At 65.9% G+C, this 55,100-nt stretch carries 58 protein-coding genes (2 of these 58 only partly in view); 35 read left to right on the top strand and 23 right to left on the bottom strand.

What is annotated here, in order from left to right:
* Positions 1–205, bottom strand: the 5' end (the start) of a protein-coding gene (locus tag AC1DX5_RS15625) for an LLM class flavin-dependent oxidoreductase (RefSeq protein WP_478016294.1). It extends 794 nt beyond the left edge of the window; the window shows 205 of its 999 coding nt (coding positions 1–205); the start codon lies at positions 203–205; the stop codon falls past the left edge of the window.
* 166 nt (positions 206–371) lie between these two features.
* Here AC1DX5_RS15625 and AC1DX5_RS15620 point away from each other — a divergent pair, with 166 nt between their 5' ends.
* The 4 genes from AC1DX5_RS15620 (at position 372) to glpX (ending at position 3,698) form a co-directional block, all read left to right on the top strand.
* On the top strand, positions 372–1,034 hold the full coding sequence (locus tag AC1DX5_RS15620) for a pyrimidine 5'-nucleotidase (RefSeq protein WP_478016293.1): 663 nt from the start codon (positions 372–374) through the stop codon (positions 1,032–1,034).
* Positions 1,034–1,858: a 2,3,4,5-tetrahydropyridine-2,6-dicarboxylate N-succinyltransferase gene (gene dapD, locus AC1DX5_RS15615; RefSeq protein WP_478016310.1), complete on the top strand. Its 825-nt coding sequence runs from the start codon at positions 1,034–1,036 to the stop codon at positions 1,856–1,858. The genes AC1DX5_RS15620 and dapD overlap by 1 nt, the downstream gene beginning before the upstream one ends.
* Entirely contained in the window at positions 1,855–2,622 is a 768-nt protein-coding gene (locus tag AC1DX5_RS15610) for a glutaminyl-peptide cyclotransferase (protein WP_478016292.1), read from the top strand. Before dapD ends, AC1DX5_RS15610 begins: the two co-directional genes overlap by 4 nt.
* A 110-nt stretch (positions 2,623–2,732) precedes the next feature.
* Complete coding sequence (gene glpX, locus AC1DX5_RS15605) at positions 2,733–3,698, top strand: class II fructose-bisphosphatase (RefSeq protein ID WP_478016291.1); 966 nt, start codon at positions 2,733–2,735, stop codon at positions 3,696–3,698.
* A 30-nt stretch (positions 3,699–3,728) separates the two neighbouring features.
* On the opposite strand, the gene AC1DX5_RS15600 is transcribed toward glpX, so the two are convergent.
* The 3 genes from AC1DX5_RS15600 to AC1DX5_RS15590 form a co-directional block, all read right to left on the bottom strand.
* Complete coding sequence (locus AC1DX5_RS15600) at positions 3,729–4,151, bottom strand: lysozyme inhibitor LprI family protein (RefSeq protein WP_478016290.1); 423 nt, start codon at positions 4,149–4,151, stop codon at positions 3,729–3,731.
* A gap of 29 nt (positions 4,152–4,180) precedes the next feature.
* Positions 4,181–4,519 (bottom strand): hypothetical protein, encoded by a 339-nt coding sequence (locus tag AC1DX5_RS15595; RefSeq protein ID WP_478016289.1) that lies wholly within the window; start codon positions 4,517–4,519, stop codon positions 4,181–4,183.
* A gap of 78 nt (positions 4,520–4,597) precedes the next feature.
* Entirely contained in the window at positions 4,598–5,248 is a 651-nt protein-coding gene (locus tag AC1DX5_RS15590; protein ID WP_478016288.1) for a DUF3617 domain-containing protein, read from the bottom strand.
* 47 nt (positions 5,249–5,295) lie between these two features.
* Between AC1DX5_RS15590 and AC1DX5_RS15585 the strand changes: the two genes are divergently transcribed.
* Positions 5,296–5,895: a YdeI/OmpD-associated family protein gene (locus AC1DX5_RS15585; protein ID WP_478016287.1), complete on the top strand. Its 600-nt coding sequence runs from the start codon at positions 5,296–5,298 to the stop codon at positions 5,893–5,895.
* Between the two features lie 7 nt (positions 5,896–5,902).
* Here AC1DX5_RS15585 and AC1DX5_RS15580 read toward each other — a convergent pair whose 3' ends face one another.
* Positions 5,903–6,316, bottom strand: coding sequence for a cupin domain-containing protein (locus AC1DX5_RS15580; RefSeq protein WP_478016286.1), 414 nt, complete (start codon positions 6,314–6,316; stop codon positions 5,903–5,905).
* A 143-nt stretch (positions 6,317–6,459) separates the two neighbouring features.
* Between AC1DX5_RS15580 and AC1DX5_RS15575 the strand changes: the two genes are divergently transcribed.
* Positions 6,460–7,047 carry an NAD-dependent epimerase/dehydratase family protein gene (locus tag AC1DX5_RS15575; protein ID WP_478016285.1) on the top strand — a complete coding sequence of 196 codons (588 nt, stop codon included), beginning with the start codon at positions 6,460–6,462 and terminating at the stop codon, positions 7,045–7,047.
* On the opposite strand, the gene AC1DX5_RS15570 is transcribed toward AC1DX5_RS15575, so the two are convergent.
* The gene (locus tag AC1DX5_RS15570) at positions 6,982–7,386 is read right to left on the bottom strand and encodes a hypothetical protein (protein ID WP_465174375.1); all 405 of its coding nucleotides are present in this window, start codon (positions 7,384–7,386) and stop codon (positions 6,982–6,984) included. The genes AC1DX5_RS15575 and AC1DX5_RS15570 overlap by 66 nt on opposite strands.
* A gap of 260 nt (positions 7,387–7,646) precedes the next feature.
* Here AC1DX5_RS15570 and AC1DX5_RS15565 point away from each other — a divergent pair, with 260 nt between their 5' ends.
* The 4 genes from AC1DX5_RS15565 (at position 7,647) to AC1DX5_RS15550 (ending at position 11,721) form a co-directional block, all read left to right on the top strand.
* The gene (locus tag AC1DX5_RS15565) at positions 7,647–8,054 is read left to right on the top strand and encodes a DUF2147 domain-containing protein (protein WP_465174376.1); all 408 of its coding nucleotides are present in this window, start codon (positions 7,647–7,649) and stop codon (positions 8,052–8,054) included.
* Between the two features lie 53 nt (positions 8,055–8,107).
* On the top strand, positions 8,108–9,409 hold the full coding sequence (locus AC1DX5_RS15560) for an OmpP1/FadL family transporter (protein WP_478016284.1): 1,302 nt from the start codon (positions 8,108–8,110) through the stop codon (positions 9,407–9,409).
* Between the two features lie 70 nt (positions 9,410–9,479).
* Positions 9,480–9,851: a hypothetical protein gene (locus AC1DX5_RS15555; RefSeq protein ID WP_465170061.1), complete on the top strand. Its 372-nt coding sequence runs from the start codon at positions 9,480–9,482 to the stop codon at positions 9,849–9,851.
* A 169-nt stretch (positions 9,852–10,020) separates the two neighbouring features.
* Positions 10,021–11,721 carry a hypothetical protein gene (locus AC1DX5_RS15550; protein WP_478016283.1) on the top strand — a complete coding sequence of 567 codons (1,701 nt, stop codon included), beginning with the start codon at positions 10,021–10,023 and terminating at the stop codon, positions 11,719–11,721.
* A gap of 48 nt (positions 11,722–11,769) precedes the next feature.
* On the opposite strand, the gene AC1DX5_RS15545 is transcribed toward AC1DX5_RS15550, so the two are convergent.
* The 5 genes from AC1DX5_RS15545 to AC1DX5_RS15525 form a co-directional block, all read right to left on the bottom strand.
* Complete coding sequence (locus tag AC1DX5_RS15545; protein WP_478016282.1) at positions 11,770–12,585, bottom strand: TorF family putative porin; 816 nt, start codon at positions 12,583–12,585, stop codon at positions 11,770–11,772.
* A 251-nt stretch (positions 12,586–12,836) separates the two neighbouring features.
* Complete coding sequence (locus tag AC1DX5_RS15540; RefSeq protein WP_465170064.1) at positions 12,837–14,351, bottom strand: SulP family inorganic anion transporter; 1,515 nt, start codon at positions 14,349–14,351, stop codon at positions 12,837–12,839.
* Positions 14,348–15,043 carry a carbonic anhydrase gene (locus tag AC1DX5_RS15535; RefSeq protein ID WP_465174380.1) on the bottom strand — a complete coding sequence of 232 codons (696 nt, stop codon included), beginning with the start codon at positions 15,041–15,043 and terminating at the stop codon, positions 14,348–14,350. Before AC1DX5_RS15535 ends, AC1DX5_RS15540 begins: the two co-directional genes overlap by 4 nt.
* An 84-nt stretch (positions 15,044–15,127) precedes the next feature.
* Positions 15,128–16,459 (bottom strand): ATP-binding protein, encoded by a 1,332-nt coding sequence (locus tag AC1DX5_RS15530; protein ID WP_465174381.1) that lies wholly within the window; start codon positions 16,457–16,459, stop codon positions 15,128–15,130.
* The gene (locus AC1DX5_RS15525; RefSeq protein ID WP_465170067.1) at positions 16,456–17,187 is read right to left on the bottom strand and encodes a response regulator transcription factor; all 732 of its coding nucleotides are present in this window, start codon (positions 17,185–17,187) and stop codon (positions 16,456–16,458) included. The genes AC1DX5_RS15530 and AC1DX5_RS15525 overlap by 4 nt, the downstream gene beginning before the upstream one ends.
* Before the next feature lie 160 nt (positions 17,188–17,347).
* Here AC1DX5_RS15525 and AC1DX5_RS15520 point away from each other — a divergent pair, with 160 nt between their 5' ends.
* On the top strand, positions 17,348–17,572 hold the full coding sequence (locus AC1DX5_RS15520; RefSeq protein ID WP_465170068.1) for a hypothetical protein: 225 nt from the start codon (positions 17,348–17,350) through the stop codon (positions 17,570–17,572).
* Positions 17,573–17,703: 131 nt separating this feature from the next.
* Here AC1DX5_RS15520 and AC1DX5_RS15515 read toward each other — a convergent pair whose 3' ends face one another.
* Positions 17,704–18,099, bottom strand: a complete 396-nt coding sequence (locus AC1DX5_RS15515) for a glycine zipper 2TM domain-containing protein (protein WP_465173980.1) — start codon at positions 18,097–18,099, stop codon at positions 17,704–17,706.
* A 469-nt stretch (positions 18,100–18,568) separates the two neighbouring features.
* On the opposite strand from AC1DX5_RS15515, the gene AC1DX5_RS15510 reads away from it, so the two are divergent.
* Both AC1DX5_RS15510 and AC1DX5_RS15505 read left to right on the top strand, forming a co-directional pair.
* Positions 18,569–19,225 (top strand): FABP family protein, encoded by a 657-nt coding sequence (locus tag AC1DX5_RS15510; RefSeq protein WP_465174383.1) that lies wholly within the window; start codon positions 18,569–18,571, stop codon positions 19,223–19,225.
* Positions 19,226–19,302: 77 nt separating this feature from the next.
* A complete protein-coding gene (locus AC1DX5_RS15505; protein ID WP_478016281.1) occupies positions 19,303–21,174 on the top strand; it encodes a CocE/NonD family hydrolase in 1,872 nt (623 codons plus the stop codon).
* Between the two features lie 163 nt (positions 21,175–21,337).
* On the opposite strand, the gene AC1DX5_RS15500 is transcribed toward AC1DX5_RS15505, so the two are convergent.
* The 5 genes from AC1DX5_RS15500 to AC1DX5_RS15480 form a co-directional block, all read right to left on the bottom strand.
* Positions 21,338–22,114 carry an ABC transporter permease gene (locus AC1DX5_RS15500; protein ID WP_465170071.1) on the bottom strand — a complete coding sequence of 259 codons (777 nt, stop codon included), beginning with the start codon at positions 22,112–22,114 and terminating at the stop codon, positions 21,338–21,340.
* Complete coding sequence (locus AC1DX5_RS15495; RefSeq protein WP_478016280.1) at positions 22,111–23,046, bottom strand: ABC transporter ATP-binding protein; 936 nt, start codon at positions 23,044–23,046, stop codon at positions 22,111–22,113. The genes AC1DX5_RS15500 and AC1DX5_RS15495 overlap by 4 nt, the downstream gene beginning before the upstream one ends.
* Before the next feature lie 66 nt (positions 23,047–23,112).
* Entirely contained in the window at positions 23,113–23,859 is a 747-nt protein-coding gene (locus AC1DX5_RS15490) for a DsbA family protein (RefSeq protein WP_478016279.1), read from the bottom strand.
* Complete coding sequence (locus tag AC1DX5_RS15485) at positions 23,856–25,208, bottom strand: M48 family metalloprotease (RefSeq protein ID WP_465170074.1); 1,353 nt, start codon at positions 25,206–25,208, stop codon at positions 23,856–23,858. Before AC1DX5_RS15485 ends, AC1DX5_RS15490 begins: the two co-directional genes overlap by 4 nt.
* A 350-nt stretch (positions 25,209–25,558) precedes the next feature.
* Complete coding sequence (locus AC1DX5_RS15480; RefSeq protein WP_478016278.1) at positions 25,559–28,279, bottom strand: Rne/Rng family ribonuclease; 2,721 nt, start codon at positions 28,277–28,279, stop codon at positions 25,559–25,561.
* Between the two features lie 530 nt (positions 28,280–28,809).
* Between AC1DX5_RS15480 and AC1DX5_RS15475 the strand changes: the two genes are divergently transcribed.
* Positions 28,810–30,027 (top strand): N-acetylmuramoyl-L-alanine amidase, encoded by a 1,218-nt coding sequence (locus tag AC1DX5_RS15475; RefSeq protein WP_478016309.1) that lies wholly within the window; start codon positions 28,810–28,812, stop codon positions 30,025–30,027.
* A gap of 242 nt (positions 30,028–30,269) precedes the next feature.
* Here the strand turns inward: AC1DX5_RS15475 and AC1DX5_RS15470 are convergent, their stop codons facing one another.
* On the bottom strand, positions 30,270–30,431 hold the full coding sequence (locus AC1DX5_RS15470; RefSeq protein WP_465174388.1) for a hypothetical protein: 162 nt from the start codon (positions 30,429–30,431) through the stop codon (positions 30,270–30,272).
* A gap of 247 nt (positions 30,432–30,678) precedes the next feature.
* On the opposite strand from AC1DX5_RS15470, the gene AC1DX5_RS15465 reads away from it, so the two are divergent.
* Positions 30,679–30,957 (top strand): hypothetical protein, encoded by a 279-nt coding sequence (locus AC1DX5_RS15465; protein ID WP_478016277.1) that lies wholly within the window; start codon positions 30,679–30,681, stop codon positions 30,955–30,957.
* 195 nt (positions 30,958–31,152) lie between these two features.
* Here the strand turns inward: AC1DX5_RS15465 and AC1DX5_RS15460 are convergent, their stop codons facing one another.
* From AC1DX5_RS15460 to AC1DX5_RS15450, 3 genes are all read right to left on the bottom strand, one after another.
* Positions 31,153–33,114 carry an alkaline phosphatase family protein gene (locus tag AC1DX5_RS15460; protein ID WP_478016276.1) on the bottom strand — a complete coding sequence of 654 codons (1,962 nt, stop codon included), beginning with the start codon at positions 33,112–33,114 and terminating at the stop codon, positions 31,153–31,155.
* Between the two features lie 599 nt (positions 33,115–33,713).
* Complete coding sequence (locus AC1DX5_RS15455) at positions 33,714–34,253, bottom strand: hypothetical protein (RefSeq protein ID WP_478016275.1); 540 nt, start codon at positions 34,251–34,253, stop codon at positions 33,714–33,716.
* A 56-nt stretch (positions 34,254–34,309) separates the two neighbouring features.
* Entirely contained in the window at positions 34,310–35,434 is a 1,125-nt protein-coding gene (locus AC1DX5_RS15450; RefSeq protein ID WP_478016274.1) for a DUF262 domain-containing protein, read from the bottom strand.
* Positions 35,435–35,849: 415 nt separating this feature from the next.
* Here AC1DX5_RS15450 and AC1DX5_RS15445 point away from each other — a divergent pair, with 415 nt between their 5' ends.
* The 7 genes from AC1DX5_RS15445 (at position 35,850) to AC1DX5_RS15415 (ending at position 45,024) form a co-directional block, all read left to right on the top strand.
* Complete coding sequence (locus AC1DX5_RS15445; RefSeq protein WP_478016273.1) at positions 35,850–36,671, top strand: helix-turn-helix domain-containing protein; 822 nt, start codon at positions 35,850–35,852, stop codon at positions 36,669–36,671.
* 103 nt (positions 36,672–36,774) lie between these two features.
* A complete protein-coding gene (locus AC1DX5_RS15440; RefSeq protein ID WP_478016272.1) occupies positions 36,775–39,297 on the top strand; it encodes a penicillin-binding protein 1A in 2,523 nt (840 codons plus the stop codon).
* Positions 39,298–39,452: 155 nt separating this feature from the next.
* A complete protein-coding gene (prfB, locus tag AC1DX5_RS15435; RefSeq protein WP_478016271.1) occupies positions 39,453–40,580 on the top strand; it encodes a peptide chain release factor 2 in 1,128 nt (375 codons plus the stop codon).
* A gap of 98 nt (positions 40,581–40,678) precedes the next feature.
* Positions 40,679–41,377 carry a class I SAM-dependent methyltransferase gene (locus AC1DX5_RS15430; protein ID WP_478016270.1) on the top strand — a complete coding sequence of 233 codons (699 nt, stop codon included), beginning with the start codon at positions 40,679–40,681 and terminating at the stop codon, positions 41,375–41,377.
* A gap of 19 nt (positions 41,378–41,396) precedes the next feature.
* The gene (locus AC1DX5_RS15425; protein WP_478016269.1) at positions 41,397–42,071 is read left to right on the top strand and encodes a hypothetical protein; all 675 of its coding nucleotides are present in this window, start codon (positions 41,397–41,399) and stop codon (positions 42,069–42,071) included.
* Between the two features lie 68 nt (positions 42,072–42,139).
* Positions 42,140–44,143 (top strand): SPFH domain-containing protein, encoded by a 2,004-nt coding sequence (locus AC1DX5_RS15420; RefSeq protein ID WP_465170082.1) that lies wholly within the window; start codon positions 42,140–42,142, stop codon positions 44,141–44,143.
* 86 nt (positions 44,144–44,229) lie between these two features.
* A complete protein-coding gene (locus AC1DX5_RS15415) occupies positions 44,230–45,024 on the top strand; it encodes a thymidylate synthase (RefSeq protein ID WP_465170083.1) in 795 nt (264 codons plus the stop codon).
* Here the strand turns inward: AC1DX5_RS15415 and AC1DX5_RS15410 are convergent.
* Positions 45,021–46,265, bottom strand: a complete 1,245-nt coding sequence (locus tag AC1DX5_RS15410) for a phage tail sheath family protein (RefSeq protein WP_478016268.1) — start codon at positions 46,263–46,265, stop codon at positions 45,021–45,023. The genes AC1DX5_RS15415 and AC1DX5_RS15410 overlap by 4 nt on opposite strands.
* 157 nt (positions 46,266–46,422) lie before the next feature.
* On the opposite strand from AC1DX5_RS15410, the gene AC1DX5_RS15405 reads away from it, so the two are divergent.
* From AC1DX5_RS15405 to AC1DX5_RS15375, 7 genes are all read left to right on the top strand, one after another.
* Entirely contained in the window at positions 46,423–46,557 is a 135-nt protein-coding gene (locus AC1DX5_RS15405; protein WP_465170085.1) for a hypothetical protein, read from the top strand.
* Positions 46,558–46,606: 49 nt separating this feature from the next.
* Complete coding sequence (locus AC1DX5_RS15400; protein ID WP_465170086.1) at positions 46,607–47,089, top strand: dihydrofolate reductase; 483 nt, start codon at positions 46,607–46,609, stop codon at positions 47,087–47,089.
* Between the two features lie 141 nt (positions 47,090–47,230).
* Entirely contained in the window at positions 47,231–48,394 is a 1,164-nt protein-coding gene (locus AC1DX5_RS15395; protein ID WP_478016267.1) for a dipeptidase, read from the top strand.
* Positions 48,395–48,451: 57 nt separating this feature from the next.
* Positions 48,452–49,378, top strand: coding sequence for a bifunctional riboflavin kinase/FAD synthetase (locus tag AC1DX5_RS15390; protein WP_478016266.1), 927 nt, complete (start codon positions 48,452–48,454; stop codon positions 49,376–49,378).
* A 227-nt stretch (positions 49,379–49,605) separates the two neighbouring features.
* Complete coding sequence (locus AC1DX5_RS15385; protein WP_478016265.1) at positions 49,606–49,938, top strand: hypothetical protein; 333 nt, start codon at positions 49,606–49,608, stop codon at positions 49,936–49,938.
* A 244-nt stretch (positions 49,939–50,182) separates the two neighbouring features.
* On the top strand, positions 50,183–50,494 hold the full coding sequence (locus AC1DX5_RS15380; protein ID WP_465170088.1) for a glycine zipper 2TM domain-containing protein: 312 nt from the start codon (positions 50,183–50,185) through the stop codon (positions 50,492–50,494).
* Between the two features lie 89 nt (positions 50,495–50,583).
* On the top strand, positions 50,584–51,012 hold the full coding sequence (locus AC1DX5_RS15375) for an OsmC family protein (protein WP_465170089.1): 429 nt from the start codon (positions 50,584–50,586) through the stop codon (positions 51,010–51,012).
* 80 nt (positions 51,013–51,092) lie between these two features.
* Here the strand turns inward: AC1DX5_RS15375 and AC1DX5_RS15370 are convergent, their stop codons facing one another.
* Positions 51,093–51,323, bottom strand: coding sequence for a hypothetical protein (locus tag AC1DX5_RS15370; RefSeq protein ID WP_465170090.1), 231 nt, complete (start codon positions 51,321–51,323; stop codon positions 51,093–51,095).
* Between the two features lie 133 nt (positions 51,324–51,456).
* On the opposite strand from AC1DX5_RS15370, the gene crcB reads away from it, so the two are divergent.
* From crcB to AC1DX5_RS15340, 6 genes are all read left to right on the top strand, one after another.
* Positions 51,457–51,834: a fluoride efflux transporter CrcB gene (gene crcB, locus AC1DX5_RS15365; RefSeq protein WP_465174402.1), complete on the top strand. Its 378-nt coding sequence runs from the start codon at positions 51,457–51,459 to the stop codon at positions 51,832–51,834.
* The gene (locus tag AC1DX5_RS15360) at positions 51,831–52,940 is read left to right on the top strand and encodes an RluA family pseudouridine synthase (protein ID WP_465174403.1); all 1,110 of its coding nucleotides are present in this window, start codon (positions 51,831–51,833) and stop codon (positions 52,938–52,940) included. Before crcB ends, AC1DX5_RS15360 begins: the two co-directional genes overlap by 4 nt.
* Before the next feature lie 618 nt (positions 52,941–53,558).
* On the top strand, positions 53,559–54,173 hold the full coding sequence (locus tag AC1DX5_RS15355; protein ID WP_465181619.1) for an FMN-binding negative transcriptional regulator: 615 nt from the start codon (positions 53,559–53,561) through the stop codon (positions 54,171–54,173).
* Entirely contained in the window at positions 54,170–54,832 is a 663-nt protein-coding gene (locus tag AC1DX5_RS15350; RefSeq protein WP_478016264.1) for an HAD-IA family hydrolase, read from the top strand. The genes AC1DX5_RS15355 and AC1DX5_RS15350 overlap by 4 nt, the downstream gene beginning before the upstream one ends.
* Complete coding sequence (locus tag AC1DX5_RS15345; protein ID WP_465170096.1) at positions 54,829–55,050, top strand: hypothetical protein; 222 nt, start codon at positions 54,829–54,831, stop codon at positions 55,048–55,050. Before AC1DX5_RS15350 ends, AC1DX5_RS15345 begins: the two co-directional genes overlap by 4 nt.
* A gap of 1 nt (position 55,051) precedes the next feature.
* Positions 55,052–55,100: the 5' portion of an ATP12 family chaperone protein gene (locus tag AC1DX5_RS15340; RefSeq protein WP_465170097.1), read on the top strand. 635 nt of this gene lie beyond the right edge of the window; the window shows 49 of its 684 coding nt (coding positions 1–49); the start codon lies at positions 55,052–55,054; its stop codon lies off the right edge, out of view.

The following is a 55,100-nucleotide window of genomic DNA, read 5'->3' as shown; positions in this document are numbered from 1 at the left end:
TGTCGGTCGCCGCCGCGACATGCGCGATCACCACGGCGGTCGCCGCGCTGGCGATTCCGGTCATGCCGTGATGCTCGGCAACCCAATAACGGCTGAAGCCAAGGCCTTCGGCGTGCCGGGCGAGATCGGCAGCATTGGCGAGGGATCGGGAAACGCTGCCGCCTTCAGTGACGGGAACGAGATCGAGCAGGGAATAAGCTGTCATGGTTTGGAAGATGGGGACGGAATGCGGCCGGAGGAAGCCCCGATCGGCGCGCGGCGGCATCCAAAGATTTCAGCGGTGCAAGGATTCCTTGCCCTGGGGGGTGAATGCGACCGTCCCCTCGCACCCGCCTTGCCCATGGCGCGGTGCGCGCCTAGAGCCCGGCACCATGCTTGCGCGTCTCGACCCCATCCGCAACTGGATTTTCGATCTCGACAACACGCTCTATCCAGCGAGCGCGCGGCTGTTCGACCAGATCGACCGCAAGATGGGCGCCTATATCGCGGATCGTTTCGGCTGCGACCTGGCCGAGGCTCGCCGCATCCAGAAAGGCTATTTTCACGGCCATGGCACCACGCTGGCCGGGCTGATGGCCGATCATGGCGTCGATCCGCACCAGTTCCTCGATTTCGTCCATGATATAGAGATGGACGTGCTGGAGGAGAATCTGCCGCTCGCCGCCGCGATCGCCAGGCTGCCGGGGCGCAAGATCGTCTTCACCAATGCCGATACGCCCTATGCCGGCCGCGTGCTCGACCGGCTCGGCCTCGGCGCGAGCTTCGAGGCGGTGCATGACATCCATGCGATGGACCTGAAACCCAAGCCGCAGGAATCGGCCTATGCCGGCCTGTGCGCGGCGTTCGGCATCGACCCTGCCGAAAGCCTGTTCGTGGAGGACATGGCGCGCAACCTGAAGCCGGCCAAGGCGATCGGCATGACGACGGTGTGGGTCGACAACGGCTCCGAGCAGACGGTCGACACGGACCGCAGCTATATCGATTTCACCACACACGATATCCGGCACTGGCTGGAAGACATATTGGGGGCATGATGAGCGACTTGCAGGGCACGATCGAAGCAGCATGGGACGCACGCGACGGGATCGGCACCGGCACGACCGGCGCGGTGCGTGACGCGGTCGAGACCGCGCTCGGCATGCTCGATTCGGGCGCGGCGCGGGTCGCGGAACCCGATGGCGCGGGCGGATGGCGCGTCAACCAGTGGCTGAAAAAGGCCGTGCTCCTGTCCTTCCGCCTCAACGACAATGTGCTGATCGATGGCGGCGCGGCCGGCGCGCCGGCGTTCGACAAGGTCCCCTCCAAATTCGCCGGCTGGGGTGAGGCCGAGTTCCGCGCCGCCGGCATCCGCGTGGTTCCCGGCGCCGTTGCCCGCCGCGGTTCCTTCATCGCCAGGGGGGCGATCCTGATGCCGAGCTTCGTCAATATCGGCGCCCATGTCGGCGAAGGCACGATGGTCGATGCCTGGGCCACCGTCGGCAGCTGCGCGCAGATCGGGAAGAACGTCCATCTCTCGGGCGGGGCCGGCATCGGCGGCGTGCTCGAGCCGCTCCAGGCCGATCCCGTCATCATCGGCGACGGCGCCTTTATCGGCGCGCGCGCGGAAGTCGCCGAGGGCGTGCGCGTCGGCGAGGGCGCGGTGCTGTCGATGGGCGTCTATCTCGGCGCCTCGACCAAGATCATCGACCGCGCCACCGGCGAAGTCTTCCGCGGCGAGGTGCCGCCCTATGCGGTGGTCGTGCCGGGCAGCATCGGCGGCGGGGACGGCAAGCCGGCGCTCTATTGCGCGGTGATCGTCAAGCGCGTCGACGAACAGACGCGCTCCAAGACCAGCATCAACGAGCTGTTGCGGGATTGATCCGCAAGCTCGCCTGTCTGTTGCTGTTGCTGGCGGCCGCTCCTGCGCCGCAAGCGGCCGTGCGGCCGGTGCCGATCGATCCGGCGCAGGTGGTCCGCACATTGCCGCATGATCCGGCCGCCTTTACCGAGGGCCTCTTCTATATGCGCGGCCATCTGTACGAAAGCACGGGGCAGGTCGGCCAGTCGTCGATCCGCAAGGTCGATCTCGTCACCGGCAAGGTTCTGAACAGCGTTTCGGTGCCGCCGCCCTATTTCGGCGAGGGCATCACCGCGGTGGGCGACCAGATCGTCAGCCTGACCTGGCAGCATCATATCGGTTTTCGCTGGACGCTCGACGGTTTCCGCCAAAAGGGCCAGTTCAGCTATCGCGGCGAAGGATGGGCGCTGACCGGAGACGGCGAGGCCGTCATCATGTCGGACGGCACCGCGCAGCTGCGCTTCCTCGATCCCGCCACGATGAAGGAGCGCCGCCGCGTGACCGTCACCGCGAACGGCCGGCCGATCGATCAGCTCAACGAGCTGGAATATGTCGATGGCGAGATTCTCGCCAATATATGGCGCACGCAATATATCGCGCGGATCGATCCGGCTGACGGGCACGTCGTCGGCTGGATCGACCTGCAGGCACTGATCGACACGGTTGGGGCGACCGATCCCGACGCGGTACCGAATGGCATCGCCTGGGACGAAAAGGGGCGGCATTTGTACGTCACGGGCAAGCAATGGCCCGTCCTGTTCGAGATCAGGCCCCCAAAAGGATAATCCGTGCGCCCTGCCGCACGGAGAAGTGAAATAAAGCGGCAGCTTGCGTCTCGACAACGTCACGAGCCCCTCCTATCCCCCGCCCGACACCTGAGGGGAATCCACGCCATATGACCACCGCCAGCAAGGTCCTTGACCGCGTTCTCGTGCTCGAAATGGTCCGCGTGACCGAAGCAGCGGCGATCGCCGCCTCCAAGCTCGTCGGTCGCGGCGACGAGAAGGCAGCCGACGCCGCCGCCGTCGAGGCAATGCGCGAGGCGCTGAACGAGCTGTACATGGACGGCACCGTGGTGATCGGCGAGGGTGAGCGCGACGAGGCCCCGATGCTGTTCATCGGCGAAAAGGTCGGCTCCGCCATCGGCAAGGGCCCGAAGATCGACATCGCGCTCGATCCGCTGGAAGGCACCACGATCTGCGCCACCGCAGGCCCCAACTCGCTCGCCGTGCTGGCCATCGCCGAACAGGGCGGCCTGCTCAACGCGCCCGACGTCTATATGGACAAGATCGCGGTCGGCCCGGGCTATCCCGACGGTATCATCGATCTCGACAAGAGCCCGACCGAAAACGTGAAGGCAATTGCCGCGGCCAAGGGCGTCGAGCCCGGTGACATCATCGCCTGTGTGCTCGATCGTCCGCGCCACCAGGCGCTGATCGCCGAGCTGCGCGCGCTGGGGTGCGGCATCATGCTGATCGGCGACGGCGATGTCGCCGGGGTGATCGCGACGACCAATCCCGACACGACGATCGACATCTATCTCGGCTCGGGCGGCGCGCCCGAAGGGGTGCTCGCCGCCGCGGCGCTGCGCTGCGTCGGGGGCCAGTTCAAGGGCCGGCTGCTGTTCCGCAACGACGACGAGCGCGCCCGCGCCCATAAATGGGGCGTGACCGATCTCGACAAGCAGTATGACCTGACCGAACTGGCCAAGGGGGATTGCATCTTCGCCGCGACCGGCGTGACCGACGGCTCGCTTCTGGCAGGCGTGAAGCGCAAGGCCGGCGTGATGACCACCGAGAGCGTGGTGATGCGCGCCAGCTCCGGCACGGTGCGCTGGGTCAAGGGCGAGCACCGCATCTGACCGCGCGGTCACCGGGCGGCGCCCGCGCCGTCAGGGCTCGATTGTCATGATCCGGCGATAGGTCTCCAGCTGAAGCGCGCGGTCGCGCGTCAGGCTGGTGACTTCGGCTGCCTGCATCGGAACATACATCGTCCCCTGCCGCGTGGCGTGGATCGCGCCGATGGTGCCCCGCTCCGAGTCGCGAAAGGCAAGCCACAGGCGCTGCGACCGTCTGAGCTGCTGCCCGGCTGCGGCAGGCAGGCTGCGGAGCAACGCGGCATAGGCCAGGTTCATCCGCTGGTCATAGGCACGCAATGCGCTCACCTCGCAGTCGGTCTGGCCTGCCGTGGAAGCGTTGGCGGCATCGTCCAGGCATCTGACGAGCGCTGCCGCGGTCGAATCCTCCGGCGCTGCCACGGCCGGCGCGCCGAACAGCATGGCGGCCAGTACCGCGCCTTGAGTGATCAACCGCATGCGCCCCATCCTTTCACCGCCAACATCCCTCATATGGTACTGCGCCGCGCCGCGAGCACGCCGGCCGCCGTCGCGACGATGCCTAGGCCGATCAGGAACATCGCCAGGGCGCTGCTCCCGATTTCGTCGCTGTTGGCGCCGCTGATCGCCCGGGCTGCCGCATCGGCATCCGTGGCGGTCATCGCCGTGGCGAACGCTCTTTCCTGGCACCGTCGCAGCATCTCGGCGCCCTGGTCCTTCAGCCGTTCCTCGCAACGCGCGATAGTGGCCGCATCGGCACCCGGCGGGCCGCCGGTAAATTTCATGACGGCACCGGCGACAAGCATCAGCACGCCCAGCGCGATCAGGATCAACGGGTTCTTTTTCATGCATTTCCTCGACGCGTCAGCGCATCCAACTCTATGGGGTACCGCCCGGCCACATTGTCTGGGCCGGGCGGTGGCCGATCAGACACCCTGCCGCGATTCGCCAGGTTTCATGCCGGCCGGGCATGCCCCGGCATAGGTCGATTCAACCGACGATTTTATCGGCGCCTGGGCCGCGGGCGGCAGGTTCGGGCCGCTCATCTTGGTGACCAGTTCGGTGCGATAGTGGGACGAGAAATCGCCGCTGACGGTGCCGGCGATCGCCATCGTCATCCCGTTCGCGGCGCATTCCATGTCGACTGCATAACCCGATGCCGTGGGGCTCACCAGATTCTTCGAGCAGCTCTGACCGGGCTGTGCGGGCGGGGCGAACGGATTGCTGCCGGCGGCTGGCGCGCCCATGCAAACCTCCATCTTGACTGGCTGCGGCATGCCGGCCGCAGTGACGGTCATCTTCCACAAGCCGGCCTTTGGCATCTTAGGGGCAGCCGCTAACGCGCCACCGGCGTCGGTGGCCCCGCCTGCCGCCTTGTCGCTTTTGCCGGAGCAGGCGCCAAGCGCGAGAAGGCTTGCCGCAGCGGCCATGGCGATCATCCTGTTGGTGTACATCCATATTCCTTTGCCGTTGATCCGGTCACGCCTCGCAGGGACGCGCGCTGCACCAACGCAGCGCAGCGGAAAAAGCCCGAAGAAAAATAACGAGCCGGGCTCTATCGCGCCCCACGCGGCCACCGGCTCTGCTATTCAGCTCCTCCGGCCGAGGGCGATCAGGAGCAATCATGGCAGCGGTGAAAGTCGACCCGGCGAAAGTCCACGAGTTCAAGGACAGCGCCGCCTTCCACGCCTGGCTGGGCAAGCATCACGACAGCGCCGACGAAGTGTGGATCAAGCTGCACAAGGTCGGCTCCGGCCTCCCGTCCATCACTCCGAAGGAGGCGATCGACGTCGTGCTGTGCTGGGGATGGATCGATGCGGTGCGCAAGAGCTTCGACGAACGGAGCTATCTCCAGCGCTACACGCCGCGCACCACAAAGAGCATCTGGAGCAAGATCAACATCGACAATGTCGCCCGGCTGGTCGAGGAAGGCCGCATGACCGGACACGGCCTGAACCAGGTCGAGGCGGCCAAGGCCGATGGCCGCTGGGACCGCGCCTATGGCAGCGGCAAGGACATGAAGATCCCCGACGACCTGCAGGCCGCSATCGATGCCGAGCCCAAGGCCAGGGCGATGCTGGCGACGCTTACCGCTCAGAACCGCTTCGCCCTCGCCTTCCGCATGCACAATATGAAAACCGAGGCCGGCCGSAAGAAGAAGATCGAGRCCTTTGTCGAGATGCTCAAGCGCGGCGAGACGATCTACCCTCAGCGGCGCAAATGAGCATGCTCTAGCATGTTCTCGGCCGCCCCTGCGTCCCCTTGCCCGGCGTGATGAAAAGCGCCTTGCCCGGCTCGGCGACGTCCGCGGTATGCCAGGTGCCGCACGGCACCAGCACCCCCTGGCCGACGACCAGGTCGACGCGGCGGTGCGGCGCATCCTTCCCTTCCAGTATCAGCGTCATCCGGCCCGAAAGCAGATAGACGAGTTCGTCGCCTTCTGGATGCATCTCCCAGTTCGGCCAGTCGCTCTCACTGGTGAAGATCGACACCATGCGCCCCTCGTCGAGCCGCGGGTCCGGTGTTTCCCAGAATCCGGCATCGACCGGCAACAGGAATGCGCCGCCCTTGTCGTCGAGGTGGACGAAGCTGGTGTCGAGGACAAAGGCCGGGCAATCCCCCGCTTCCTGCAACGTTTCCGCCATCAACCGCTGCTCCCCGCCATTTGGGATGCCGTCGATTCTAGTTCCGCCCCGCGCTCGGTCAACATTTCCCATGACAGCCGCTTTTCAAAGCCCGGCCGCAGCTTTCGCTATCGCCGGGGCGGGTCGATCGATACGATGGAGGAATGAAACAATCCGCGATCGTTACCGGCTCCCGGGGGCGCCTCGGCCGGGCGTTCGCCTCTCGCCTTTCGTCAGACGGCTTCGACGTCCACGGCGTGGAGGTGGGCGAGAGGCAGGACCGCGCATCGACGCCCGGCGAGCGGCTGTATCTGTTCGATCTGGCCTATCAACATGGCGATCCGGACGGCCATGTCGACCGCGTGGTCGGGCATCTCGAGAACTGGCGTCGCTATGAGGCGATCTTTGTCCCCTCCTCGCTCTGGATCGGCGCCGACAGCCCCTATGGCCGCGCCAAGCTGGCGGTCGAGCATCTCGCTGCGCGCTATCGCGCGCTCGGCGCCCACGTGGTCACCGATCGCATCGGCTATTTCCCCGGCGACGGTGTCGACCCCGACCCGAACGAGCCGTTTTACGAGCACCGGGTCACGGGCGACGCGCTCTATGCGCGAGTCATGGCGCGGATGCGTCCTTCGGAAAATGCGACACTCAACAAGCTGGAGCGATTGCGCTCCAGCCGCACAGTCTCATTTCCGCGGCCTGGGATAGGGCACGAAATCGCCAAGGGTGACGAAGCTGCGCTGGATGCGTGAGCTGCGGTCGACCAGGTCGATCGAGTCGAGCGAGCAAAGCTGGCTGCCCTGAGTCTTGCTCACCAGGATATCGTCGCTGTCGAGCGAGTCGGCCCCGATCCGCGGGCGATTGACGTAGATCGTGCTGCCGACTCGGTAGAGGATCGCGACGCCGTCGATCGTCTCGCTCGAGGTGATGCTGTACTGGGCGATGCAGTTCACCGGCTGTCCGGCGACCCGCCCGGCCAGCGCCCTGGCGAGTTTCGCTTCGCCCTTGGCATTGTCGCGCTGCGCCGCGACGGCTGGGGCGGCCGATCCGATCAGGGCCGCGCCGAGAAGCAGAGTGGGCAATATGCGCATGGTCATCCGCCTGTCCGAAGGTGATGGGCCCCTAATATGGTGTCGAAGCGCGCCGGGTACCACCTAAACCAAAGGTATAGGGCAAGCCGCGCTCCCCGCGCGTTATAAACCGCCATGGCTTCCGGATCGCGCTTTGCTCGGAAAAAGAAATCGGGATTCCGGTGGACCCGCAAGCGTCGTGGCGCGCTTTGCAGCATAGCCCGGCACCGCGCGATGAGGCGCCCCCAACCCGAGGGCCCGGCAACAGGAAAGATCGTCCCATGACTCTGCTATTGGCCGCCCTCACCCTTGCGGGCGCGCCGCAGCCCGCCGATTCCGTCATCGGCAGCTGGAAGACCGAGACCCGCGGCGGCGTGGTCGAGATCGTGCGCTGCGGCGCGTCGATCTGCGGCCGCCTGGTCACGTCGGACAAACTGCGCACCGATCCCAATTTCAGGGACGAGAAGAACGGCAACCCCGCCCTGCGCAACCGCCCGTTGCGCGGCCTGCAGATCCTCGGCGGCTTCACGCGGCAGGACGCCGGCTGGGTCGGCGGCAAGATCTACAATGCCGAGGACGGCAAGACCTATAATGCCGAGATCACCCTGGCCGGCGCGAACCAGCTCAAGCTGCGCGGCTGCGTGTTCAAGCCGTTCTGCAAGACCCAGACCTGGACCAGGGTGCGCTGACACCCATTTCCGAACCCTGCCGCAAGGCGCGTATTGCTTACAGGATTGATGCCATGTCGTACCTCAAGACTTCCCTCGCCGCCGCCTCCACTGCCGCCTCGCTTTTCGCTTTTGCCGGCACGGCGCATGCCCAGGCTTTCTACCTGCAGGAGCAATCGGCGCGCGGCGCGGGCCGCGCCTTCTCGGGCGAAGTCGCCGATACCGGCGCCCAGTCGCTATGGTGGAACCCCGCCGCGATTGCCGGCTCGACCGATGCCGAGGCGGCGCTTGCCGTCGCCGCGATCCTGCCGCGCGGCGAGGTCGTCGACACCGGCACGCTGATCGGGCGCCCCGGCCAGCCCTTCGCGCCGGTGGGTGGCCAGCAGCGCTCGCGCAACCCGATCACCAACGGGATCCTGCCCTCGGGCGCCATCGCGATTCCGCTCAACGACCGCATCGCGTTCGGCCTGGCGGTCACCTCGCCCTACAGCTTCACCACCGATTACGATGCCGATAGCTGGGCGCGCTATTCGGCGGATCGCACGAAGCTGCTGACCATCGATATCCAGCCGTCCGTCGCGGTGGCGGTGACCGACTGGCTCCGCGTCGGTGCCGGGCTCAACGTCGAATATACCGATGCCTTTCTCAGCAACGCCCTGCCCAATGTGCTCGCCTCGCTGCCGGACGGGCACCAGCAGCTCAAGGGCCATGGCTGGGATCTGGGCTGGAGCGCCGGGGTGCAGCTCCACAATGATGTCATCACGGTCGGCATCGCCTACAAGTCGGGCATTAAGCACAGACTGAAGGGCGATCTGACGATCGACGGGCTGGTCGGCCCGCTGGCGGGATCGAACATGTCGCTGTCCGGCGTCGAAGCGCGCTTCGACACCCCWGCGCAGATCATCGTCGGCGCGCGGGTGAAGGTCGCGCCGAAGCTGACCCTCAACGCTCAGGCGACGCGCTTCACCTGGGCCGATTTCGACGCGATCCGCCTGGGTGCGCCGGTCAACGCCGTGATCCCCGAGCTGTACCGCAACAGCTTGAGTGTTGCGGGCGGCGTCGATTATGACGCGACCTCCCGCCTCACCCTGCGCGCAGGCGTCCAGCGCGGCCAGACCCCGACCCAGAATGGCCAGCGCGATGCGCGCGTGCCGGATTCGAACCGCTGGAACTTCGGCGCGGGCGGAAGCTACAAGCTCACCTCGCGTTTCACCATCGATGCCGGCGCCAATTATGTCGACTTCGAGGATCAGAGCATCGATCGCGTCACCGCGGCCTATGTCGGCACGGCGGCGCAGACTCCGGTGCTCACTTCGGGCGAGTTGCGCAATGCGCATGCCCTGGTGTTCTCGCTGGGAGGGCGGGTGACCTTCTGACCGGCGCCGCACTCTGGATCGGGTGGAGCGCCTGTGGCAAACCGGGTCACGCCAATCGGAGTTCGCATCGATGAAGACCGCAGCACTTGCCTCAGCGCTCACCCTGCTCGTGCTCGGCGGGTGCGATCAGGCCTCCGCCCCGGCGCCGGACAATGGCGCCGCCGCCCCGGCCGCACCGGTGAAGGCGGCCGAGAAGGATTATTATGCCGATCGCATCAACGCGCTGACCGACAAGCAGCGCGATGCCGTGCTGCTCAAGGCGATCAAGGATGCGGGCGGCGAATGTCCGGCGGTGACCGGGTCGGCCGTGCAGGCGCCGGTCGAGGGGCATCATGCCTGGATCGTGCATTGCACCGCGGGCAAGGACCTGCGCGCGCTCGACTGGGTGGTCGTGCTCGGGTCCGGCGGGATGATGAGCATCGTCCGGCCGGGCGCGCTCTGACCGCCTCCCCGATTCGGGTTGCCACCGAAACGATTTCGTCTCCGATTGCATAAACGTCCCCCGGGCATATCGTCCCGGCACCGCACCCCTGCCTTGTGCTGCAGGCCGCGCGACGCCGGCGACCGCGTAATCGTCGCCCAATTTCGAACCAGAAATCGCATAGGGGACGATGATGAGAGACTTGATCAAGGGGCGCCGTATCGGCCGGCGCGGTGCCGCCGTCGTGGTGGCCACGATCGCGGGCATCGGGCTGCTGGCCGCCTGCACGACGAAGCCGGACAAGCCGGCCGGGCCGTCCTATCTTGCCGCTTTCCCGGATTTCGCGCCGGACGTGACCGCGCAATTCCCGGGCGACGTGGATATCGCACTCAAGAAGAAACTCGAAGGCGAGAAGAAGTTCGCCCAGGTCCAGCGCGAGTTCGACCTTTATTCCTGGCAGATGTTCCTGGCGCTGAACTGGCCCACCGATAACGAGGGCAAGGCAGCGCCCAAGCTGACCGACACCAGTTTCGGCGCGCCGCACTGGACCTTGTGGCAGACTTCCAATGCGATCTTCCAGCCTGACGGCGCGAAGCCGGCCGCCTGCGCCTCCAAGGCCGCCGCGCGCACGCTGGTGCTGCGCCGCGACCTGAGCAAGCCGGTGAGCCGCGGGCTGAAGGCCTTTTCGGCTCAGGCGACCTCCGGCGCCGATCCCCGCCTTACCCGCTTCCTCGGCGTGGTGTCCGCGGTGGGCGAACTCAACGCGTCCAACCTCAGCGAGATCGACCAGGCCTTTTCCGGCCCGCTGATCGATCAGAATGGCGAATTCGTCTATTACGAGATCATGATCGACCCGAACGAGGTCGACTATCTCTGCGCCAACAGCCTCTACAACATCAACGGCCAGGTCGCCTTCAGCCAGGCCGGCGGCAAGGTGCAGATGCCGTTCGGCACCCCCGACAAGGACTGGACCGGATCGACCGAGCTGAAATTCGCCTGGCGCATCCTGAAAAAGGGCAGCGACGATTTCAGCCGCTTCCACACCCAGCCCGCCGTGGTGATCGACCAGGGGCCTGATGGCACGCAGATCGAGCGCAAGGTCACGGTCGGCCTGGTCGGCATGCATATCGGCCACAAGAGCTCGACCTCGCCGCAATGGATCTGGTCGACCTTCGAGCAGATCGACAATCTCGATGTCGATCCGGTCGCGCATCCGACGCTGAAGCCGTCCTTCGTCGACACCAACTGCCCCGGCTGCGCGGTCAACCAGCTGCCGGTCAAGGTGAACGGCGTCTATCCGCGCATCCCCACCCAGGCATGGCGCGCCATCCCGATCCCCGGGGACAAGGTGGCACTGAATGCCCAGGCCCAGGCAGCACTGAAGAAACTGGGCAGCGTCTGGCAATATTATCAGCTGATCGACACCCAGTGGCCGACCGATCCGACTGCTCCGCCGACCGCGTGGGATGCCGGCCTGCCCGGCGCGGTGACCAACAAGCCCGGCGGGCATCCGACCCCGACCTTCCTCACCAACATCACGATGGAAACCTATTTCCAGAAGGGCAATCAGGCGGCGTGCAACAGCGAGGAGCTACCGAACGGCGTCAATTGCCCGGATGGTAGCACGGTGGAACCGCCGGTGTGGAACTCGGCGCTGAACAATCTCGGCAAGCCCGTCACGCCGGGGGTCAACACCCTGTCCTTCATCACGGAAAGCTGCACTGGCTGCCACAGCTCGGCGGGCATCTGGACCAGCTGGGATCCGACGAGCGGCACCGGCACGAAATCCGGTCAGCTGACCGCAGACTTCTCCTGGTTGCTCCAGCAGAAGGCGAGCTATGCGGGTGCCGGCGCCCAGCCCAAGCCGCTGTTCGGCAAGCTGCGGGATTAGTCGAATTGGTCGGCCCCTCCCCTTCGGGGAAGGGGCCGACCTGATTGCTCAGAACGCCGCCGTTACCGACACCACTAGCCGGCTGCTCGCGATCGACGAGCCGTCCTTCGTGCTCGAGAAATTCGGCTGCAGATAGGCCGCGTCGGCGGTGCTGATATCGGTATCGACATAGGCCGCGCCGAGCGTCACCGGGCCGAGCACGTAGTCGACGCCCAGCAGCCAGTCGACATATTTGCCGGTCGGCGCCACGCTGGTGCCGTTCGGGCCCAGGCCGGGATTGCCGTCCGAATAGCCGACATGCGCCTTCACGGTGATCGGCGTGCTCGGGATGCCCGCACTCGCGTCGCCCCAGATGTAGAAATTGTCCTCGCTCTGCCCGGCGCTTTGCGGCGTGTTGGAGAAATTGCCCAGTGCCTTCTGCTTGGGGGCATAGGCCACGCCCGCCAGCAGGGTGACCGGACCGGCCGTGCCGCTGACCTTCACATAAGGCTCGGCGAAATCGGTCAGGTCGGCGCCGCCCGGATACATGTACCAGGTCAGGCCGACATCGACCGTCGCGCCGCCGAACGAGCGCTTGTAACCGCCGATCAGGTCGAGCTCCATGTTGGAGCCGCCGAACGTGCCCCAGCCGGCCAGGTTCGATCCCCAGACGCCCGCATAGAAGCCGCTCTCGTGCGAGACGGTGATGCCGCCCTGGATCGCCATTTCCTTGTCGGACTGGGATACGCCGCGGAATCGATAATCGGAAACGAGCGCGACGCTGCCGGAAACCGTGACGGGTGGTGGCGGTGCGGTGTCCTGCGCGGCGGCAGGCAGTGCGGCGATGGTCATCATGGCCGCGCCAAGGACATAGAGAGTTTTCATGGGACACCCCTTTGTTAGGATAGGGTCCCTCCTGCGGCCGGGACCGCCGCTTCTCTCGCCCCCCGGCTGAACGGGGTAGGAAAGGGTCGGCCCGGGCAGGAATGTTTCTAGCGAGGCGCTTGTTTGCCTAGGTTGCCGCTTCGTAACGAAGTGTTGCCTGCGACGCCCGTCCCCAACGAGCGAACGGCCCCCTTCCTCGCCCGAGGGGAGGAAGAGGGCCGCCAAAGGCCGACGGTGGGGAGAGTCGGCCTCTAGTGCGCGGCAGCCGCCAGCTTGGACGGCGCCCCGATAAGCTCGACGGGGTGCCCCGACGCGCGACGACGGCTGAGCCAGTCCTTGAGCAGTTCGGCGCAGGTATGGTCGATCGTCGCCAGCCGCGACATGTCGAGCCGTACCTTCTGGCCCTGCGGCAGCTCCTCCAGCGCATCGGAGAGCTTGGGCAGGGTAACGAAGGTCGCGCTGCCCGAGAGCTGGACCGCCCTGCCCTGATCGTCGTCGTGCGACGCGACCTTCAGGCGCAGGCGGCGGACATGCGGGATCAGCTCGAGCAGCGAGAGCCCGATGCCGACCAGCACGCCGGTCAGCAGATCCTCGACCACGACCAGGATCAGCGTGATCGCCCAGATCGCGGCCGGCAATATGCCGTAATTGCCGAACAGGTGGCGGACATGCGCGATACTGACCAGGCGCCAGCCGGTCACCACCAGAACGGCGCCGAGCGCTGCCATCGGGATCTCGCGCAGCAGCCAGGGCAACAGCGCTACGAAGCCGAGGATCCACGCGCCGTGCAGGATCGTCGACAGGCGCGTCGTGGCGCCTGCCTGGACGTTGGCGGAGCTGCGCACGATCACGCCGGTCATCGGCAAGGCGCCGGCGAAACCGCACAACAGGTTGCCGATGCCTTGGGCACGCAGTTCCTTGTTATAGTTGGTGCGAACGCCGTCATGCATCTTGTCGACCGCGGCGGCCGACAGCAATGTTTCTGCGCTGGCGATAAAGGCGATGGCGAGCGCCGCGACCAAGACCGACGGGTCCATCCACTTCTGCAGCAGATCCGGGCCCGGCAGCGCGATCGCCGAGGCGATCGATTGCGGCACGTTGACGCGAGTCACGTCGAGGCCAAGCGTGAACGCGGCCAGGGTGCCGGCCACGACGCCGACCAGCGCGCCCGGCACCTGCTTCAGCGCGGCGGGACGGAAGCGTTCCCACCCCAGCATGGTACCGATCGTCAGCAGGCCGATCGCAAAGGCGCGCTCGACGCCCGACACGTCCATCGACAGGCCGAGCACCCGTCCCGGCATCGCGGCGATATTGGCGAGGCCGCTCGACAGCGGGGTCGCGTCGAACAGCACATGGAACTGGCCGACCACGATCAGCACGCCGATGCCCGCCAGCATGCCATGCACCACGGCGGGCGAGATGGCGCGGAACCAGCCGCCCAGCTTCGCGATGCCGGCGATCACCTGGATGATGCCGGCGAGGATCAGGATCGGGCCCAGCGCGGACAATCCCTTGTCGCGCACCAGCTCGAACACGATGACGGCAAGGCCGGCGGCGGGGCCGCTGACCTGCAGCGGCGAGCCCGCCAGGAAGCCGACCACGACACCGCCGATGATGCCGGTGATCAGGCCTCTTTCGGGCGGCACGCCGGAGGCGACCGCGATGCCCATGCAAAGCGGCATCGCGACCAGGAAAACGACGATCGAAGCAGTGAAATCACGCGAGACGGTGCTGAACGAGGGCAGGTCGAAACCGGCGATCTTCATTCCGCCGCCTCCAGATATTCGATGCCGTTGGCGAGGCGCTGCGCCGCCGGCAGCGCGACCGGCAACGGACGATCGTCCCGCACCGTGGCGAAGCGGCCGGTCGTGCCGTCAAGCGCCAGGATCGCGCCTTCGCGGATATCGACGAACCAGCCGTGCAGGGTCATTTCGCCCCGGGCGATCGCGGAGGCGACCGAGGGGTGCGTGCGCAGATGCGCGATCTGCGCGACGACATTTTCCAGCGCGGCTGTGCGGACCCGCTCGGCATCCTCCATATGTGGGTAGCATTCATTGACCACGCTGGCCGCTGCATTGCTGTGGCGCAGCCACGCCGCGACATTGGGCATGCGCTCGAGCCCTTCCGGGTTCATCAGCGCCTTCATCGCGCCGCAGTCCGAATGGCCGCACACGATGATGTCGCGCACGCCGAGCGCCATCACGGCATATTCGACGGTCGAGGAGACGCCGCCGGTGTGATTGGAAAAGGGCGGGACGATATTGCCGGCGTTGCGGCATACGAACAGGTCGCCCGGGCCAGCCTGCATGATCTGCTCGGGCACCACGCGCGAATCCGCGCAGGAAATCATCAGGGCCTTGGGGCTCTGCCCGTCATTGACCAGCTTGGCGAACAGGGCGCTCTGGTTGGGGAAAACCTGCTTCTCGAAACTGAGGACGCGGCCGATAAGGTCGTTCACTGCTTGGCTCCTGCTGCCGGGCCCAACAGGTCGGGCGCGGCTTAGGCAGGGTATCTAGGAGGGCAGTTTTGCTGCGATGCCGCATCACTGTAAGGAATCATGTCTCCCGAGCGGCAGAATGATTTCGGCGCGCAGGCCGCCTTCCCGCCGGTTCGACAGGCGGAGCGTCCCGCCTTCATTCTCGATCGCCTTCACCACGATCGACAGGCCCAGCCCGAAGCCGACCGTGTCGCGGCGGCGCGCATTGTCCAGCCGGACAAAGGGTTCGAGCACAGTCTCGAGCGATTCCTGCGGAATGCCCGGCCCATTGTCGTCGACCCAGATCGTGATGTGCTCGCGCCGCCCGGCAAGCGTGATCGTCACCGCCTGGCCGTGATGCAGGCCGTTCTCGACGAGGTTGCCGATCGCGCGGCGCATCGCCGACGGCCGGATCACCGCATCCAGGTGATCGGGGCCGACATAGCGCACGTCCTGGCCGACATCTCCGGCATTGTCGGCGATTGTCGCGCACAGCACGGCCAGGTCGATCAGCGCCGGCTTCTCGGCATCCTGATCGCCGCCGAGAAAAGCGAGCAGCGAGGAGACCATCGCCTCCATCTCCGCGATGTCGGCATGGATCGTGTCGCGCAGGTCCGGCTCGACGACACGGTCAGCGCGCAGCCGCAGCCGGGCGAGCGGCGTGCGCAGATCATGTCCAACGGCGGCCAGCGCCTGGGTGCGATCGACGATCAGGCGGTGAATTCTGGCCTGCATGCGGTTGAATGCGCCGATCACGCGGCGCACCTCGCCCGGGCCGGCTTCGGGCACCTGCGCCTGATCGGGGCTGCCGAACCGGTCGGCCGCGTCGGCCAGCTGGCGCATCGGCTGCAGGGTGCGGCGGATCAGCAGGCCGCCCAGCAACATCGCGGCGATCGCCAGCAACGAGGCAACGAGGATTCGGCTCGGCGCAAAATCGATATTGGGCACCGGTTTGAGCGTCTGAAAATGCAGCCAGCTGCCGTCGGGCAGAGTCACGCCGCCCACCACCACCGAGCTGCTGCCGAGCGAGACGACGCGAAACCGCAGGTCGGTCGGGCCGAGCGTCGGCTCCCAGGCCACCACTTCCTTGCGCATGCTGTCCAGCGACGGGGCGAGCGGCGGGGGCGGCGGGCGGCTGCGTTCCCACGCCATCATGTAATGATCGGTCGACAGTTCGGCCGCCATCGCCGGACGTTCCACGGCAGGCAGCTCGGCGACGAGGCGACGCGCGATCACCAGATGCTCAGCCAGCCGCCGCGCCCGGTCGCCGCTCAGCGAAAAATGGCTCGCGCGCTCATAAAGGATCGTGCTGGCGGTGAACTCGACGATGACGACCAGCAGCAGGATCGCGACGATCCGCCCGAGCAGGCCGATCGACGGGCGCACGAAATGCCTCAACTGCGCGTGACACCCGTATTCAACATATAGCCGACGCCGCGCACCGTCACGATCGGGGCGGGCTTGTCACCCTGGGTCAGCTTGCGCCGCAACCGGCTGACCAGCACGTCGACGCTGCGGTCCGAGCTGTCGGTCAGCCGGGTGCGCGACAATTCGATCAGCCGCTCGCGCGCGATGACCCGGCCGGCATGGTCGAGCAGGCTGGTCAGCAGGTCGAATTCGGCGCCGGTCAGCTCGACCACCGAGCCCGCCGGCGACAGCAATTCGCGGCGCGGCAGGTTGACCGTCCAGCCGTCGAAGCTGAGCATGCCCTGCTCGCGTTCGCCGCTGCGCCGGTCGAGCGCGCCACGACGCAGCACGGCGCGGACTCGGGCGGCGAGCTCGCGCGTGCCGAACGGCTTGGCGAGATAATCGTCGGCGCCGAGCTCGAGCCCGATCACGCGGTCGGTCTCGCTGCCCTTGGCGCTGACGAAGATGATCGGCACGTCGCTGGTCTTGCGCAGCTGGCGGCACAGATCGATGCCGCTGGTGCCGGGCAGCATGATGTCGAGCAGCACCAGATCGACTGGTCCCGCTTTCAGCGCCAGCCACATCTCGGGCGCGGCCGAGGCCGGGCGGACAATATAGCCATGTTCCTGCAGCGCCCGGGTCGAGAGCGTGCGGAGCGCCGGATCGTCTTCGACCAGCAAGATGGTGGGGGCGACTTCGGGGCTTGGGCGGGGGTGCATTATTGTCATGTTGCAGTGCGAGGTAAGTACCCGTTCCGTAAGGGTCAATCGCTTCGACGATCGTAGCTCGGCCAGAAACAATTTGTCACGGACCGGTGCCGGGCGAGAAAAGACCAGCCGGCTATTGGGCATACTCGCATTCATTTACGAGGAATAGCCCATGCTTGTCCGTACCCTTCTCGGCGCCGCGCTGCTGAGCGTCGCCGTCCCCGCCCTCGCCGTATCGGACGCGCCCCGCGCCGAATCAGCGAAGCAGTGCGTGCTCGCGCAACAGGGCGCGCCCCATGGCAAGGGCGTCGTCACGCCGATCGTCAAATGCGAAGCAAAGGCACCCGAGATCGCGCGCAACGAGCAGCCGGCCAAGGCCCCGGTCGCCCGCAACTAAGTCCCCCCGGCCCCTTCCCGTCATGCCGGTCCTGCGCGGCATGACGGGCTTTTTTGCCCGCCGGCGGAACAGGCAAAAAAGGCCCCGCCGGAACACCGGCGGGGCCTTCGATTTCGGCATGGGGGTCGCTGTTAGCGGCAGCGCACGTCGCTGCTGTTCTGGTCGATCGACTTGCCGGCAAGCGCGCCCAGCGCGCCGCCGATCAGCGTGCCCGCTGCCCGGTTGCGTCCGCCATCGATGACATTGCCCAGGATGCCGCCGCCGATCGCACCGACGATCAGGCCGGTCGTGCCGTCGTTGCGCTTGCAATAATAGCGACCGTCCGAACCGCGATAGACCTCGTCGTTCGACGACAGGCGGCGCTCGGTATAACGGGGATCGTCGCGATAATAGCGCGAGGCGTCATAATCGGTCGCGAAGCGGCGATCGTCGTCACGCACCGCGACCGCGCCGCCATAGCCGTTATAGTCGTTGTTGCGCGCCCAGCGCAGCGAGCGGCTGAGGTCGTCGAGCCGGGTCAGGATCATCTCGCGACGCTGCGGTGTCAGACGGCCACGGTTCAGGTCGGCTCGAATCGTGTTGAGCTGATATTGCGCGCGACGTGCCTCACGACGGTCGAGGCTGCGATCGGCCACGCCACGATCGATCCGGCGCTGCAGGAAGGAGATACGGTCGCGCGGGCTGTCCGGCGCGCCGCGCCAGAAACTGTCGCGGTCCCAGTTCGATGCGCTGTTGCTGCTGCCGCGCCAATCCTGCGCCTGTACCGCGAGCGGGGCGCAACCAATGGCTGCGAGCGCCGCGGCGCTGCATAGGGTGATGATCTTCATAATTCGCTCCTGAGACTCTAATCGTTTGATACGATTGCGAACTGAAACCCCCCAGTCGCCAATAAGTGCCATTCCGGTCTCAATATTCGTGCTGTCTGGCCCCTTGCGCCGCCGTCGCCGCGGCGCGAAGAAACGTCTTTCTCTCGCCCTCGCTCCCGAAAGGACGCCGATGATCTTCCCCGAAGACGTCTTCACCGAACCGAGCGACGTCGATCCCGATACGCTCGCCAATCTCGGGCCGCTGCGGCGGCTGGCGGGGCGGTGGCAGGCGCGCAAGGGCGTCGATCTGAACCCCAAGGCCGACGGCCCCGAGCGTCGCGTGTTCATCGAGCGGATCAGCTTCGATCCGATCGATCCGCAGGCGAACGGGCCGCAGCTGCTCTACGGCCTGCGCTATCACATCCACATCACCACCGAGGAAGAGGACATCACCTTCCACGACCAGGTCGGTTACTGGCTGTGGGAGCCGACGACCGGCATGGTGTTGCAGACCGTCGCGATCCCGCGCGGCCAGGTCGCGCTCGCCTCGGGCCAGTCGACCGCGGACGCGGACAGCATTGTCGTCTCCTCGGTGCGCGGCCAGACCGAGAACGGCATCTGCTCCACCGCCTTTCTCGAATATGCCTTTCGCACCGACAGCTACCGGATCGAGATCACCTTCAACCCGGACGGCAGCTTCAGCTATGTCACCGATACCGTGCTCACCGTCCACGGCCGCGCCGAGCCCTTCGCGCACCGCGACCAGAACACGCTCAAAAGGATCGGAGAGCCGAAACCCAACCCGCTCGCCGCCATCCTGGCGAAGCGAGCCGCCAAACAGGCATGACGGTTCGATCGCCACGCGGTGATTGACTTCCCTTCCCTTCGCCGCAGATTGCGGGCCATCCAGCGACGGAGATTTTCGTGCATCATTTGAAATCCACCTGCGCGCCCCTCGCCTTCGGCGCTGCGCTGCTGCTCTGCGCGACGACACCCCTGTCCGCCCGCCCCCAGGCGGCCCCCGCCCCCGCCGCGCAATCGCCCTATATCCTCGAGGAAGTGATGGTGCCGATGCGCGACGGCGCGAAGATGCAGACCGTCATCCTGCGCCCGCGCAACCAGACCGTTCCCCTGCCGATCCTGTTCTCGCGCACCCCGTACGGCCTGAACCTCTCGGCGCCCGCCTCGGTGCCGAAGAACTGGGCGGCGCTCGACAAGGACGGCTATATCTTCGTCTCGCAGTCGATGCGCGGCCGCTTCAAGTCGGACGGCGTCTTCACTCTGTCGACCGCGGTCCACCCGAACGATCCCAAGGCGATCGACGAAGCGACCGACGCCTGGGATTCGATCGACTGGCTGGTGAAGAACGTGCCGGACAATAACGGCAAGGTCGGCATGTTCGGCGTGTCCTATCCCGGCTTCGCCGCCGCCGTCGCGCTGGCGCATCCGCATCCGGCGCTGAAGGCGGTCAGCCCGCAGGCGGCGTGGATCGATTACTGGATGAGCGACGATCTCCACCGCAACGGTGCGCTGCGCCTGAGCTATGCGACTGACTGGGTGTCCGGCCTGCAGATCGACAAGAACGACAACAAGGCGTTCGAGTACGATATGTACGATACGTACGACTGGTTTCTGAAGATCGGCCCGGTCGAGAATATCGACAAGCTCCATTTCAAGGGCCGGGTGCCGATGTTCACCGCGCTGCTCGACCATCCCAATCACGACAGTTTCTACACCGATCAGCGCTGGACCGACTCGCTCGGCAAGGCGACGGTGCCGACGCTCAACGTCGCGGGCTATTGGGATCAGGAGGATCCCTGGGGCTCCTGGCAGATCTATTTCAAGCAGAAGCAGAACGACCCGGACGGCCTCGTCTCGATGGTCTCGGGGCCCTGGGCGCACGGCACCTGGCGCACGCCCAACGACGCCCTCGGCCCGATCCCCTACGGCGTGCCGAGCGGCCAGCAGTTCCTCGAACAGATCGAGGCGCCGTTCTTCGCCTATTGGCTCCATGGCAAGGGCAAGCGCCCCGAGGCCGGGGTGAAGAGCTTCCAGAGCGGCAGCTGGAAATGGAAGGATTACAAGGGGTGGCCCGCCGCCGGCGCGAAGGCGAAGGACCTGTTCCTCCACACCGACGGCTCGCTCTCCTTCACCGCGCCCGCCGCCGACGAGGCATGCCGCGACTATGTCTCCGATCCCGCGAACCCCGTGCCGTTCCGCCAGCGGCCGATGTCGGGCACCTATCTCAGCCCCGACTGGCGCTGGTGGGAAGCCGCCGATCAGCGTTTCCTGGGCGGCCGGCCCGACGTGCTGAACTACATGACCGCGCCCCTGACCGAGGACCTGACCGTCACGGGCACCGTCGCGGCCAGGCTGATGGCCTCGACCAGCGGCACCGACAGCGATTTCGTGGTCAAGCTGATCGACGTCTTCCCCGACACTTATGTGAAGAATCCCGAGCAGCTCCAGTCGGGCGACTATGCCAAGTCGCTCAACGGCTATCAGCTGCCGATCGCGATGGACGTCCGTCGCGGGCGTTTCCTGACCAGCGACACCGCGCCGGAAGCGCTGGTGCCGGGCAAGGTGGTCGCGTGGGAGGTGCCGCTGCACGAACGCGACCATGTCTTCCTCAAGGGCCACCGCATCATGGTGCAGGTCCAGTCGAGCTGGTTCCCGATGCTCGACCGCAACCCGCAAAAGTTCGTGCCGAACATCATGCGCGCGAAAGCGGGGGACTTCGTGAAGGCGACGCAGAAGGTCTGTGCCGGATCGAAGGTGACCCTGCCGGTGATGTGATTTTTGTTCCTCCCCGGAACGGGGAGGGGGACCATTTGCACCTTCTGCAAATGGTGGAGGGGCTTGGAGCGCGGGACAGAGCTTCCGCGCTCCAAGCCCCTCCACCACGCGCTGAAGAAGCGCGGTCCCCCTCCCCGAGCAAGCTCGGGGAGGAACAAGAAGGTCAGTTCTTCAGCCGCCACCCGGTCCTGAAGATCCACCCGACCAGCACGAGGCACGCCACCAGGAACAACGCCGTCACGCCCAGGCTGACCAGCACGCTCACATCGCCCTTGTCGAAAAAGGCCCAGCGGAACCCGCTGACCAGATAGACGACTGGGTTGAACAGGCTCACCGTCCGCCACGGCTCGGGCAGCATGTCGATCGAGTAGAAGGCACCGCCGAGAAAGGTCAGCGGCGTGATCAGCAGCGCCGGCACGAAACTCAGCTGCTCGAAGCCCTTGGCCCAGATGCCGATGATGAAGCCGAACAGGCTGAACGTCACGCTGGTCAGCACCAGGAAGCTCAGCATCGCCAGCGGGTGCGCGATGTGCAGCGGCACGAACAACGCTGCGGTCGCGAGGATGATCAGCCCCAGCACGATCGACTTGGTCGCCGCCGCGCCGACATAGCCCACCACCATCTCCATCGGGGTGACGGGTGCCGAGAGCAGTTCGAACATCGTGCCGGTGAATTTCGGGAAATAGATGCCGATCGACGCATTGGAGATGCTCTGAGTCAGCAGCGACAGCATGATCAGCCCCGGCACGATGAAGCTGCCATAACCGACCCCGCCGACTTCCTGCATGCGCGACCCGATCGCGCCGCCGAACACCACGAAATAGAGCGAGGTGGTGATCACCGGCGTGACCAGGCTCTGCCACAGGGTGCGCAGCGCCCGGGCCATCTCGAAGCGGTAGATCGCCCAGATCCCGTGCGTGTTGATTCCAGCCGCGCTCATGCCGCCTGCTCCACCGGCCTGTGTTCGACAAGGTCGACGAAGATGTCCTCGAGCGAGCTCTTGTGCGTCTCCAGGTCCTTATAGCCGATGCCGAGCTCGCCGAGCTTCGCCAGCAGCGCGGGGATATGCTCGTCCTCGGCGTTGAAATTGTAGAGCAGCTTGCAGCCTTCGTCGGCCAGCTCGACCTGCCATTCGCCCAGCGCCGCCGGCACGGCCTCCAGCTTCTCCTGCAGCGAGATCAGCATCTGGCGCTTGCCCAGCCGCTTCATCAGCTCGGCCTTTTGCTCGACCAGGATGATCCTGCCCTTGTCGATCACGCCGACCCGGTCGGCCATTTCCTCCGCCTCGTCGATATAATGGGTGGTGAGGATGATGGTGGTGCCCTTCTCGCGCAGCCGGTGGATCAGTTTCCACATGTCGCGGCGCAGCGACACGTCGACGCCCGCGGTCGGCTCGTCGAGGAACAATATGTCGGGCTCGTGGCTCAATGCCTTGGCGATCAGCACGCGGCGCTTCATGCCGCCCGACAACTCCATGATCTTGGCCTTGCGCTTGTCCCACAACGACAGGTCGCGCAGCACCTGCTCGACATAGGCGTCATGCCCCGGCCGGCCGAACAACCGGCGGCTGAAGCGCACCGTCGCCAACACCGTCTCGAACATGTCGACCGACAATTCCTGCGGCACCAGCCCGATCAGCCGTCGCGCCGCGCGGTAATCGGTCAGCGCGTCATGCCCCATCACCGTGACGGTACCGGAGGACGGCGTGACGATGCCGCAGATGATGCTGATGAGCGTCGTCTTGCCCGCGCCGTTCGGCCCGAGCAGCGCGAAGATTTCGCCCTTGTTGATATCGAGATCGACCGGTTCCAGGGCGCGCTGGCCTGAAGCATAGGTCTTGGAGACGCCCTTTACGGACAGGATGGTTTCCATGAAGCCCCTTTTCGTTGGGCGACAAATAAGGTCGCGCCCCGGGCGGAACAACCGGCCCGCGAAAACTCAGCTGTCGGCGCGGGCCGCGGCCACGGCCTCTTTCAGGTCCTCGAACGACAGGACCGAGGACACCACCCGGTTGCCGATCACGAAGCTCGGCGTGCCGGTCATGCCGAGCTGCCGCATCACCTGGATGTTGGTGGTGATTTCCGCATCGGCGCGTGGCGCGAACGCGGCGGCGCGCTTCAGGTCGACGCCAGCCTTGCGCGCCGCCGCCGTCATGCTCTCGGGCGTCACCTGTCCGGCGGCGTAGAGCGCGTCGTGAAAGGCGGTGAACTTGCCCTGGTCGGCCGCGGCAAGGCTCAGCCTGGCGGCGTCGGCGCTGGTCTCGGCCAGGATCGGCAGCTCGCGATAGACCACTTTCACCTTGGGGTCGGACGCGATCAGCCGCGCGACATTGGGCAGGCTGGCGCGGCAATAGCCGCAATTATAATCGAAATATTCGACGATGGTGACGTCGCCATCGGGGTTGCCGGCCCAGGCGCTGCCGAACGGCTTCAGGATCACGTCCGCATTGGCGTCGATGACCTTGCCCGTCGCGCGGTCGCGCAGCCGCTGAATCGCTTCGGAGACGATCTCGGGATGGGCGCGCACATACTCGCGCACGACGCGCTCCACCCGGACCTGGTCGGCGCTGCCGAGCGACGATGGCGCGGCCAGCTGGAACAGCCAGAACGCGCCCGCGCCGACCAACGCCGCGACCAGCGCCAGCCCGGCGAGCGCCAGCGGATTCTTCGACAGGCGTTCGATCATCGGCGCTTATACTTTTTCGGGTTGTCGTCCATTTCGTTCTGCGACGTCATCGCGATGTCCTGCGCGCGGATCCAGTCGCTGCTGTTCGGCGGGATGCCCTGCATCGCACCCCGCGCGGCATAGGCGGCGGTGCGCACGTCACCGGTCAGGCTCGCCTGCTCCGCGGTCGCCAGCAGCGCGCGCGGCTCGTCACCCGTCCGGGAATAGGCAGTGCCGAGCTGATACCAGGCAAAGGGATTGTCGTCGTCGCGCGCCACCGCCTGGCGCAGCACACGGATCGCCTCGGGATAGTTCGCCTTGTTCTCGGTGGCGATCAGCGCATGGCCGAAGGTCGTGGCGATCAGCGGGGAATTGTCCGATCGCTCGGTCGCCTCGCGCAGCGGTGCCAGCGCCTCGGTCGGCTTGCCCGCCTCGAGCAGGATCTGTCCCTTGATCTCCAGGAAATAGGGGTCGTGCGGCGCCGCCTTCACCAGCGCCTCCGCCTCGGCATCGGCCTTGTCCGGATAGCCCGCCTTGTGCCACGCATAGGCCCGGGCATAATGCGCATAGGCGGACTGGTCGCTCTCGGGGAATTCAGTCAGCGTCTGCTGATAGGTCGCGACATAGCCGCGCAGCTTCGCCTTCACCCGCCGGAACCGGTCTTCCAGCGCCGGGTCGTTCGGCTTGTTCCAGGCGGGTGACGCCATGACGTCGCCGGTCAGGTTGGCGATGCGCGCGCCGCTCAGCGGGTGGCTCTGCGCGAAGGGATCGATATTGGCGAGGCCATAGGAATATTCCTCGTTCTGCAGCTTCTTGAAGAAGCTCAGCATGCCGCGCCCGCTGACCCCGGCCTCGCGCAGGAACTTCGCCCCGGTGGCGTCCGCCGTCGCCTCCTGCACCCGGGTGAAGGCCAGGAACTTGCCCATCGCCGCGGTCTGCCCGGCGGCGAGGATGCCCGCGCCCGCATCGCCCGCGCCCGCCGCCATCGCCGCGATGCCGATGACCATGCTGAGAATGGTGATGCCGATCGCGGGCTTGGTCCCGGCGCCCTGCAGGATGACATGGCCGTCGGCGATATGGCCCAGCTCGTGCGCGATCACGCCCTGCACTTCATTGGCGTTGTCGGCCGCCTGGATCAGGCCCGAATGGACATAGACGGTCTGCCCGCCGACGACGAAGGCGTTGATCGAATCGTCGTTGATCAGGACGACGCGGACATTGTTGGGCGACAGCCCCGCGGCGAGGATCAGCCCGCGCGACATGTCGTTGAACATGGCCTCGGTCTCGGCATCGCGCAGGATCGACTGCGCGAAGGCCGGTTGCGCCCAGAGGAGGATGGAAACCGCGAACAGCGCGATGAGCCGCTTCATGCACGACATATCGCCGAGAAATCCCTCACAGGCAATTGAACTAGGGCGATCCCTGCGGGGGAAGGGGTGAATGGCGGGTGAAGGGGCGTTTCTTGCCACGGAAGCACTCCGACGATCAGAGGCGCCATCGACCCTCTTCGTCATGCCGGACTTGTTCCGGCATCCATCGTCCCGCAAGCGCCGCAGATGCTGCGTTCGCGGAACCATGGCCCCCGGAACAAGTCCGGGGTGACGGGTGGAGTTTGGGAAGTCACGCTTCCACAACGCTCTCCCCAAAAGGAAACGCCGGCCGGGACATCGAGTCCCGGCCGGCGCTGATCCATTCCATACCTCGTCAGAGGCGCGGGTCGTTACTGCCCGAAGGTCCGCTGCCACCAGCCGCGACGGGGCGAGCCCGCCTCGCCCGGATCGGGATCGATCCCGCCGGCGGCGTCATCGGCCGGCGCGGCGCCGTCCTCGATGAGCGCAACGGCGGGCGCCTCCTCGGTGATCGACTCGGGCGCGGCCGCTTCGGATGCTGCCGCCTTGGCGCGACGCGCGCGCTTCGGCTTGGCCGGCGCTTCCTCGGCGGGCGCTTCGACCGCCTCGACGACGGGCTCCGGCTCCGGCGCGGCAACCACCGCCTCGGCTTCAGCGGCGTCCGCCTTTTTGCGGCGTGCGCGCTTCGGCTTGGCCGGCACGGCCTCCGCCTCGGCGGGAGCTTCGACGACCGGCGCCTCGGCGACGGGCTCGGACGCTACCGGCTCGACGGCTTCCCGCGCCTTGGGACGACGGCGGCCCTTCTTGGGCGCCTCGACCTCGGCCGGGGCCTCTTCGGCTATCGGTGCTTCGGCGACGGCTTCAGCCTCACCAGCTTCAGCCTCGACCGGCGCGGACTCGCCGCCCTCGGCCCGATCGCCCTCGCCGCGACGACCGCCGCGACGGCCCCGGCGTCCGCGACGACGACGACCTTCGGCCCCGCCATCACCTTCGCCCGCTACCGGCTGCTCGCCCGCGACCTCGGCCCCACTCTCCTCGGCGCCCTCATCGGCTGCCTCGGCATCGCCGTCGGGCTCGCCCTCTTCGCCTTCAGCGCGCGGAGCGCCCTCCTCGCCCTCGGGACGATTGCGGCCGCGACGACCGCGACGGCGGCGACGACGGCGCGAACCGCCTTCGTCGCTTTCCGACCGCTCGCCACGCTCGCGCGGCTCGCGGGGAGCGCGTGCCTCGCGGGGCGCTTCTTCTTCTTCCTCGTCCTCGACCTCGTCGATCTCGTCCTCGATATCCTCTTCGATATCGTCCTCGATCTCTTCGATCGGCGCTTCGAAGCGCGGCGCATGTGCCGGCGGCGGTCCGGAGACCTCGACCGACATGCGCGCGCCCTCCTGCTCGCCGTCCGGCGCGACCTCGATCATCACGCCATAGCGATCCTCGATCTCGGCCAGTTCCGCGCGTTTGCGGTTGAGCAGGTAGAAGGCCGCTTCCTGGCTGGCGCGCAGCAGCAGCTGCGATCCGCGGCCCTGGGCGGCTTCGTCCTCGATCAGGCGCAGCGCGGACAGGCCGGCCGACGAGGCGGTGCGGACTAGGCCGGTGCCCTCGCAATGCGGGCACTGGCGGGTCGAAGCCTCGAGCACGCCGGTGCGCAGGCGCTGGCGGCTCATTTCCATCAGGCCGAAGCTCGAGATGCGGCCGACCTGGATGCGGGCGCGATCGTTCTTCAGCGCTTCCTTCATCGCCTTCTCGACCTTCCGGACGTTGGACCCATTGTCCATGTCGATGAAGTCGATGACGACGAGGCCGGCCATGTCGCGCAGACGCAGCTGGCGGGCGATCTCGTGCGCGGCCTCGAGGTTGGTCGCGGTCGCGGTCTGCTCGATGCTGTGCTCGCGGGTCGAACGGCCGGAGTTGATGTCGATCGAGACCAGGGCCTCGGTCGGGTTGATCACCAGATAGCCGCCCGATTTCAGCTGGACGACCGGATGATACATCGCGGCGAGCTGTTCCTCGACATGGCTGCGCTGGAACAGCGGCACCGGGTCGGAATAATGCTTCACCTTGCGGGCATGGCTCGGCATCAGGAGCTTCATGAACTCCTTGGCCTGACGATAGCCCTGCTCGCCCTCGACGATCACTTCGTCGATGTCGCGGTTGTAGATGTCGCGGATCGCGCGCTTGAGCAGGTCGCTGTCGCCATAGACCAGGGCCGGCGCCGACGAAGACAATGTCGTCTCGCGAATGCCGTCCCACAGCCGGGCGAGATAATCGAAGTCGCGCTTGATCTCGACCTTGGTGCGCTGGAGGCCCGCGGTGCGGACAATGCAGCCCATCGAGGGCGGCAACTTCATGTCCGCCATGATCGACTTCAGCCGCTTGCGGTCGCCCGCATTCGAGATCTTCCGGCTGATGCCGCCGCCATGCGACGTGTTGGGCATCAGCACGCAATAGCGGCCGGCGAGCGACAGATAGGTGGTCAGCGCCGCGCCCTTGTTGCCGCGCTCTTCCTTGACGACCTGGACCAGCAGCACCTGGCGGCGGCGGATCACGTCCTGGATCTTGTAGCGATGGCGCAGGTTGGTGCGGCGCTCGCGCAGATCGTCGACCGCGTCGTCCGATGCGGTGCGCTTGCGGCGGCCGCGGCCCCTGCTCTCGGTCTCGGCGCTTACCTCGGGGTCGGCGCCGCCATCGTCCTCGAACCGCTCGACCGATTCGGGATCGGGCTCGAAGCCGTCATCGCCCTCGCCTTCACCTTCGTGAAGATCGTCCTCGGCATCCATCTGGGCGCGCAACGCTGCCTCTTCGGCGGCATGCTCGGCCTCTTCGCGCAGCAGCGCGTCGCGATCCTCCTTGGGGATCTGGTAATAATCGGGGTGGATTTCCGAAAAGGCGAGGAAGCCGTGGCGGTTGCCGCCGTAATCGATGAAGGCCGCCTGGAGCGACGGTTCGACTCGGGTAACCTTGGCCAGATAGATATTGCCCTTGAGCTGCTTGCGCTCGGCGGACTCGAAATCAAACTCCTCGATCCGGTTCCCCTTGACGACGGCAACCCGGGTCTCTTCCCGGTGCCGCGCGTCGATCAGCATACGCATGGTCATTTATTGTTCTCCGGGCGCGCGGTCCGGGGCCTGGCGGCATCCGCCGCGCGCGATTGTGATACGGCGACGTGGTGGCGGAATTGCCGCCCTTGTCCGTGCCGCGTGTGGTTTCGAAAAATGCCTCTGTTCGCGATCCACGCCCCGGCATCTGGCCCTGGGCACCCCGCGCGCTCGCGATCCCGCCGGTGAAAACCGGGCGGTGCGAGGGGCGGGAAAAATGCATCATGCGAACGTCAACCTGAAGAGCCGCCACCGAGAAATCCGGTGCGGCCATGGGACCGAACAGACGCCAGAAGAGGCGCTTGCCGGTGCAATTTCATGCCTAGCACCGCTGTGCTCGCGCAGCAACCGGGACGTTTCTCCCCGGGTACGCCGCAATTTCATGTCAAATTTCGTTACCCGCCATTTTCTGCTACCCATGATGGGAGGAGTGCCCGCCTGCACCGCGGGTTGTTGTTTTGTACCCGATGGGATCCCGCCCCGTGCCTTTTCGCTGGACCATTGCCCTGCCGGGCCTGCATTACCGATCGGTGTCGTTCCTTCTCGCTTTCCTGGCCTGCTGGCTCGGCGGCGCCCCCGCCTGGGCCGCGACGATCGAGCGGGTCGAGATCCGGCGGGACAGCATCGTGATCCGTTTCGACCAGCGCGTCGCCGACGCCTCCAGCTTCATGCTCGCCCGGCCCCAGCGGCTCGCGGTCGACGTCACCGGCGCCACGCCGGGTTCGCCGGTCCGGGCAAGCGGGGCAAAGGGCATGGTCTCGGCGGTGCGCCAGTCGCCGCGCGGCACGGACGGGCTCCGCATCGTGTTCGACCTGAGCCGCCCGGCGATCGTCACGGAGGGGAGCTTCGGTGCTGACGGCCGCGAGCTGACCCTCGGCCTGCGCACCGTCGACGATGCGCGCTTCGCCCGCGCCACGGCGGACCGGCGCCTGCGCTTCCTGCCAAGCTTCGATATGGGGAGGGCCGCGCCGGCGCGCAACTATGAGGTGTCGGTGCCCATCCCCAGGGCGCGCCGCAGCCTGGCGCTGCCGCGCATCTATGGCGACGACGACAGCCGCCCGCTGGTGGTGATCGATGCCGGTCATGGCGGCGTCGATCCCGGCGCGATCTCGCCGGTCGACGGCCGCCGCGAAAAGGACGTGACGCTCAGGATCGCGCGCGCGATCCGCGACGCGCTGGCCAAGTCGGGCCGGGTCCGCGTCGCGCTGACCCGCAACGACGATCGGTTCCTCGTGCTGCGCGAACGCTATGGCATTGCGCGCCGGCTGAAGGCGAACCTGTTCATCTCGATCCATTGCGACAGCGTCGACAGCAGCGACGCATCGGGCGCGACCGTCTACACCTTGTCCGAGGTCGCGTCCGACAAGGAATCCGCCCGACTGGCCGCGCGCGAGAACAAGGCGGACATCATCGCGGGCGTCAACCTCGCCTCCACCTCGGCCGATATCTCGTCGATCCTGATCGATCTCGCGCAGCGCGAGACGATGAACAGCTCGGCCAGCTTCGCCCGGCTGCTCGGGCGAGAGGCCCAGCCCTTGATCCCGATGAAGCCCAACTTCCACCGCATGGCGTCGCTGATGGTGCTGAAGGCGCCCGACATGCCGTCGATCCTGTTCGAGACCGGCTATATCTCCAACCCCAAGGACGCCGCCTTCATCGATTCGCCCGAAGGCCGCGACCGCATCGCCGAAAGCGTCCGCCGCGCCGTCGAGATCCATTTCGCAAGGCGGCTCGTGGCGAAAGAATGATGCAGGCCCCGGGGCGCCGGCTCATCGGCGCGGCTTGTGACGGCTGGCGTGTCATTGACTCGTTGCTCAACGATGATCGTCCCCGATACGGCATTTATCGGCTAACGACCGGACGCGCCAAACCCCTGGGGAACCGAGCATCATGAGCGGAATGTGCGGCATCGTCCGCTTTGACGGCGCCCCGGCGTCCCCGGCGGACCTCGACCGGATGATGCGCGCGTTGAGCACCGTACGGGCTGGCTCTAGCTGGGGCCGGCGCTGTAGGGGATGCTGTTAAGAGTGATCTCGAAAGAAAGCGCAGCGTCCTTGGCGGTCGCATTCTGAATTTCCTCGGACCGGATCAATACCGGCGCCACCCATTTCCGCTTGGCGGACTTCTCGCTATTTGCCGGCATCTGTTCCATGTGGATCTCCAGGTTGTGCAGCTATTGCCAGCGGTTTCGGTACCGGCTTGTCACAACGCCGCCTGACGTACAATCTCCTACTGCAGCCAGGCCCCGTTTTCTTCGGCGACCGCACTGGCCGGCGCGTCCGCGACGCGAGGCGCCGTTCCGGCCAGGCCCCTGCCTCCCCGATACCCATCTCCTGTCAGCTGCCGCCCTCTGGATCGGGCGCACCCCGTTCCCCATCTCTCACGCGAGGGAGACGACCATGGTCAGCACATCCAACGACGGCATCATGTCCGAATATCTCATCAAATACGCTCTGGTGAAATCGCGCGCGGGCGAACGCCCCACCGAGCTGCTCGAAACCCTGTACATGTCCGAGCGCTTTCAGGCGGGCGACGACCTGAAACTGGCGCGCCGGAATTATGACCACGCGGTGTGGAACGGCGTTCCGGCATCGGAGATGGATCGCCGCCTGGCCGCGCTGGAGGCGTTCATGAAGGACCTCGCGCGCAATCGCGCGGCGATGTGGGGCCTCAACTGATCGCTATAGCAACACTACGCCAGGTCGATCCGCCCATCCATCCATCCATCCGTTCGTCTCGAGTAGCTATCGAGTAGCGCCGCAGGCGCGTAGCGAGATGGCATATCGAGAGACAGGCGTGCCGCCCGGAGCGGTGCGGCAAAGGTCTGGAACGACGGGGCCGCGAGCTTCATGCCCGCCGCGGCCCCGAATAGTCTAGGCGTCGCGGCTCTTTCCGCCCGGCGTCGCCAGCCGAGCGCGAAGAGCGGCCTCATGCCCAGCGCGCCGCTGCTGAACCCGGGCCATGACGTTGCGGAAATAGCTGTCCACCTCGCCATAGGTAGGCATCGGTGACTTTACCGAAGGCGCGGGGACCGGCGCAATGAACTCCTCGGGCGCCATCGTCGTGACCGGCGCCGCGGCGGACAACTCTGCGTCGGTCTTGCGCGCACAGTGCAGGAAGCCGGGCAGATTGCCCTGTTCCTGGATCGGCACCGTCATCAGCGCGGCGCGCTCGGCGACAGCCGATGGCGACACCGGCGTGGGGGTGCGTCCGGCTGCAAGCGTCGGCGCCGGGCGCGCGTCGGCGGCCTCGGCGCCGAGCAGGTGCAGGAAATCGTTCGCCGCCGCGTCGCGCGCGGTCAACGGGCCGAATCCCAGCAACCGCTCGAGCGTCGCGGGAACCGAACTATGGTCGTACGGCGTCGGGTCTGTTCCGCGCGTCACCATCGGCGACACGATCACCGCCGGCACGCGCACGCCCAGCTGGTTGAAGATGAAGCCGTTGGTCCCCGGAGTGTCCTGTGTGTCGGGTTGGACCGCGCCGCCGGGTGCGACCGAATCATAGAAGCCGCCATGCTCGTCATAGGTGATGACCAACATGCTGTAGGGCCAGAGCGGCGACGACGCGATCGCATTGACGACCCTGGCGATCAGGTTCTCGCCGCCCGACACGTCGTCCTCGGGATGCTGCGAGGAGCCGCCCTTGTAGGTGTTGCCGGTGATGTCGCCGTAATTGGGCTCGATGAACGTATAGCGATAGGGATAGCCGCTGGCGACGTCGCTGGCGAAGGCGGTGATGCTCTTCACCGCCAGCGGGTCAGCAAGCGAGATGCCCTTGAGCGCGGTCACTTGCGGAATCGAGCCCCCGACGTTGAGGGTGTCGTCATGATAGATTCGCCAGGGGATGCCGTGGGCGTTGAGCGCGTCGAAGATCGATCCGTTGCGATAGGTGAAGCCGCTGACCGTCTCCCATTTGGTGATCTGGGTGCCTGACGGGCTGTCGTCGAGGCTCGTATAGCCGCTGCCGTCCTGATACGCCGACGAGGCGCCGTGGACGTAGAAGCGGTTGGGCCAGGTCGGACCGGGCAGCGACGAGAACCAGTTGGTGCACAGCGCATAGCGATTGGCCAGCTGCGCGATGGCGGGAACCTGGGCCGGGGCGAGGCACTTCATGATGTCGCCGATCTCGTCGGCGGTCGGCGTGCCCGTCTTCTCCGAATTGCTGGTCGCGTAATTCGCCGCGAATCCCGACATCTGCGGTGTCGGATAATTGGGTGGGGTGTAGGTCGCCTTTTCACCGCCGAGCTGTTCGAGGACGTCGCTGAACTCGTGGCCGGGATCGGTCGGCATGCCGGTCGGGGTCGAGGTGTCGCTGACGGTGTAGGTCTGCCCCATGTAGCTGTTGCTGTTCGCCGCCGGTGTCCCGTTGAGCGCGGCGAACATGTTGTCGAAGGAATGGTTCTCCAGCATCAGCACGAAGACATGCTGAATGGTCGAGTAATTGCCGGTGCGGATCATGCTCGCGCCGCAATTTCCCGAATTGAGGTTGATCGCGAAATTGTCCCAGTCGACGGTGAAGGTCGGTGACGATCCGTCGTCCTTGAACCCCCATTCGCCGATCAGCATGCATTCCTTCCAATAGGGCAGCAACAGATCGTCGGGAACGCTGCTGACATAGACACCGGGACGGCTGCCGCCCGAGGGAGCGACCGACGCATACCAGAAATCGCCCGGCGTCGCGGTATCCCAGTCGACCGTGACTGGTCCGATCTTGCCCTTGGGCGGCACGTTGCCCTGGGTGATCCCCGTCGAGCCATAGTTCGTACTATAGTGGTAGAGCGAAAGCACGGCATAGGAATCAGTATTGTTTTGCAGATATATCTTGGCGCTACCCATGATCTTTCCCCCGAATCGAAAAATCCGCACGAGTCAGCCCGATACGTATCTTTTCGGGTTGATCGCTACAAATCCCGTTGCCCCCAATATGACAGGAAACTCTTGGTTTTCGGCTAGCGGCTGGATGCCTGCAAGGTCGGGAATTTCGTGGACACTGTACTGAATGTCGATGCGCAAGGATGCGTGCTCGCCATCACTGGCAATGACCGGAGATGGATCGCCGCTTGGCCGCGCTCGGCGCGTTCATGAACCAACTGGCGCACGACCGTGCTGCCATGTGGGTCTCCACCAATCTTGGCTCGGTCCGTTTACCGGGGTTGCGGCAATTAGCGAACCGGCGCCTTTGGCCCGGTTGCTGAATGACAGGTTCCCAGGGGCGAGAGGCGGAAAGCTGCCGTCCGGTCTGCATCTCTAAAACGGCAGTTCTCGACCCAAATTGCGTCGTTCACTAATATCAGCGTCGATGTCTACATCCAACACAACCTGCCGTTCCCCCAAAAAGAAGCACGGTTTGGCGCAAGGAGCCGCGACGTGACGAAGCGCGACCGTACCGGCTTGGACGAAGCTGGCGCGGCGTTGATCGAGGCGAACGCCGGTAATTAGAGCATCGCTCGACCAACCGCTTTCATCGCCGCGCACCAAGCATCAAACCGACGCACTCCGCCAGCGTCGAAGGGAAATACCGTTGTTTCAACTTCTATTGTGTCGCCTGGGCCGAACCAATTCAAAGCCCGAAGTTCCAACGCAGAGCTGCGCGAGCGATGTGCGAAGAAATTACGTGTTAGCCGCAGGTTCTCAAGCGGCCATGGCGTCGAGCCGATCGCGGCTGCCACGTTGGCCACATTCGCAATATTGAGCCGCCTCGCAGCGTTGATCGCGTCAGCAGGACGATACCACTTCGGCTCGAAACGCTGCCGTGTCACCTGTAGGAGATAATGGCTTACAGCTTCGCGGTTGCGATAAGCACGCGGCACGCTCGCCGGCACTGGCCCAGCCAAGCCGGAAGCGCGTCCCGTCGCCGACGACAGGATGAAATTCCGCACATACATTTCCCAAGCGTTCTGGAGCTGGAAAGTGATGTGCTCAGCCTGCCGGCGCTCGACCGCGTTGAGTGGCCCGCCGCCCATAAGCGGCGTCATCTCTGCATGGAGCGCCTCAACCCTCCGCTCAAGCTGGGCCGCAAGACCGCCAAGCATTAGGCGGCGATTGCATTCACGATGGCGGCAAACCGGGGGCGACGAGAGCTTGTGCGCTGGGTGCTGCTTTTGCTACCCACGACAAAGGTGGCGTATGGACCATCAATGTCATCGTTCTCGACCGCAGTGGCGAGCAGCGGCAGGTTGTTCGCAGCATTCGCATGGCTCAGGCCAGCACCGCGCTTGTGGTCTACATCCGCAGTTAACGCGGACGTTGGCAGCTCCCCAGCAACGAATGCAACGGCGCAGACGAGAAGCAGGAAGTTCGGCGCGTCGAAGAACGTCGTCTCACGGAACGCTGGGCTGAACGTGCCCACAGCAACGTTGATATTCTTCTGCACCAGCGCGGTTAGATCGGCGAAATATGCCTCATCACGCTTGATGTTGTTTTTGTAGAAGCCGCCGACCTTTTCCTCGCCGCCGTCCCCCAGGCCGTTCGCAAAAGCCATATACAGCTCGGCGATTAGCGTGGTGTTCTTTAGGCGCACGCTGTCACGCAGCGACACCACATGGTATTCATCCCAAAGCGCCCCGTTCTCGCGCGTGGTGTTCCAGATCGCCCATTTGACAGGTTCGTCATATTTCGCATGGCGTAGCTCTGCCGGCGTGACCTTGACGCTGTAGGAGTTCAGGCGGGCAAACACTTCCAACACTTCGGCATCCGACGCATTCAGGAGCTGAACCGTTGAGATGTTGTAGGAGAGGAAAGCGTCTTTGCGGTCCTGGGCAAGGTCATTGTAACGCTGTCCCCCAAAGTCGGGGCTTCGCGAGCTGATACGAATGTCGTTGGCAGCAAACGCTAGGATCGCGCGCAGTCTTTGCTGACCATCGACGACTTCCCGAATAGACGACTGCGTAACCGCGTCGATGCGCGTGCGAATATAGACCGCAGGGATAGGAAGCTCACGCAGAATCGTGTCGATCAAGAATGATTGCGCCTGGGGCGTCCACACCGAACCACGCTGAAACTGCGGTTGCAGTTCAAGCTGCTTCTGTTTGTCCCAGGTAAGAAAATCAGAAATTGAGAACGTCTGTGGAATACTCGGCATGGGCTCCTCCCGCCGGACGTATGCCAGCGTCATCGAGTGCTCACCAGCTAAATTCGGGAAATTGGCTTCCGGCATTTCGCTTGCGTTTCAAGCCAGCAGCCGGATTGAGTGCCGCATCCTAGGCTCGGCGGCGCGATGGATCATGATGGCCGTGCCAATGGCGTGCCGCTGCGTCTTGGCATGCTTGATGACGCGGCCGCTGAATATCGCCTTCTAACAAAAGCTGCCGTTAGACGATCGCGTGGCGAACGGCAGGATTTGTCCCAAGGTCGGCCATCGGAACCGATAGTCTGTTCTGTCCGCTTCAGGCATTCGCCTGATGAGCCGTAACGACCGAGATTGGGGCGCATTCCTGCCATGCACAAAGACCCGCAACCGGACACAATTTGCCCACCTCCGACGATGCCAGGCTCTGGATTATCAAATAACTTATTGATTTACAACAAATATTAAGGCGTCGTGCCGCCACCCGAAAATGTCAGCAAACCGCATGACATTTCGCCCCACCCCCTCGATTCAAACCTCCCCCACACCCCGCTATCCCGGCACCATGATCTACAAGCCGAAATTCGCTGACGAGGCCCACGCGATGTGCCGCCTCGGCGCGACCGACGAGGAGCTCGCCGAGCATTTCGGGGTGTGCGTGCGCACCATCTATCGCTGGCGCAACACGCATGAGGAATTCGCCGAGGCCGTGGTCGTCGGCAAGGAGCATGCCGATGCCCGGGTCGAACGCGCGCTCTATTCCCGCGCTGTCGGCTGCTCCGTCGAGCGCACCAGGGTCTTCATGGGCGCGGGCGATGCCAAACCCGTCTACGCGACCTATCGGCATCACTTCCCGCCCGATACCAGCGCCGCGCTGCACTGGCTGCGGGTGCGCCAGCCGAACAAATGGGGCATCGGCGCGCCGGAGGACGACCCGTACACCGGCCGGAAAGCGCTGGCGGAGGCCATCCGACGCACCGAACAATATGAGGCCGCGAAAGCCGCCGCGCAGCGGGAGCAGTCGGCACCACGGCCGGCGCCGATGCCTGAAGCCCCCGATACCGATCCCGATCTGGAGCCCGACGCTGACCTCGACGACTGGCCGGACGACGATCCAGTCGCGGAGCCCGTATGGCGGCCTGACGAAGACCCGGCCTCCCATATGGACCCGGCTCGGCCGCCCGTTCAGCCTCCCCCTGGTCCGAAGCCGACGTCTCGCCAGAAACCGCCTCCGCCATCGGCTTTCCCGTCGCCACCGCAAGCGGCCGCCGCCCCGAAACCGGTCTTCATGCCCCTGCCCCGCTTTCAGCGCGGGGGCTTTGGTTAGCCCGCCCGCCGCCCGCTACCCGCCCGATCCGGCCCTGCGTCCGGCACGATGGAAGGACTGAGGCTGGCAAGCCCCGAGAAACTTGCTAGAGCGTCGGCCCTGTATGACCAGTACCGAATCCAGCGTGAAGTTCCGCCTCCGCCGCGACGTGGAGGGAATTCGTGGTCTCGTCGAGCGGGCCTGGGGGCGCTGGTGGGTCAAGGCGCTCGCCATTCTCGCGGTGCTGATCGCCATCGCCTATGCGATCTTCTGGTATGTCTTCGCCAGCGACCTGCCCTCGGTCGACAAGCTGCGCGCCTATGAGCCGCCGCTGCCGACCAATGTGCGCGGCGTCGACGGCATGCCGGTCCAGAGCTACGCCCGCGAGCGCCGCGTCGAGCTGAGCTATGCCGAATATCCGCCGCTGCTCGTCCGCGCCTTCCTCGCCGCGGAGGACAAGACCTTTTTCGAGCATCACGGCGTCGACTATCCCGGCATGGCCGGCGCGGTGATCGACTATGCGACCAAGATGGGCACCGGCCGCCGCGCCAAGGGCGGATCGACCATCACGCAGCAGGTCGCCAAGAATCTGCTGATCGGCAACACCTATTCGCCGACGCGCAAGATCAAGGAAGCGATCCTCGCCTACCGGATCGAGGATACGCTGACCAAGCAGCAGATCCTCGAACTGTATCTCAACCAGATCGCGCTCGGCCGGAACGCGTTCGGCGTCGAGGCGGCGAGCTATGCCTATTTCAACAAGGAACTGAGCCAGCTCGACCTCGCGCAGATGGCCTATCTCGCCATCCTGCCCAAGGGCCCGTCCAATTACGATCCGTTCCGCAGCACTCAGCGCGCGCTCGACCGGCGCAATTACGTGCTGGGCGAAATGCTGAAGAACGATTTCATCACCCAGGCGCAGCATGACCAGGCCGCCGCCGAGCCGCTTGGCGCGGTGCCGCGCCAGACGCCCAAGACCGAGGTCGCCGGTGCCGGCTATTTCGTCGAGGAAGTCCGCCGCCAGCTGATCGACAAATATGGCGAGGACGAGAAGGCCGGGCCGTACAGCGTCTATTCGGGCGGCCTGTGGGTGCGCACCTCGCTCGACACGAAGATTCAGCTCGACGCCCAGACGGCGCTGCGCAACGGCCTGGTCCGGTTCGATCGCGGCCGCGGCTGGAGCGGCCCGCTGCGCCATGTCGAGATTTCCCGCGACAACTGGCAGTCCGCGCTGCTCAACACCAATCTCCGCCTCGACTATCTCGACTGGCGCGCCGCGATCGTCACCGCGATCGGCGGCGGTTCCGCCACGCTCGGCTTCGGCAACGGCCAGACCGGCACCCTGCCCGCCTCGGGCGCGCAGATGCCGGTGCGCGGCCAGGGCGGCACGGCCTTCGCCGCGCTGAAGGTCGGCGACATCCTGGCGGTCGCGCCGGAGGGCGGCGCATTTGCGTTGCGCTCGGTGCCGAAGATCTCGGGCGGCTTCGTCGTCGAGGAACCCGCGACCGGCCGCGTGCTGGCGATGCAGGGCGGCTTCGATTCGAGCCTCCAGTCGTTCAACCGCGCCACCCAGGCGATGCGTCAGCCCGGCTCCACGATCAAGCCGATCGTCTATGCCGCGGCGCTGCAGGGCGGGATGACGCCCGCCTCGATCATCGTCGACGGGCCGTTCTGCGTCTATCAGGGCGCGAGGCTCGGCCAGAAATGCTTCCGCAACTTCGGCGGCGGCGGCTCCGGCCCGCACACCATGCGCTGGGGTGTCGAGCAGTCGCGCAACCTGATGACGGTGCGTGCCGCCTCGCAGACCGGCATGGAGCATGTCGTGTCGCTGATGGACCAGATCGGCGTCGGCAAATATCCGCCCTATCTCTCCTTCGCGCTCGGCGCCGGCGAGACGACGGTGATGCGCATGGTCAACGCCTATGCGATCCTCGCCAACCAGGGCCGCGGCCACCCCGCCACGCTGATCGATTTCGTCCAGGACCGTCACGGCAAGGTGATCTGGCCGGAGAACTGGCGCGCGTGCGATCGCTGCAACGCGCCCGACTGGAACGGCAAGCCGATGCCCCGCCCGGTGACGCGCGGCCGCCAGATCGTCGACGCGCAGAGCGCCTATCAGATGGTGCATATCGCCGAAGGCGTGATCCAGCGCGGCACCGCGACCGTGCTGCGCGATCTCGACCGGCCGATGTTCGGCAAGACCGGCACCAATTCCGGCCCGACCGATGTGTGGTTCATCGGCGGCACCCCGCAGATGATCGGCGGCGTCTATATCGGCTATGATTCCCCGACCGGGCTCGGCGGCTATGCCCAGGGCGGCACCATCGCGGCCCCGATCTTCAAGGAATTCGCGCTCAAGGCCTATGAAGGCATGGAGAAGATCCCGTTCCGCGCGCCCGCCGGCATCCGCATGGTCAGGATCGACCGCGCCTCGGGCAAGCCGGTGTTCGGCGCCTGGCCGACCAGCGACCCGAAAGCCGCGGTGATCTGGGAAGCGTTCAAGCCGGAAAGCGAACCGCGCCGCGCGCGCCGCGACCTAGAGACGGACGCCGCCGCCGACAAACCCAAGGAAGCCAAGCCCGTCGAGCGCCAGGATACGGCACCGCGCGATTCCGACTTCCTCCAGCGCGAAGGCGGTATCTATTGATCGGGCAACCGCCTTCAGCCGCGCCGGTCGGGCGCCAAATCGCATCCCGTAGCAGCCGCTTCTTGCCAAGGACGGGCGGAATCTACTAGCCCGCCCTATCTATCCCTGTGAGCCGGCTCCTGCCGGCATGACGAGTATTTTCCGGAGTTTCCACCATGCGCGCCGAAGCGCAGGCTCATGTCGACACCATCAATGACGCGCTCGCGCTGCTCCGCCGCTTTCTCGACTGGGACCGCGCGCTCCGGCGGCTCGACGAGCTGAACGCGCGCGTCGAGGATCAGGCGCTCTGGAACGATCCCAAGCTCGCCCAGTCGGTGATGCGCGAACGCCGCCGTCTCGAAGAGGCGATCAACGCCACGCGCGCCATCCAGACCGAGCTCGACGACACCGCCGAGCTGATCGAGATGGCCGAGGCCGAGGGCGACGAGGAAATGGCGGCCGACGGCACCAGGAGCCTGGCCGATCTCGCGTCGCGCGCGGAGCATGACAAGATCCAGGCGCTGCTCGCCGGCGAGGCCGACGGCAACGACACCTATATCGAGGTCMATTCGGGCGCCGGCGGCACCGAGAGTCAGGACTGGGCCGGCATGCTGCAGCGCATGTACACCCGCTGGGCCGAACGCCATGGCATGAAGGTCGAGCTGGTCGACCAGCATTCGGGCGAGCAGGCCGGCATCAAATCGGCGACGATGCTGGTCAAGGGCGAGAACGCCTATGGCTATGCCAAGACCGAAAGCGGTGTGCATCGCCTTGTCCGCATCAGCCCCTATGACAGCGCGGCGCGGCGCCACACCAGCTTTGCCAGCGTCTGGGTCTATCCGGTCATCGACGAGAATATCGAGGTCGAGATCAACGAGAGCGAGCTGCGCATCGACACCTATCGGGCGTCGGGCGCGGGCGGGCAGCACATCAACACGACCGATTCGGCCGTGCGCATCACCCACATCCCGACCGGCATCGTGGTGCAGTGCCAGAACCAGCGCAGCCAGCACAAGAACAAGGCCGAGGCGTACAACCAGCTCCGCGCCAAGCTCTATGAGCGCGAGCTGCAGATCCGCGAGGCGGCGGCCAATGCGGAAAACGCGACCAAGACCGATATCGGCTGGGGCCACCAGATCCGYTCCTATGTGCTSCAGCCCTAYCAGCTGGTGAAGGACCTGCGCACCGGCGTGACCTCGACCAGCCCGTCCGACGTGCTGGACGGCGATCTCGATTCCTTCATGGCGGCTGCCCTGTCGCAGCGGGTGACCGGCGAGACGGTCGAGGTGGAGGACGTCGATTGAGGCTGTTCACCCGCCGTTCGTTTCGAGCGCAGTCGAGCAACATGACCGGGGCCCCGGCCGCGGTTTCTCGACTGCGCTCGAAACGAACGGTCCTTGGGATGGGCCTGCTCCTCGCACTGGCCGCCTGCGAGCCCGGGCCCGCGCGCGTCGCCGAGGAACAGGACAAGGCCGGACCCTTCCCGGCCGCGGATCGCCCGGTCGCCCACATCATCTCGTCACGCTGGTCGACCGAGGAAGCCCGTGACCGGCTGAACGAGGCGTCCGAGGTGATGGACAAGGCCGGGCTCAAGGCCGGCATGACCGTCGCCGATATCGGCGCGGGCGAGGGCTATTACACGATCCGCGCCGCCGCCCGCGTGGGCAAGGATGGCCGCGTGCTCGCCGAGGACATCGTCGCCGGCGTCCGCGACGCGCTGGCCGAGCGCGTCGCGCGCGAGCGGCTCGACAATGTCAGCGTGCGCCTCGGCCTGCCGGCCAATCCACGCCTACCCGATGCGAGCTTCGACCGGGTGCTGATGGTGCACATGTACCATGAGATCGAGCAGCCCTATGAATTCCTCTGGCGCATGCGGCCCTCGCTGAAACCCGATGGCCTGGTCGTGGTGGTCGACGCCAACCGCGCGACTCAGGACCACGGCACCCCGCCGGGCCTGCTGCGCTGCGAGATGGCGGCGGTCGGCTATAGCCAGGTCGAGATGTACGACATGCCCTCGGCCGGCGGCTATCTCGCCACTTTCCGCGCGGTCGGGCCGAGGCCGGAGCCGAGGGCGATCAAGCCGTGCAAGCTTCCCCACTAGACTGACCACACAGACGATCATGGCCAACGGCGACCCAGGCCCCGACGGCGATGACCACGCAATCCTGCCATGGCGCCTCGTGGCCGGCGCCTTTCTTCACGTCGCCGTGCCCGCCTATATCCTCACGGTACCGCTCGCCTGCCTGTTCGCCGCCTCGCCCGCCGCGACGGTAGAGGATGTCCTGAAACTGGCCCTGCCGTTCAGCGGCTGGTTTCTTGCGCTCTATGCCGCGTCCGGCACGCTCTTCTCGCTCGGCGCCGCGCTGCTCGACCCGGCGCTTCGCCGATCGCGGCGCCGGCGCGACGCGCGCGATCCGCGACGCGCGGCGTTGCGATCGGCGGAGCGCCTGTCCCGGGCCATTGCGGCGGGCCGGCGCCTGTACGGCGACCGGGTACCCCCTGCGCTCGACAGGCTTGCCGCGATGCCGTGCGACCATGCCGATCCGCGGTGCCAGGCGCTGTCGGCGGACCTGGCCGAGATCGTGCGCACCTCCGCGGCGGCCATGGCCACAGCGCCGGCCGAGCGCCGCGACGCGATCCTGGAGAGGGCGACTGTCGCGCTCGACCGGATCGACGGCGCGGTCGCCGCCCTGCGCGCAGAGCGCGGCCGCCTCGACGAAGGCGATGCCTTGACTGTCGCGCGCTATGTCGAATCTCGATACGGGCCTTCCGATTTCGCTGGAGACCAGCCCTGAACAGGCGTAAATAGACTGGGAGCGCGACTCTTGCGCTCGTCTAAAGGTCCCAAGGACACCTCCACAAAATGACAAATATGTACATGCTCGGCGCATCGGCCGTCGTGGTGCTCGTCGTCGTTTTACTTTTCACCATCTCTCGCTGCGTGCGATATGTCGGGAACAACCGCGTCGCCATCGTAGAGAAACTATGGAGTCGTCGCGGTTCCGTGCCCGGCGGGCTGATCGCGCTCAATCGAGAGGCAGGATATCAGCCCGAGGTGTTGCGTGGCGGCTATCACTTCTTCATCCCGTTTCAGTACCGGATTCACGCGCAGCCGCTGGTTACTATCCCGCAAGGCCAGGTCGGTTATATCTTCGCGCGAGATGGCGCGCCGCTCGGCCCGACCCAGACGCTGGCGAGCAACCTGCGCACCGCCGATTTCCTCGATGTCCGCACCTTCCTGAGCGAGGGCGGGCAAAAGGGTCCGCAGCGCACGATCCTGCGCGAGGGCACCTACGCCATCAACCTCGCCCAGTTCGTCATCATCACGCGCGAGCATATCTATGGCCTGATGCTCGAGGCCGCCGATCGCGATCTCTTCGCGGAAATGCAGAGCGTCATCGAGGACCGCACCGGCTTCGGCGCGGTGGTGATCAAGGACGCGTCCGACCAGATCGGCGTGGTGACGGTGCATGATGGCCCGGCGCTCACCGCCGACCAGATCATCGCGCCCGAGGTCGGCGTCGATCAGGCGGACACCGCCACCTTCCACAACAGCTTTCAGGATCCCGAGAAGTTCATCGCTGCGGGCGGACGCCGCGGGCGTCAGCTCCAGGTGCTGGTCGAGGGCAGCTATTTCATCAACCGCCTGTTCGCGACGGTCGAGATGGTCGCGAAGACCGTGATCGAGGTCGGCCATGTCGGCGTGGTGATCAGCTATACCGGCGACAGCGGCGCCGACACCTCGGGCGACGATTACCGGCACGGCGAGCTGGTCGATCGGGGTACGCGCGGCGTCTGGAGCGATCCGCTGCTGCCGGGCAAATATGCCTTCAACACCTATGCCGGCAAGATCGTCATCGTGCCGACCACCAACTTCATCCTGAAATGGGATGCGGACACGACCGGGCAGCACAAGCTCGACGAGAATCTGTCCGAAGTGTCGCTGATCACCCGCGACGCGTTCGAACCGACCCTGCCGCTCTCGGTCGTGGTGCATATCGATTACCGCAAGGCGCCGCTGGTGATCCAGCGCTTCGGCGACATCAGGAAACTGGTCGAACAGACGCTCGACCCGATGGTCTCGGCCTATTTCAAGAACGTCGCGCAGAAGCGCACGCTGATCGAGCTGTTGCAGGAACGCTCCGACATCCAGGAGCAGGCCGGCGATCAGATGCGCGCCAAGTTCAGCGGCTATAATCTGGAATTGCAGGAGGTGCTGATCGGCACACCCCGTGCCGCCGCCGGCAACGACCAGATCGAGAAAGTGCTGCAGCAGTTGCGCGAACGCCAGGTCGCCGAGGAACAGGTCGCGACCTATCAGAAGCAGCGCGTCGCGGCGCAGGGCGAGAAGGAGCTTCGCGAGGCCCAGGCCCGCGCGCATCAGCAGACCGCGATCACCGAGTCCGAGCTCTCGATCACCGTGCAGGAGAATCAGGGCAAGGCAGCCGTGAAGCGCGCGACTCAGGATGCGGAGCAGACGCGCACCTTGGCCAAAGCCGAGTCGGACCGCATCCGGATCATCGGCGAGGGCGAAGCGGCGAAGGTCGTGGCGCTGGCAGGTGCCGAGGCGGACCGCATCACCAAGACCGGCCTCGCCACGGCCGAGACGATCGAGAAGCAGGCGGCTGCCTCGGGCGGCGCGCAGTATCAGCTGACGCGCCAGGTGATCGAGCGGCTCGCCGAGGCGCTGGAGAAGTCGGGCGTCGACATCGTCCCGCGGGTGCAGATCAACACCGGCGGCGAACGCGGCGAAAACGGCGGTTCGATCCAGGCGCTGATCGGCATGATGCTGTCCGAAAAGGGCATGGCGATGCTGGGTAGCCCGGCCGCAGCCAATGATCCGGAAGAGACCGTCGCAGCCGAATAGTCGTGGCGTCAGCGGGCGCCGCCGGTCTGGCGGTGCCCGCGCGCTGATCGCTTGGCGCGGGGCCGGCGCCGCGCTATCGGTCGGCCATGCGTCAGTATCTCGACCTCATGCAGCGCGTGCTCGACACCGGCGCGGAACAGATGGACCGCACCGGCACGGGCACGCTTTCCGTGTTCGGTCACCAGATGCGCTTCGACCTGGCGAAGGGCTTCCCCGTCCTCACCACCAAGAAGCTCCACCTCCGCTCGATCATCGTCGAGCTGCTATGGTTCCTGCGCGGCGACACCAACGTCCAGTGGCTGCAGGACCGCAAGGTGAGCATCTGGAACGAATGGGCGGATGAGGAAGGCGAGCTCGGGCCGGTCTATGGCAAGCAATGGCGCGACTGGGACGCAACCGATGGCCGCCATATCGACCAGATCAAGGACCTGATCGGGCAGATAAAGACCAGCCCCGCCTCGCGCCGCCAGATCGTCACCGCCTGGAACCCCGGCGACCTTCACGCCATGGCGCTCGCGCCCTGCCACTGCCTGTTCCAGACTCATGTCGCGAACGGCCGGCTGTCGCTGCAGCTCTACCAGCGCTCGGCCGACATCTTCCTCGGCGTGCCSTTCAACATCGCCAGCTATGCGCTGCTCACCCATATGCTCGCGCAGCAATGCGGACTCGAGCCGGGCGAGTTCATCTGGACCGGCGGCGACTGCCATCTCTATTCCAACCATCTCGATCAGGCGCGCGAGCAGCTCTCGCGCGAGCCGGGTCCGCTGCCGCGGCTCGAGATCCTGCGCAAACCGGGCGGGATCGACCAATATGAGTATGAGGATTTCCGCCTCGTCGGATATGAGGCGCAGGCGCACATCAAGGCGCCCGTCGCGGTCTAGTCGGAGCCCGCCATCTGCTGCGTGAAGTCGAGCACGATGAACTCGGCCGGATGGATCATCTGCAAGGCGACGGAGACGCGCATCGTGCCGTCCAATATATCCTGTCCGGTCATCGTCGATCCCAGTCCCACCCGGACCTGAAACGCGTCCGACGCCTTGTCGCCCATCAGGCCGCCCTGCGCCCAGAGCCCGGTCAGGAAATTCGAGATCATCGCGGTCACGCTCGCCCAGGTCCGTTGCGTATTGGGCGCGAAGACGAAGGGCTGGAGCGCCGCCTTGATCGACTGTTCGATATAGATCAGCGTCCGCCGCACCTGGATGTAGCGATAATCGTTGCTGTTGCCGTCGAGCGTGCGGGCGCCCCAGATCACGACGCCCCGGCCGGGGAACAGCCGGGTCGCGTTTACCGCCAGCCCGTCCACCGGCACATTCATGTCGCCCTGCTCGGCATCGTTGATCGGGATCGTCACGCCGTCGACCATCGCGACCGAGAGATTCGCCGGCGCATTCCACACGCCGCGGCTGCTATCGGTATCCGCATAGAGGCCGGCCATCGCAGGAGAGGCCGGCATGATCCGCCGGTTGCCGCCGATCACCGCGTCGAGGAACGGGAAATAGCTCGCGCCATAGCTGTGCGCGTCACCCTCCAGCGCCATGCCGGCGCGGAAGCGGGAGATGGCGTCATCGATCAGCGCGGGCGTGTCGTTGGCCGGATCGCGGCCACCCGGCACGTCGAGGATCGCGAATCGGTCCCGCAATGCAGCGCCCTGATTCACCATCGCGCAGGCAAAGGAATGATAGTCCGCCTCGGCCATCGCCAGCGCATCCGGCGCGACGAGCAGGGTGGGCCCATTCTGCCGCGCGACGACATCGAGGCCGGTGCCGAGACGCTGCGGCGCCAGCCAGCCCTCGCCCAGATCGGCGGTGAAATCGGCGAAGCTGCCGACCGACACCACATAACAATTGCCGCCGCCATTGCCGAAGAACAGGGCGAGGCTCTCCCAGAGAATCGGGGCGATTCCAGTCGCATCGCCATTCCAGCCCATGCCAAAAAAGGTCTGATAGTCGATCAGCGAGGCGATCTGCGTCGGCTGGTTCTCGAGCGATGCGCCACTGTCCGGCTCGATCGCCTTCTCGCTATAGCCGATAAAGGCGGGAATGGCGGTCGGCACCCCGGCAATCGAGGGCGGAAAGCCGGGCAGCTCCTCGACATAGACGCCCGGCGTCTTCAGTTCGTTCATGTCCACCCCCCGATGCCTGAACGGCGAGCCTAACAGGCGGCCTGCCCTGCGCAACGGCCAATATCGCCGCGACCGGCTCCATTTCCCGCGGCGATTCAGCCGCCGTTCAGTCGAACGATTACATATGTAGTCGGACAGGAAAAAAGGGAGAAAAAGCGTGCGGGAAATCCATTACACCATCATCACGGCCACCCTCGCCGCCGCGCTGCTGCAGTTGCTGGCGAGCCAGACCACTGCCGAGCCCGTGAAGAAACTTGCCTGTACCTGCGCGCCGAGGGCGATCCCGTCATGAACGGCACAAGGCGGTGGCACCACCGCCGCGCCCGTCGCATAAGCGGCTCATGTCGATTCCTCCCCGCATCACCCTCCACCTTGCCCGTGCCGACAATGGCGTGATCGGGCGCGATGGAGGGCTGCCCTGGCGCCTGCCCGCCGATCTCAGGCGCTTCAAGGCCCAGACCATGGGCAAGCCGATGATCATGGGCCGCAAGACCTTCGAGAGCTTTCCGGCCCCCCTGCCCGGCCGCCGCCACATCGTCCTGACCCGCGATGGCCGCTGGTCGGCGCCGGGCGCCGAAGTGGCGCATTCGGTCGAAGCGGCCATCGCGCTCGCCGACGCCCCTGACATCGCCGTGATCGGCGGTGCGGAGATCTTCGCGCTGTTCCTCGGCCGCGCCGACCGCATCGAGCTGACCGAGGTCCATGCCGCGCCTGAGGGCGATGCGACCGTCCCTGCCTTCACCGGCTGGCGCGAGGTCGGGCGCGAGGAGCATCCTGCAGAGGGTGAGCGACCGGCCTATGGTTTCGTGACGCTGGAACGATAGGCCGGTATCTCCTTCCCCGGCAAAGGCCGGAGCAGTTGGTTAGAGCGGGCATCGCGATCGCCGTCTTGTTCCAAGGCCCGTCGTCCCGCATACCCATCGGACAGATCGGCACCTGTGATGCCGACATCGCGGAGGGGTGACATGCGCAAATGGCTCTGGGGCATCCTCGCCCTGATTCTGATCGCCGCGATCACCTTCTTCACCCTGGCCCCGGCGATGATCGAACGCTCGATGAACAAGGTCGAGCCGGTCGCGCTGAAGATCACGCCGCGCGCCCGCGCGCTCCACGCGACCTTGCAAGTGGCCGACATGCATGCCGACACGCTGTTGTGGAAACGCAGCCTGCTCGACCGGGTCGATCGCAGCCAGGTCGATCTGCCCCGGCTGATCCAGGGCAATTACGCACTGCAGGTCTTCTCCTCGGTGACCAAGACGCCCAAGGGCCAGAATTACGACGCCAACACCGCCGACAGCGACAATATCACCTCGCTCGTCATCGCTGATCTCCAGCCGCCGCGGACCTGGGGCTCGCTGCTCGAACGCTCCTTGTGGCACGCGACCAAGCTCGATCGTTATGCCGCCGCGTCGAACGGCCAGTTCCGCGTGATCCGCACCCCGGCGCAGCTCGACACGCTGCTGGCGGATCGTGCCGCGGGCAACAAGGTGGTGGGCGGCATGCTCTCGATCGAGGGGCTGCAGGATCTGGAAGGCAAGCTCGCCAATCTCGACCGGCTCCACGCGGCGGGGTTCCGCATGGCGGGGCTGGCGCATTTCTTCGACAATGACGTGGCCGGATCGATGCACGGCGTCGCCAAGGGCGGCCTCTCGCCGCTGGGCGTGCAGGTCGTGCGACGGATGGAGAAGCTCGGCATGGTCGTCGATGTCGCGCATTCCAGCCATGCGACCACCGCGCAGGTGATTGCCATGGCGAAGCGTCCGATCGTCGCCAGCCACACCGGGGTGCAGGCGACGTGCAAGGTCAACCGCAACCTAACCGACGATGAGATCCGCGGCATCGCGAAGACCGGCGGGGTGATCGGCATCGGTTATTGGGACGCCGCGATCTGCTCGACCAGGCCAGAGGCAGTCGCGGCGGCGGTCGCGCATGTGCGGGATGTGGTCGGGATCGACCATGTCGGACTGGGCTCCGATTTCGACGGCGCGGTGACCACCGGCTTCGATGCGAGCCAGGTCGTGGCGGTGACTCAGGCGCTGATCGATCGAGGTTTCTCGGATGCGGATATCGCCAAGGTGATGGGCGGTAATGTGTTGCGGGTGCTGAAGGCGGGGATCGCGCCTTCCTGACCAGCCCAGGCACGGGGAGGATTGTGTCTCTCGCTTCCCACCCCTATGCCCGAACCCATGGAGCGGCTTGACGGCGGCTCGGTGGTGCCTCCCGAACTTCGGGGCGGGATCGTCGCGCTGGGGAATTTCGACGGGTTCCACATGGGGCATCAGGCAGTGGTCGGCCGCGCGGTCGAGCGCGCCCGTGCGGAAGGCCGTCCGGTGCTGGTCGCCACCTTCGATCCGCATCCCGTGCGCCATTTCAAGCCCGATGCCGCGCCCTTTCGCCTGACCACGCTCGACCAGCGCGAAGAGCTGTTCGCCGCCGCCGGCGCCGACGCGATGATCGTGTTCCGCTTCGACGCGGCGCTCGCTGGCCTGACCGCGATGGAGTTCGTCGCTGATCGCCTGCTCGACAAGATCGGCGTGGGCGGCGTGGTGACGGGTGAGGATTTCACCTTCGGCAAGGCGCGCGGCGGCAATGTCGACGTCCTCGCCGATCTCGGCGCGAAGAACGGCTTTTCGGTCGATACCGTCGCCCCGGTCGAACTGGACGGCGAGGAAGTATCGTCGAGCCGGATCCGCGACCTGCTCATCGCCGGCGATCCGCGCGGGGCGGCGCGGCTGCTCACCCGGCCGTTCGCGATCGAGGGCGTGGTCCAGCATGGCGACAAGCGCGGCCGACAGATCGGCTACCCCACCGCCAATATCGAGATGGGCAATTATCTGCGCCCCGCTTACGGCATCTACGCGGTGCGCGGGCGGCTGCCCGACGGACGCGTGCTCGACGGCGCGGCCAATCTCGGCGTCCGCCCCAGCTTCGATCCCCCGCGCGAGCTGCTCGAACCCTATTTCTTCGATTTCTCCGGCGACCTGTACAACCAGACGATCGAGATCGCGCTGGTCGATTTCCTCCGCCCCGAGGCGAAATTCGACACCCTCGAAGCCCTGACTGCCCAGATGGAAAAGGATTGCGCCCGGGCGAAGGAATTGCTGGCCGGCTAGCGAGCCTGCGCGGGCGACGTCGTTCCTGGGAGAAGCAAGTTTGGCCCGCGCAGGGCTCGCGCATCCGCACTGCCGGGAAGCGCGCGAACGCAAAATGGGGGCCGGCATCGCTGCCGACCCCCTGTCGCCGGACTTCGATCCGCTTGGCTCCTCCGAAGAGACGCCCGCGCCCTCTGGTTTCGGCGGCATGCTCCACCCATGCCGCGAACGGCATCAGGCTTCGCATTTTGGTCACCGGGGTCGGGCGCGATACCCTTGCGGGCCTCAGCGCCGCGACCTCCGGCGGCCAGCTCGATCATCAGGCCGAAACCCGACAATCGCGCTTTGGCCACTATCTCCGAACCACCTTCCACCCGTTGCGAGGCGGCGCGTATCCGGTCTTCACGGCCACGCCCTTCCCCATCGCTGGGATCGAAAAGGACGCTTGGAACATCTTTCCTCGCCTGTCCGCCAGGCCTTCGCTTGCGCGATGGCGGGCCTTCCTGCGTGGTCGACACTCCCCCAACATCATGAACGGTTTCCTTGCGGCACCTTTCCACAACCTTGGTGCAAGTGACTGATGTCTCTGCGATTTCTCGCTTCCTCATCGTCCGCTTACAGTCATGATGCTGTCATCGAATCCGAGTCGTGCAAAGAGCCAAACGATTCGCCGCGGCTGTGGATAACGTGGATATCGTGGAGAAGAATCCGCTCCCTCTCCGATCCCGCGCGGCGATGAACGGCACGTTGTTTTAGGTTCATGCAACTTCGGCCAAACCGGAAGCGTTACGCCCCTGATATTGATTCAAGGCAAGGGAGTAGAAGATGCGTAAGATGATCATGGCGGCTGTTGCCGCCTCGCTGGTGATCCCGGCAACCATGGCCGTTCCGGTCAGCAGCGCCGAAGCCCGCAAGCAGTACAGGTACAAGGAATGGCGCGGTCGTGACGGCCGCACCTATTGCCGCAAGTCGGACGGCACGACCGGTCTGCTCGTCGGCGCGGTGGGCGGCGCCCTGCTCGGCCGCACGATCGACACCAGCGGCGACCGCACGGTCGGCACGCTTGGCGGCGCGGTCCTGGGCGGACTCGCCGGGCGCGAGATCGATCGCGGCGGCAGCAAGCGTCGCTGCCGCTAAACGATTTCTTTTACGGAAATAACGGTGAAGGGCGCGGCGCAAGTCGCGCCCTTCGTGTATTCGGGCCTCCCCATCGCAGGAGACCCAATATGACGACTCGCAGCGGATCGGCCCGGTACCAGGGCTTCGGCAAGGACGGCGTCGGCCACGTCTCGACTCAATCAGGCGCGCTTGCCGACACGCCCTATGGGTTCAGCAGCCGGTTCGAGGAAGGCCCGGGCACCAACCCCGAGGAGCTGATCGCGGCAGCGCATGCCAGCTGCTTCACCATGGCACTGAGCTTCGCCCTCGCCCGCGCCGGCTTCTCGGGCGGCACGCTGGAGACGAGCGCGAAGGTGACGCTCGAAAAGCAGGGTGACGGCTTCACCATCACCCGTTCCGACCTGGACCTCAGCGCGACGATCGACGGGATCGACGCTGACCAGTTCGCCGAGATCGCGGCGGACGCCAAGGCGAATTGCCCGGTGTCCAAGGTGCTGAACGCGGAAATCACCCTGACCCATCGCCTCAACGCCTGATTCTCGACGATCGGCCCGAAACGACGAAGGGCCCGGCGAGCGATCGCCGGGCCCTTTCGTTTGAGCCATGGGCCCGCGTTTCAGATGAGGCCGCCACCCAGGAACAGGCGGATCATCGCGATGATGATGACGATAATGTTGAAGTTCCGGCCCGATTTGTAGCCCGACAATATGCCGACGAGCGTGCCGAACGCCGCGATGGGGATCGCGAAATAATTCGCGATGCCCAGGAACGGCACCAGCCCGACCAGCGCGATCGGCAACGCGACCAGCCCGATCAGGAACGAGATGATGTTGACGATGATTCCCATGTCTCAATGATGGCGGCCACTGGCCGCCGACGCAAGTATGTCGCGGCAAACAAATATGCGGGAAAGGCGGGTCGGAAATCGCCGATTCGCCGGCAAGGTTCTCATTTCCTCCAATCCGCGCTAACGCGGCGCGATGTTCCAACTTCTTCTCGTGATGCTCGGCGGTGCCGTCGGCTCCGGCGCGCGCTATCTTACCGGGCGGGCGACGCTCTCCGCGTTCGGCCCGGCCTTTCCCTATGGCACGCTCGCCGTGAATCTGATCGGCGGTTTCGCCATGGGCCTGCTGGTCGGCAGCCTCGCGCGGATGGCCGTTCCGGGCGAGAACTGGCGCCTGCTGCTCGGCGTCGGCGTGCTTGGTGGCTATACCACTTTCTCGGCCTTCTCGCTCGATGTGGTGACGATGATCCAGCGCGGCGATCTCGGCATGGCGCTGTTCTACATCCTCCTCTCGGTGATCGGCTCGGTCGTCGCTCTGTTCGCCGGCCTCTCGCTGGTGCGGGTGGCGGCATGAGCGACAAGCCCAACACCAAGGACGAAACGAACGTCCGCCAGTTCAACGTCGGCGCCGATGATGACGGCATCCGGCTCGATCGCTGGTTCAAGCGGCATCTGCCCGACACCAGCTTCACCACCGTCGCCAAATGGGCGCGGACCGGACAGCTCCGCGTCGATGGCGCGCGCGCCACACCGGGCGACCGCATCGTCGCCGGCCAGTCGATCCGCGTGCCGCCAGCCGAGCCGGTCCGCGCCGATACGCCACAGAAACGCGAGCGCCCGCCGCTCAGCGAGGAGCAAACCGACTTCATCCGCGAAACGGTGATCCACCGCGACAAGCAGGCGATCGTCATCAACAAGCCAGCGGGTCTCGCCACGCAGGGCGGCACCAAGACGCACGAGCATGTCGACGGCCTGCTCGACGGCCTGCAGTTCGAGGGCGAGAGCCGGCCCAAGCTGGTCCACCGCCTCGACAAGGACACGAGCGGCGCCCTGCTGATCGCGCGGACCACCCGCGCGGCCGCCTTCTTCGCCAAGGCCTTTTCCTCGCGCAGCGCCAAGAAGACCTATTGGGCGCTGATCGTCGGGGTGCCGTCGATCGAGGACGGCACGATCGACCTGCCGATCGCCAAGCAGCCCGGCAGCGGCGGCGAGAAGATGCATGTCGACGAGAAGGAGGGCCAGCTCGCCCGGTCGCGCTACCGCGTGATCGAGAGCGCCGGCAACACCACTGCCTGGGTCGAGCTGATCCCGCATACCGGCCGCACGCACCAGCTGCGCGTGCACATGGCGGCGATCGGCCATCCGATCGTCGGCGACGGCAAATATGGCGGCCAGGCCGCGTTCCTGACCGGCGGGATCAGCCGCAAGATGCACCTGCATTCGCGGCGCATCGCGGTCGACCATCCCGATGGCGGCAAGATCGATATCCAGGCTGAGCTGCCCCAGCATTTCGCGGAAAGCCTGAAGCAACTCGGCTTCGACGAGATGCTCGGCAACAACATGCCGCTCGACACCCCGCCCCCGCCGAACAAGGCGGTCAAGAAGCAGCAGGCCAAGGCCCACGCCAAGACGGTGCGCAAGGCCCGCCGCGGCGAACGCCGGAGCCGCGGGAGCGCCTAAGGCCGGTCGGGACGGCAATGCCACGGCGATGGTGTGCCACGCTTGGAAATCTGGTTGGACCAAGCCGTGACATTCAAAATATCATCAGGGTTGCTGACATTCACCTGATAGAACTCAAGAGATTGTCTTTAATTGAGGCCTTCTTCTGACTCTTGTCAGCCCCGACATTGTCCAAATCAAAATCGCGCCGTACCCTTGCCATATGCTGACGCATTTCTTCACGGCCGTAACGTGTCTCGCCGCTCTTGCCGGCTGTAGTGGAGGCGAGGAAAACCCCGAGACAGCCTTTCGTCGTTGCATGGTGGAACGGGCTCACTCGGCTGCCGCGCTACGTCCGGTCAGCTATCCACAGGCCTCGCGCTTCGCTCGAAACTGTGATGGTTATGCGCGCGCGGCGGCGGTGGCCAACACACGACGCGCCCTCGGCGCACGCTTTGGAGAGCATGATCCGGTGAGCGCCGACCTATATCGCGCGCGTAAACGGCAGATCGTGGATAGCCATGTTTGCGCCATCGGGTTCGATATCGGCCATTGCAAACCGGCGTACTAGAGCTCGGCATCGACCTGCCGCCGCAGCAGGCAATTGATTCCCGCGACCGGGACGCTACGGCCAATGTCATGCACCCTAACAAGGCCTTCCGCTTCGACAGCGATGCCGCGATGCTCGACTGGGCGTTCGTGCGGGGCTTTGCGCACCTCTTCGCCGCGACCAGCGACGGGCCGATGGTCGCGCACGCGCCGATCGTGCCGGCGGGCGACCAGCACCTCCGCTTCCATCTGGCGCGCGGCAACCGGCTCGCCCCGCTGCTCGACGGCGCCCGGGTGATCCTGAGCATCGCCGGGCCTGACGGGTACATCACGCCCAACTGGTATGCCGATCCGGTCCAGCAGGTGCCGACCTGGAATTATGTCGCGGTCGAGATCGAGGGCGTTGCCCGGGCGATCGACGAGCAGGGCCTGATCGAGCAGCTCGATACGCTCGCCGCGATCCATGAGCCACGCGTGGTCCCCGAAAACCCCTGGACCCGCGCCAAGATGGACGATGCGCGTTTCCGCGCGATGCTGCGCGCGATCATCGGTTTCGAGGTGACGATCGAGGCGGTGCGCGGCACCAACAAGCTGGGCCAGAACAAGCCGGAGGCCGATCGCCTTGGCGCGATCGACGGGCTCGACCGCAGCGGCAACGCCGCGCTCGCCGATCTGATGAGGCAAAGCCCGATGAGGAACGCATGACCAACCGCCTTGCCCTGTTCGATTGCGACGGCACGCTGGTCGATAGCCAGGCCAATATCTGCCAGTCGATGGAGGAGGCGTTCAGGATCGGCGGGCTCGTCGCGCCGGAGCGCAATGCGATCCGCCGCATCATCGGCCTGAGCCTGGTCGACGCGATCGCGGCGCTCAGCCCCGACCTCGATGACGAGCGGCACCGGGTGCTCGCCGACGATTACAAATCCAGCTTCTTCGCCTTGCGCCAATCGGGCGCGATGGACGAGGAACCGCTGTTCGAGGGCATGATCGACACCCTCGACGCGCTGGCAAAGGCCGGCTGGCTGTTCGGCGTCGCGACTGGCAAGTCGGACCGGGGCCTTGCCCATATCCTGGCGCATCACGGCATCGCCGGCCGATTCGTCACCCTGCAGACCGCCGATCGCCACCCGTCCAAGCCGCATCCCTCGATGATCGAACTGGCCATGGCGGAGGCGGGCGCCTCCCCCGAAACGACGGTGATGATCGGCGACACCAGCTATGACATGATGATGGCGCGCGCGGCGGGCACGCGGGCATTGGGCGTCGCCTGGGGCTATCATCCGCCCGAAGAATTGTTCGCCGCGGGGGCGCATGTCGTGGCCACGACGGTGGCGAGCCTGCCCGACCATATGGAGACGGTATGACCGACCCCGATACAACCGCCCGCAACCGCTGGCTGGCGATGACGCTCACCCGGGTTGCCGGATCGGCCGGCGCGATCTTCGGCGTCGTGCTGCTCGGCCGCGCGCAGACGCTGGGCCCGAAGATCCTGGGGGTCGCGATCGTGCTGTCGGCGCTGGTGATGATCGCGACCGTGCCGCGCTCGCTCGCCCGGCGCTGGCGGACCCCGCCCGAGGCCTGATGTGAAGAGATTCTGGAAAAGCGTGGCGATCGGCGAGGATCGCGGCATCG

The organism is Sphingomonas sp. P2_B6 (genome assembly GCF_056404755.1).
The sequence above is the reverse complement of the archived record's forward strand: the minus strand, read 5'-3'. Positions and strand labels throughout refer to the sequence as shown.

What these genes read in the sequence shown, in the direction of transcription:
- AC1DX5_RS15620 (WP_478016293.1), top strand. Translation starts at nt 372, where the DNA reads ATGCTTGCGCGTCTCGACCCCATCCGCAACTGGATTTTCGATCTCGAC.
- dapD (WP_478016310.1), top strand. Translation starts at nt 1,034, where the DNA reads ATGAGCGACTTGCAGGGCACGATCGAAGCAGCATGGGACGCACGCGAC.
- glpX (WP_478016291.1), top strand. Translation starts at nt 2,733, where the DNA reads ATGACCACCGCCAGCAAGGTCCTTGACCGCGTTCTCGTGCTCGAAATG.
- AC1DX5_RS15600 (WP_478016290.1), bottom strand. Translation starts at nt 4,151, where the DNA reads ATGCGGTTGATCACTCAAGGCGCGGTACTGGCCGCCATGCTGTTCGGC.
- AC1DX5_RS15595 (WP_478016289.1), bottom strand. Translation starts at nt 4,519, where the DNA reads ATGAAAAAGAACCCGTTGATCCTGATCGCGCTGGGCGTGCTGATGCTT.
- AC1DX5_RS15580 (WP_478016286.1), bottom strand. Translation starts at nt 6,316, where the DNA reads ATGGCGGAAACGTTGCAGGAAGCGGGGGATTGCCCGGCCTTTGTCCTC.
- AC1DX5_RS15575 (WP_478016285.1), top strand. Translation starts at nt 6,460, where the DNA reads ATGAAACAATCCGCGATCGTTACCGGCTCCCGGGGGCGCCTCGGCCGG.
- AC1DX5_RS15570 (WP_465174375.1), bottom strand. Translation starts at nt 7,386, where the DNA reads ATGCGCATATTGCCCACTCTGCTTCTCGGCGCGGCCCTGATCGGATCG.
- AC1DX5_RS15565 (WP_465174376.1), top strand. Translation starts at nt 7,647, where the DNA reads ATGACTCTGCTATTGGCCGCCCTCACCCTTGCGGGCGCGCCGCAGCCC.
- AC1DX5_RS15555 (WP_465170061.1), top strand. Translation starts at nt 9,480, where the DNA reads ATGAAGACCGCAGCACTTGCCTCAGCGCTCACCCTGCTCGTGCTCGGC.
- AC1DX5_RS15550 (WP_478016283.1), top strand. Translation starts at nt 10,021, where the DNA reads ATGATGAGAGACTTGATCAAGGGGCGCCGTATCGGCCGGCGCGGTGCC.
- AC1DX5_RS15545 (WP_478016282.1), bottom strand. Translation starts at nt 12,585, where the DNA reads ATGAAAACTCTCTATGTCCTTGGCGCGGCCATGATGACCATCGCCGCA.
- AC1DX5_RS15540 (WP_465170064.1), bottom strand. Translation starts at nt 14,351, where the DNA reads ATGAAGATCGCCGGTTTCGACCTGCCCTCGTTCAGCACCGTCTCGCGT.
- AC1DX5_RS15525 (WP_465170067.1), bottom strand. Translation starts at nt 17,187, where the DNA reads ATGCACCCCCGCCCAAGCCCCGAAGTCGCCCCCACCATCTTGCTGGTC.
- AC1DX5_RS15520 (WP_465170068.1), top strand. Translation starts at nt 17,348, where the DNA reads ATGCTTGTCCGTACCCTTCTCGGCGCCGCGCTGCTGAGCGTCGCCGTC.
- AC1DX5_RS15515 (WP_465173980.1), bottom strand. Translation starts at nt 18,099, where the DNA reads ATGATCCTGACCCGGCTCGACGACCTCAGCCGCTCGCTGCGCTGGGCG.
- AC1DX5_RS15510 (WP_465174383.1), top strand. Translation starts at nt 18,569, where the DNA reads ATGATCTTCCCCGAAGACGTCTTCACCGAACCGAGCGACGTCGATCCC.
- AC1DX5_RS15500 (WP_465170071.1), bottom strand. Translation starts at nt 22,114, where the DNA reads ATGAGCGCGGCTGGAATCAACACGCACGGGATCTGGGCGATCTACCGC.
- AC1DX5_RS15495 (WP_478016280.1), bottom strand. Translation starts at nt 23,046, where the DNA reads ATGGAAACCATCCTGTCCGTAAAGGGCGTCTCCAAGACCTATGCTTCA.
- AC1DX5_RS15490 (WP_478016279.1), bottom strand. Translation starts at nt 23,859, where the DNA reads ATGATCGAACGCCTGTCGAAGAATCCGCTGGCGCTCGCCGGGCTGGCG.
- AC1DX5_RS15485 (WP_465170074.1), bottom strand. Translation starts at nt 25,208, where the DNA reads ATGAAGCGGCTCATCGCGCTGTTCGCGGTTTCCATCCTCCTCTGGGCG.
- AC1DX5_RS15480 (WP_478016278.1), bottom strand. Translation starts at nt 28,279, where the DNA reads ATGACCATGCGTATGCTGATCGACGCGCGGCACCGGGAAGAGACCCGG.
- AC1DX5_RS15470 (WP_465174388.1), bottom strand. Translation starts at nt 30,431, where the DNA reads ATGGAACAGATGCCGGCAAATAGCGAGAAGTCCGCCAAGCGGAAATGG.
- AC1DX5_RS15465 (WP_478016277.1), top strand. Translation starts at nt 30,679, where the DNA reads ATGGTCAGCACATCCAACGACGGCATCATGTCCGAATATCTCATCAAA.
- AC1DX5_RS15460 (WP_478016276.1), bottom strand. Translation starts at nt 33,114, where the DNA reads ATGGGTAGCGCCAAGATATATCTGCAAAACAATACTGATTCCTATGCC.
- AC1DX5_RS15455 (WP_478016275.1), bottom strand. Translation starts at nt 34,253, where the DNA reads ATGACGCCGCTTATGGGCGGCGGGCCACTCAACGCGGTCGAGCGCCGG.
- AC1DX5_RS15450 (WP_478016274.1), bottom strand. Translation starts at nt 35,434, where the DNA reads ATGCCGGAAGCCAATTTCCCGAATTTAGCTGGTGAGCACTCGATGACG.
- AC1DX5_RS15445 (WP_478016273.1), top strand. Translation starts at nt 35,850, where the DNA reads ATGACATTTCGCCCCACCCCCTCGATTCAAACCTCCCCCACACCCCGC.
- AC1DX5_RS15440 (WP_478016272.1), top strand. Translation starts at nt 36,775, where the DNA reads ATGACCAGTACCGAATCCAGCGTGAAGTTCCGCCTCCGCCGCGACGTG.
- AC1DX5_RS15430 (WP_478016270.1), top strand. Translation starts at nt 40,679, where the DNA reads ATGGGCCTGCTCCTCGCACTGGCCGCCTGCGAGCCCGGGCCCGCGCGC.
- AC1DX5_RS15425 (WP_478016269.1), top strand. Translation starts at nt 41,397, where the DNA reads ATGGCCAACGGCGACCCAGGCCCCGACGGCGATGACCACGCAATCCTG.
- AC1DX5_RS15420 (WP_465170082.1), top strand. Translation starts at nt 42,140, where the DNA reads ATGACAAATATGTACATGCTCGGCGCATCGGCCGTCGTGGTGCTCGTC.
- AC1DX5_RS15410 (WP_478016268.1), bottom strand. Translation starts at nt 46,265, where the DNA reads ATGAACGAACTGAAGACGCCGGGCGTCTATGTCGAGGAGCTGCCCGGC.
- AC1DX5_RS15400 (WP_465170086.1), top strand. Translation starts at nt 46,607, where the DNA reads ATGTCGATTCCTCCCCGCATCACCCTCCACCTTGCCCGTGCCGACAAT.
- AC1DX5_RS15395 (WP_478016267.1), top strand. Translation starts at nt 47,231, where the DNA reads ATGCGCAAATGGCTCTGGGGCATCCTCGCCCTGATTCTGATCGCCGCG.
- AC1DX5_RS15390 (WP_478016266.1), top strand. Translation starts at nt 48,452, where the DNA reads ATGGAGCGGCTTGACGGCGGCTCGGTGGTGCCTCCCGAACTTCGGGGC.
- AC1DX5_RS15380 (WP_465170088.1), top strand. Translation starts at nt 50,183, where the DNA reads ATGCGTAAGATGATCATGGCGGCTGTTGCCGCCTCGCTGGTGATCCCG.
- AC1DX5_RS15375 (WP_465170089.1), top strand. Translation starts at nt 50,584, where the DNA reads ATGACGACTCGCAGCGGATCGGCCCGGTACCAGGGCTTCGGCAAGGAC.
- AC1DX5_RS15370 (WP_465170090.1), bottom strand. Translation starts at nt 51,323, where the DNA reads ATGGGAATCATCGTCAACATCATCTCGTTCCTGATCGGGCTGGTCGCG.
- crcB (WP_465174402.1), top strand. Translation starts at nt 51,457, where the DNA reads ATGTTCCAACTTCTTCTCGTGATGCTCGGCGGTGCCGTCGGCTCCGGC.
- AC1DX5_RS15360 (WP_465174403.1), top strand. Translation starts at nt 51,831, where the DNA reads ATGAGCGACAAGCCCAACACCAAGGACGAAACGAACGTCCGCCAGTTC.
- AC1DX5_RS15355 (WP_465181619.1), top strand. Translation starts at nt 53,559, where the DNA reads ATGCACCCTAACAAGGCCTTCCGCTTCGACAGCGATGCCGCGATGCTC.
- AC1DX5_RS15350 (WP_478016264.1), top strand. Translation starts at nt 54,170, where the DNA reads ATGACCAACCGCCTTGCCCTGTTCGATTGCGACGGCACGCTGGTCGAT.
- AC1DX5_RS15345 (WP_465170096.1), top strand. Translation starts at nt 54,829, where the DNA reads ATGACCGACCCCGATACAACCGCCCGCAACCGCTGGCTGGCGATGACG.